Below are 57671 nucleotides of genomic sequence, written 5' to 3'. Positions count from 1 at the left end.
CATCCACCAGCATTACTTTACCGCTTTCGCTATAGCGACGGTCATCGTTCTGAGGTGACCACACCTGACCGTTCGGCTGGCGCAGCGCAATCGGCGCATCGGCGATCCAGGTATTCAGGCGATACAGCTTCGGCTGGCTCAGCGCCGTCAGATAGGTTGCCGGTTTTGCCAGAGAACCGATGGAACGACGGGCCTGCATCGCGCGGTTATAGCCCGCAAACTGCGGCTCTGCGCCGCCGACCATCGCACGAACCTCGCCGCTAAAGCGGTCAACGACCACAATCGCGGTTTCCAGATCGCTCAGCTTGCGCTGTTTCTTCAGCACCGGAATGCCTTCCACCGCCGCTTTTTCTGCCGCATCCTGTGCCACGGAATCAAAGGTGGTGAAAATTTTCACACCGGAGAGATCTTTGACTTTATCGCCCAGCTTCGCCTGTAGCTCCTGGCGTACCATCTGCATAAACGCTGGTTGTGGTGAAATCACCCCGCCACGCGGCTGCACGCCTAACGGGCGCGCGCTCAGCATGTCATACAGGTCCTGATCGATAATCTGCTGCTGTTGCAGCAGGCGCAGCACCAGATTACGACGCTCCAGCGCCAGCTTCGGATTACGCCATGGGTTGTAGATTGACGCCCCTTTAACCATCCCCACCAGCAACGCCTGCTGGTCGAGACTCAGTTCTTCCACCGGACGACCGAAATAATAGAGGCTCGCCAGCGGGAAGCCGCGAATTTCATTATCGCCGCTTTGACCGAGATAAACTTCGTTCATGTACAGCTCAAGAATGCGGTCTTTGCTGTAGCGCGCATCCATGATCAGCGCCATATAGGCTTCGTTCGCTTTACGCCAGTACGAGCGCTCGCTGGACAGGAACAGGTTTTTCACCAGTTGCTGTGTCAGCGTACTGGCCCCCTGTACCGTACGACCGGCCGTCAGATTCGCCAGCACCGCACGTCCAATGGAATAGAGGCTGATGCCGTCGTGCTCATAGAAATGGCGGTCTTCGGTCGCCAGAAGCGTATCTACCAACAAATCCGGGAAGCCGCTACGCGGAACGAACAGACGCTGCTCACCGTTAGGGGAAGACAGCATGGTGATCAAACGCGGATCGAGACGGAAGAAACCGAACTGGCGGTTGTTATCCATATTCTCAATAGTATCCAGATGATCGCCATCAAAGGTCAGACGCGCACGCACCTGCCCTTCTTTACTGTCCGGGAAATCAAACGGACGGCGGATCATCTCAATGCTCTTCGCCTGCACGGTAAATTCGCCCGGGCGCGTCATTTTCGTCACCTGACGGTACTGTGTCGCCTCCAGCAGTTTCACCATCTCGTTCTTGCCGATGGGCATTTCTGGCTCAAGGTTAACCATCCGGCCATAAACAGCCGCAGGCAGTTGCCAGACTTTGCCATCAATGCGGCTACGGATTTTTTGGTCCAGGTACACGCCATATATCGCGATCAGCACCAAAAAGACGATCGACAGTTTTACCAGCAGCCAGAACCAGCCACGCTTACCACGAGGCTTACGCCCTTTGCCCTTACCCTTACGCGGCATCGGTTCTTCATCCTCATAGTCATCATCATAATCGTCGTCATACTCGTCATCTCTGAGTTGACGACGGCTCACCTTTTGTTTCACCGGACGTGACGGTTTCCCTTTACGTCCAATTGGCTCGCGGTCATTCCCCGCCATGCTTTTTCTCCGCAACATTCAGGCGCAAAGGCCCGATTCTCTGTTCTTCCGTCAGGCGACAGAAGAAGAAATCTCTCAATTTATGAATACTTTTTGGTGCGCCGCGTTGGCGCGGTATTCGCCGGATCGTCCGGCCAGACGTGTTTGGGATAACGCCCTTTCATCTCTTTTTGTACCTCACGGTACGATCCTTTCCAGAATGCGCTCAGATCGCTGGTGACCTGTAGCGGTCGCTGGGCCGGAGAAAGCAGCTCCAGCACCAACGGCACACGCCCCCCCGCGATGGTTGGCGTATTCGCTTCGCCAAACATTTCCTGCATCCTGACCGCCAACACCGGGGGATTATCCTCGTGATAGCGGATGGCTATCCGGCTTCCCGTCGGCACAGTGTAATGCGCAGGCAGTTCACTATCCAGACGTTGCAGCATTGACCAGTCCAGCAAACCGCGCAATGCCTGAGCCACATTTAATGCTTTGAGCGCGCGTAAAGAGTGCACACCGCTCATATGCGGCAATAGCCAGCTCTCCAGCGCCGCCAGAAGAGAATCCTCATCTACCGCAGGCCAGTCGTACTCCGGCAACCAGTTTGCCGCGCAATGCAGGCGCAGCCGAAACTGTTCAGCCTCCGGCGTCCAGTTGAGCACACTTAGCCCTTTATCGCGAATACCATTCAGCATCGCCTGATGCAACTCGTCTTCCGAAGGTTTAGCCAACGGCTGCACTTTTAGCGTCAACTGGCCTATCCGCGTGAGGCGCAGTGCTTTTAACGTTCCCTGGGCTTCATCCCATTCGATGGTATCGGACTGTTGCAGCAGTTCAGGACACGTCTGCATCAACGCTTCAATATCCAGCGGCAAGGCCAGTAAAATACGCGCATCCGGTGACGCGCTTCCTTGCAATAACAACGGCGCAATCAACCACTCATGGCGTCCAAGGGCGTCATCGGAATCCAGCATCGCCCCCATCCCGTTGGCCAGTTGATAACGTCCATCCAACCCGCGACGGCGCGCGATCCTGTCGGCAAAGGCCTGCGCCAGTAAAAGTGCTAACCGTTCGCTATCGGGCTGGCCTCCCCGCACATTCAGGCGCTTCAATAGCTGCTGGCTACGCAGTTGCCAGGCGGGCTGATTTCGTGAAAATGCGACGGCTAAATCGGTACTGCCACCGCGCGGCGGCTCTTCCAGAATCGCGGCCAGTTTCGCCGCCGTTGCCGCTTCGTTATCATTGTTGGTGCTAACCAGCATAGCCGCTAAACGGGGATCATTACCCAACGCCGCCATTTTCTGCCCCGTGGCACTTAGCCTGTTGCCCTCCAACGCACCCAGCATCTGTAACAGCCGTTTTGCCGCCTGCAGGTTGATAGCGGGCGGCGTATCCAGCCAGTTCAACTGTGCAGGATCGGTGCATCCCCATTGCAACAGTTCCATCAGCAGACCGGACAGATCGCTCTGTAATATCTCAGGCTCTCCCTGCGCCGCCGCTCTTTCCGCCTGCTCTTTGGCAAGCAGATGCAGACAGATACCGGGCTCCAGACGACCTGCACGCCCGGCTCGCTGGGTCATCGATGCCTGGCTGATGCGCTGGGTAATCAACCGCGTTAAACCGGTGCGCGCGTCATAGCGCGCCACGCGTTCCTGGGCGCAGTCCACCACCAGCCGGATGCCTTCAATCGTTAAGCTGGTTTCGGCAATATTGGTCGCCAGCACCACTTTGCGCTTACCTTGCGGCGCGGGCAAAATCGCCAGGCGCTGCTCGGCCAGCGTCAATGCGCCGTACAGCGGACACAACAGAATATCGCTACCCACGCGGCCTGCCAGCTGTTCCTGCACGCGCTGAATTTCCCCTACACCCGGTAAAAACAGCAGCAACGAGCCACTCTCGTTACGTAGCAACTCCGCGGTGGCAATAGCAACCGCCTCATCAAAACGTAAATGCGTCGCCAGCGGCTGGTAGCGCCGTTCAACAGGAAACGCACGTCCTTCGGAAACAAGGGTAGGCGCGTCAGGCAACAGCTGCTGCAAACGCCCGTTGTCCAGTGTGGCTGACATAATCAGCAGTTTTAAATCGTCCCGCAAGCCTTGCTGTACGTCCAACAGCAGCGCCAGTGCCAGATCCGCCTGCAGGCTGCGCTCGTGAAATTCATCAAGGATCACCAGACCAACGCCCTGCAATTCTGGATCACGTTGGATCATGCGTGTGAGCACACCTTCCGTGACCACTTCAAGCCGGGTTTGCGGCCCCACGCAGCTTTGCGCACGCATGCGATAGCCCACGGTTTCGCCGGGCTTTTCGTTCAGCGACTCCGCCAGTCGTTGTGCCACATTGCGAGCCGCCAGGCGACGCGGTTCCAGCAGGATAATGCGCCCCGATATCCCCTGATGCGCCAGAAGCTGTAGCGGCAGCCAGGTCGATTTCCCGGCACCGGTCGGCGCGGTCAGCAGGACCTGCGGTGAAGCATCAAGGGCGGTAAGCAGTTCAGGCACTATGGCGGCAACGGGCAACGACGTCACAAATGACTCCAGAGGGTTAACATTCTTCGCGCTGCATTGTAGCATCGCGTTAATTCATAACCGAGTATCCATCATGTCTGAGCCGAAACGGCTGTTCTTTGCCATTGAATTGCCTGCTGAGGTTCGGGAGCAGCTCATCCACTGGCGAGCCGCACAATTTCCGCCAGAGGCGGGCCGTCCGGTCGCCGCAGACAATCTGCACCTGACGCTGGCTTTTTTAGGGAATGTGAGTGCCGAGAAACAGCAGGCGCTATCACAACTGGCTGGACGCATTCGCCAGCCGGCGTTCACGCTCAGGCTGGACGATGCAGGGCAATGGCTGCGTTCGCGGGTTGTGTGGCTGGGAATGCGTCAGCCGCCACGCGGGTTATTGCAACTGGCCAATATGCTGCGAGCACAGGCCGCACGCAGCGGATGCTACCAGAGCCCACAGCCCTTTCACCCGCATATCACGCTCTTGCGCGATGCCAGTCATGCAGTCGCCATCCCGCCACCCGGTTTTTGCTGGTCATTTCCGGTTACGGAGTTTGCGCTTTATGCCTCGTCATTTGAGCGAGGACGCACTCGCTATTCAACCTTGCAACGCTGGGTGCTGAGCAAATAATCAAGGGTATTATTCATGCAATTTTCTCCCCCTTTACAACGCGCTACGCTAATTCAGCGCTATAAACGTTTTTTAGCGGATGTGATCACACCGGATGGCACAACCTTGACGCTACACTGCCCAAATACCGGAGCAATGACCGGATGCGCAACCCCGGGTGATACCGTCTGGTATTCAACATCAGAAAATATTAAGCGGAAATATCCACATACCTGGGAATTAACGCAAACCGCATCTGATGCATTTATTTGTGTTAACACGCTATGGGCCAATCGCTTAACGAAAGAGGCTATTCAGAATGAACTCATTGCGGAGCTTTCTGGCTACAGCGTGTTGAAAAGTGAAGTAAAATACGGCGCAGAAGGCAGCCGTATTGATTTTTTGTTACAGGCAGATTCCCGGACTGACTGCTATATTGAAGTAAAATCAGTCACGTTGGCGGAAAAAGAGTATGGTTATTTTCCCGATGCCATAACTGAACGAGGTCAGAAACATCTTCGGGAATTGATGAGCGTAGCGGCTGAAGGTAAACGTGCCGTCATATTTTTCGCGGTACTACATTCAGCCATTACACGGTTTTCACCCGCGCGCCATATCGATGCAAAATATGCGCAGTTATTAGTCGAAGCACAGCTAAAGGGGGTCGAAATTCTGGTTTATAAAGCGGAACTTTCTGCCCATGGTATGACTCTTAAAGAGTCGTTGCCCATTGCCTTGTAATGGTGTAAACAACGGGTTAATTAATATTCTGGCCGCGTGCGCAAATACGCTTTTCCTCACAGGGTTGTCAAGTGTTACGTATAGATAATTGCTATCCGGAAAAGCATCTGCTATTTATAGCGACCTGATTTTTCCCCCGAACATGGGGATCGATAGTGCGTGTTAAGGAGAAGCAACATGCAAGAAGGGCAAAACCGTAAAACATCGTCCCTGAGTATTCTCGCCATCGCTGGGGTGGAGCCGTACCAGGAGAAACCGGGCGAAGAGTATATGAACGAAGCCCAGCTGTCGCACTTCAGGCGTATTCTTGAAGCATGGCGTAATCAACTCAGGGATGAAGTCGATCGCACTGTGACTCATATGCAGGACGAAGCGGCTAACTTCCCTGATCCGGTTGACCGTGCCGCACAGGAAGAAGAATTCAGCCTTGAGCTGCGTAACCGTGACCGTGAGCGCAAACTGATCAAAAAGATCGAGAAGACACTGAAGAAAGTAGAAGACGAAGATTTCGGCTACTGCGAATCATGCGGCGTAGAAATTGGTATTCGTCGTCTGGAAGCCCGTCCAACAGCCGATCTGTGCATCGACTGCAAAACGCTGGCAGAAATTCGCGAAAAACAGATGGCGGGTTAATCCCGTAGACTGTTGCATGCCGGGTAGCATCACGCTAATCCGACAGTACCTGGGCGGGAGTTTCTCCCGCCTTATTCTTTTATATTATCCATCGACATGACAGACAAACCCTACATTGGCCGTTTTGCCCCTTCACCTTCCGGTGAACTGCATTTTGGTTCCCTGGTAGCCGCCCTCGGCAGTTATCTACAGGCCCGTGCACAGCGCGGAATCTGGCGGGTACGCATTGAAGATATCGATCCCCCTCGTGAAGTTCCCGGTGCTGCAGAGACGATTCTGCGTCAGCTGGAACATTACGGCCTGCTCTGGGATGGCGAAATCATGTGGCAGTCGCAACGCCATGACGCCTACCGTGAGGCACTGTCCTGGTTACAACAACAAGATTTAAGTTACTACTGTACCTGCACACGCGCCCGTATTCAGAGTATTGGCGGGATTTACGACGGTCATTGCCGTGCGTTACGCCACGGGCCGGAAAATGCAGCGGTACGCATCAAGCAACAGCATCCCGTTTTACACTTTAACGACCTGCTGCGCGGCAATATTCACACCGACCCAGAGCTTGCACGGGAAGACTTTATTATCCACCGACGCGACGGACTGTTTGCTTATAACCTTGCAGTAGTGGTTGATGACCACTTCCAGGGAGTAACAGAGATTGTACGCGGCGCGGATCTCATCGAACCGACTGTACGCCAAATTTCGTTGTATCAGCAGTTCGGTTGGCAAGTACCGGACTATATTCATCTGCCGTTGGCGCTCAACGAGCAAGGCGCTAAACTTTCTAAACAGAATCATGCGCCTGCCCTGCCGCAAGGCGATCCACGCCCGGTTCTCATTAACGCGTTGCGCTTCCTCGGCCAGAACACTGTAATACCGTGGCAAGCGCTGAGTGTGGAAGAATTACTGCAAACTGCGGTGCAAAATTGGACGCTTACGACTGTGCCGGGTTCAGTGAATGTAAATCCGGCATTCTCAAATGACTCATGCTGAGCTATGATTAGCCGCGATTTTTACACAGCAACACTTGTTCTGACTGAAGTTTGACACTACCGAGGTGCACTATTTTTACCCGAGTCGCTAATTTTTGCCGCAAGGTGCTAAGCCGTGAGGAGCGCGAGGCCGAGCTTGCCGTCGCCCGTCCGCATATGACGGTAATCCCGCGTGAGCAGCACTCTATCTCCCGCAAAGATATCAGTGAAAATGCCCTGAAGGTAATGTACAGGCTCAATAAGGCCGGATACGAGGCATGGCTGGTAGGCGGTGGCGTACGCGATCTTTTGCTGGGCAAAAAGCCGAAAGATTTTGATGTCACCACCAATGCAACGCCAGATCAGGTGCGAAAACTGTTTCGTAACTGTCGCCTGGTTGGGCGTCGATTCCGTCTGGCCCATGTCATGTTTGGCCCGGAAATTATCGAAGTTGCGACCTTTCGTGGACACCATGAAGGCAGTGAGTCCGATCGCACCACGTCACAGCGCGGGCAAAACGGTATGCTGCTGCGTGACAACATCTTCGGCTCCATCGAAGAAGATGCCCAGCGCCGCGACTTCACGATTAACAGCCTGTATTACAGCGTGGCCGATTTCACCGTGCGTGATTACGTCGGAGGCATGCAGGATCTCGAAGATGGCGTCATCCGCCTGATTGGTAATCCGGAAACGCGCTACCGCGAAGATCCTGTACGTATGCTGCGTGCCGTGCGCTTTGCCGCCAAACTCGACATGCGTATCAGCCCGGAAACCGCAGAGCCGATCCCACGTCTGGCAACGCTGCTTAACGATATTCCCCCCGCACGCCTGTTTGAAGAAGCGCTCAAACTGTTACAGGCGGGCTACGGGTATGAAACCTATAAAAAACTGCGTGAGTACAGCCTGTTCCAGCCGCTGTTCCCAACCATCACCCGCTATTTCACCGAAGATGGTGACAGCGCGATGGAACGCATCATTGCCCAGGTACTAAAGAATACCGACACCCGTATCCACAATGATATGCGCGTGAATCCGGCATTCTTGTTTGCGGCGATGTTCTGGTACCCGTTACTGGAAGCAGCGCAGAAAATCGCACAGGAAAGCGGTCTGGCCTATTACGACGCTTTCGCACTGGCGATGAACGATGTACTGGACGAAGCCTGCCGCTCGCTGGCTATTCCTAAGCGTCTGACGTCGCTCACCCGTGATATCTGGCAGCTTCAGTTACGCATGTCCCGTCGTCAGGGCAAACGCGCCTGGAAGCTGATGGAGCATCCAAAATTCCGCGCTGCCTACGACTTGTTGGCCCTGCGTGCCGAAGTGGAAAATAACGCCGAACTGCAGCGTCTGGCGCAGTGGTGGGGCGAATTCCAGGTTTCCGCGCCGCCGGAACAAAAAGGCATGCTGAACGAACTCGACGAAGAACCAGAACGCCGCCGCCATCGTCGTCCGCGCAAACGTGCGCCACGTCGCGAAGGTTCCGCGTGACCCTCGCTTATATTGCGCTCGGCAGCAATTTAGCCTCACCTCTGGAGCAGGTTAATGCTGCCGTGCAAGCGATCGGCGACATTCCCGACAGCCGCATCGTCGCCGTTTCCTCGTTTTACCGTACGCCGCCGTTAGGCCCACAGGATCAGCCAGACTACCTGAACGCGGCCGTGGCGCTGGAAACGACTCTCGCGCCCGAGGAACTGCTTAATCACACCCAACGCATTGAGCTACAGCAGGGTCGCGTACGTAAAGCTGAACGCTGGGGCCCGCGTACGCTGGACCTCGACATCATGCTGTTTGGCGATGAAGTGATTAACACCGAACGTCTGACCGTGCCGCACTACGACATGAAGAACCGCGGCTTCATGCTGTGGCCGCTGTATGAAATTGCGCCTGAACTGAGCTTCCCGGACGGAACCAGCCTACATCAACACCTCGCCCAACTCGGTGCTGCAAAACCTGCACACTGGTAAAGTAATCCTTTCCCTTTAGCGTTTACTGCTTTCGCGCCAAACGATTGCTTAAATCAATTGCCCCCCTGAATGTGACTGCTAGAATGCCGTTAAATATGACTTTCACCATCAGGAAATGTTATGAAACCGACAACAATCTCATTGCTGCAAAAATACAAGCAAGAGAAGAAACGCTTCGCGACGATTACGGCTTACGACTACAGCTTCGCGAAACTCTTTGCCGACGAAGGTATCAATGTGATGCTGGTTGGCGACTCGCTGGGCATGACCGTTCAGGGCCATGATTCTACCCTCCCCGTCACCGTTGAAGATATCGCCTACCACACCCGCGCCGTGCGTCGCGGGGCACCCAACTGCCTGCTGCTTTCCGATCTCCCGTTTATGGCCTACGCTACGCCAGAACAAACCTTTGCAAATGCCGCGGTGGTTATGCGTGCGGGCGCCAACATGGTCAAGGTAGAAGGCGGTGCGTGGCTGGTCGATACGGTGAAAATGCTCACCGAACGCGCGGTCCCGGTGTGCGGTCATCTGGGGCTGACCCCGCAGTCCGTCAACATTTATGGTGGCTATAAGGTGCAAGGCCGTGGTGATGCCGGGCAAACGCTGCTCGACGACGCGCTGGCGCTGGAAGCGGCTGGCGCTCAGTTGCTGGTGCTGGAATGCGTACCGGTTGAGCTGGCGAAGCGCGTCACCGATGCGTTGTCGATTCCGGTTATCGGTATTGGCGCAGGTAACGTCACTGATGGACAAATCCTCGTCATGCACGATGCATTTGGCATTACCGGCGGCCATATCCCTAAATTTGCCAAAAATTTCCTCGCTGAAGCGGGCGACATGCGCGCCGCAGTACGGCAGTATATTGCTGAGGTTGAATCCGGCGTCTATCCGGGTGAAGAACACAGTTTCCATTAAGGAGTCCAAGTGTTAATTATTGAAACTCTGCCGCTGCTGCGCCAGCACATTCGTCGTCTGCGTCAGGAAGGCAAACGCGTCGCGCTGGTTCCGACAATGGGCAACCTGCACGACGGCCATATGAAGCTGGTTGATGAAGCAAAGGCTCAGGCTGATGTGGTGATCGTCAGTATTTTTGTCAACCCAATGCAGTTTGACCGTCTGGAAGACCTGGCGCGCTATCCACGCACGCTGCAGGAAGATTGCGAAAAGCTGAACAAACGCAAAGTCGATATCGTCTTTGCGCCATCAGAGAAAGAAATCTATCCGCAGGGCACGGAAGGTCATACCTATGTTGATGTTCCGGGACTGTCTACCATGCTTGAAGGCGCCAGCCGTCCGGGCCACTTCCGTGGTGTTTCCACTATCGTCAGCAAGCTGTTTAATTTGATCCAGCCAGATATCGCCTGCTTTGGCGAGAAGGATTTCCAGCAACTGGCGCTGATCCGCAAAATGGTGGCGGATATGGGTTATGACATTGAGATCGTCGGCGTACCGATTATTCGCGCCAAAGACGGCTTAGCCCTAAGCTCGCGTAACGGCTATCTCACGGCAGAGCAGCGTAAAGTCGCCCCTGGCTTGTACAAAGTGATGAGCCGCATTGGCGAAAAATTACAGGCTGGGGAACGCGATCTGGAAGAGATTATCGCCATTGCTGAACACGAGCTGAATGAAAAAGGCTTCCGCGCCGACGACATTCAGATCCGCGACGCCGACACGCTGCTTGAACTGACTGAAAGCAGTAAACGCGCAGTGATTCTGGTTGCCGCCTGGCTGGGTCAGGCTCGTCTGATCGATAATCAAAGCGTTACATTAGCCCAGTAGACAGGGGTTAAAAATCAGGCAATACTGCCTGAAAATTCTCAAAGCAGGTCAGTAGCACCTGCTTAGTCAAGGTAAACGACAGGGTATAGAAGTTATGATTCGCACCATGCTGCAAGGCAAGCTCCACCGTGTAAAAGTCACGCAGGCGGACCTGCACTATGAAGGCTCCTGCGCCATCGACCAGGATTTCCTTGATGCCTCCGGTATTCTGGAAAATGAAGCTATTGATATCTGGAACGTGACGAATGGGAAACGTTTCTCAACCTATGCAATTGCGGCTGAACGCGGCTCCAGAATCATCTCGGTGAACGGTGCGGCAGCGCATTGTGCAGAGGTTGGCGACATTGTGATTATCGCCAGCTTCGTCACCATGTCTGATGAAGAAGCCCGTACATGGCGCCCGAAAGTGGCTTACTTTGAAGGCGACAACGAAATGAAGCGTACCGCGAAAGCTATTCCGGTACAGGTTGCCTGATAGCCTTACCCCTGCGGCTGGTTGCTTATCAGCCGCGACATCGTCTCCAGCGAATCCGTTCTTAAAATATAAAGTCTTTTCAATAAGAACGGATTATCTCCCGGCTTAACCTTCCCTCTCACCGTGGTGACCGCCATGTGGAATCCCGCGTCGCCTGCTGCTTTTACCGCCGTGGCGTTATAACCGCCAAACGGGTACGAAAGATACAGGACGTGAGGGTTAAACTGGGACAGTGCCCGGCGCGAACGGGCGAAATCGAACAAAATATTGTGATAGCTGCGACTCAGCAGGATCGGCCGGCGATTCGCATCAACCCAATGTAAAAAATGGGTGTGCGACTGGAAGTCGAACACGTCCCGGATCTCATTCAGTTCAGAGATGCTCATAAACTGCAGCGATTTCGGATCCCACTTCTGCGGGTGCCGCTTGATGCGTGAGGAGATGATAAACGCTGTTGCCTTCATGCCGTGCTGCTTCAGAATCGGATAAGCATAACGACTCACCGACTTGAGACCATCATCAAAAGTCAGCACCACCGCCCGTGCAGGCAGGTTCATTTTATTCTGCACGTAGCCTTCCAGTTGATACATCGTCAACGTGGTGTAACCACGATCCTGGAGCCAGGCCATCTGGTTACTGAACGCACGCACAGAAGTCGTCGTGGAGGTGTGGCGAAAACGGGTATTCTCTTCATCACGCAGAATATGATGGTAGGTCAACACGGGAATACCGTGGTCTTCCTGCGCATCCAGCGCACTGATATAGGCCAGCCTGCCACCAATGCGGATCTGAAACCAGGTCTGATTAAGTCGGTCTTTGAGCTTACTAATGATGGGATAGCGCAGGTTGTCCGCCAGTACGCCAAACGGGGCGCTACCGACATCCGGAGCATTATAAACGGGCGTGTCTTTCCAGGTTACCAGGCTTTGATTGCTGAGCGGCTTGTTGAGGTCGCCTAAACCATCGTCAACCTTCTGCCGGCCCTGAACAGGCTCCAGGTGTCCCTTATCGATAAACCCGGTACCAAAGCCAAAGGGGAATTCGTAATAATCTGCCTCAATGGGCTCAACGGCGAGGATTTGCCCGGCGCGAATATTCCCGACCGTCACCATCTTATTACCAATCTGCGCCCACACGGCAGCCGCTTCGGTCGTTTGCATATAACGAGCAGGCAACGCCGCAGCAACGCTGCCAGAGAACAGGAGCAATAAAACAAGCAGAAGGCGCATAACCATATGAGATAACCGAGGCGAGAAACCCCGGCTATTGTAGCAAAAGCACCATCAATACCAATGATTAATACTCATACAAATCATGCTTCAACACGAAGGGGGGATTTTTTTGTTGCTGATGCCAGAGACTGGAGACTTCAGGCCCGCCAAGCGCAACGATGCAATCGCGGAACGCAGAACTGCTCATTGATTCCCGCGACGAAATCATTCGCTCAAGTAATGAATAGCTGATACCAGAAATGACTTCACACTGGGGATGTTTATGGCTCATTAACGAAGCCACGCGGTAAGGCGCAGCCCCGGCCATATCGGTCAGGAATATCACGCCCTCGCCTGAGTCTGTGGCATGCAGGGCATGGCACATCATACGGCTTAGCATGTTCGAGCTGAGACCTCGCCAAAAACTCACCGCCTGACACTGGACCAAAGGGCCGTGCTTTTTTTCCAGACGCTGCAGCATATCCTGTGCCTTATCGTCATGACAGGTAATTACCCAACCTAGCATCGCCTACCTCCTTAGCAGGCAAGTAGTTTATCAGGGTGATAAATATGTAAGGGTGATAAACATCAAAAGTTTCCTCTCCCGTTCAGGGAGAGGAAAAGAGGTTAGCTGCGCAGTCCGCGCCCGCGCTGAATCAGATACCAGCACAGTAAATAAAACGCGGCGATAAACACCACCAGCACACAGAAGGTCGTCACCAGCGGCACATCGTGAATGCCGAGGAAACCGTAGCGGAACCCGCTAATCATGTAGACAATCGGGTTCAGGTGCGACAGTCCCTGCCAGAACGGCGGTAACAGCGTTAACGAGTAGAAAACGCCCCCCAGATAGGTCAGCGGCGTTAACACGAAGGTCGGGATCAGACTGATATCGTCAAAGGTTTTGGCGAAAACCGCGTTCAGCAAGCCCGCCAGCGAAAACAGCACCGCCGTCAGCACCAGCGTCAGCGCCACGAAGACCCAGGAGTGCACCTGGAACGGCACGAAGAACAGTGAGATAGCAGTGACCAGAATGCCCACACACAGACCGCGAGCCACGCCACCGCCGACAAAACCGGCGATGATTACGTGCGTCGGTACCGGTGCAACCAACAGTTCTTCAATGTTGCGCTGAAACTTGGCGCTAAAGAACGACGACGCCACATTAGCGTACGAGTTGGTAATCACCGCCATCATGATAAGCCCCGGCACGATAAACTGCATGTAGCTAAAACCGTGCATTTCACCGATCCGTGAGCCAATCAAATTACCAAAGATAATAAAATAGAGCGTCATGGTGATAACGGGCGGCACCAGGGTTTGCACCCAGATACGCATAAAGCGGTGGATCTCTTTCGCCCAGATGCTTTTCAGCGCGACCCAGTAAAGCTGCATCATGCGCGATCTCCTTGTTTTTCATGAACCAGAGAAACAAACAGCTCTTCCAGCCGGTTCGCCTTGTTCCGCATACTCAATACCTGAATACCCTGAGCGCTCAGCTGCGAGAACACGCTGTTCACCCCCTGTTCGCGCAGAACTTCAACTTCCAGCGTGGAGGTATCAACCAGGCGGTATTGATAGCCTTCCAGTTTCGGCAGCGGGCTTTTCGCCGCCAGATCGAGAATAAACGTCTCAGATTTGAGCTTAGAGAGCAGATTTTTCATCGAGGTGTTTTCCACCAGCTCGCCGTGCTGAATAATGCCGATATTGCGACACAGCATTTCCGCTTCTTCAAGGTAGTGGGTGGTTAGAATAATCGTCGTACCTTTATCGTTTAAATCCTTTAAAAAGCCCCACATTGAGCGGCGTAATTCAATATCAACACCGGCAGTTGGTTCATCAAGGATGAGTAATTTTGGCTCGTGCATCAGCGCACGGGCAATCATCAGGCGGCGCTTCATCCCGCCGGAAAGCATGCGCGCACGCTCGTTACGTTTTTCCCACAGGTCGAGTTGTTTTAGATAAATTTCACTGCGTTTAACCGCCTCTTTATACTCTACGCCGTAGTAACCGGCCTGGTTGACCACGATCTGCTGCACGGTTTCAAACGGGTTAAAGTTGAACTCCTGCGGCACCAGCCCAAGCTGACGCTTGGCGTTAACCGTGTCTTTATCGAGATCGTAGCCGAACACGCTCACCCGCCCGGAGGTTTTATTCACCAGCGAGCTGATAATACCGATGGTGGTGGACTTCCCCGCGCCATTGGGACCTAGCAGCGCATAGAAATCACCCGCTTCGACTTGCAAATCTATGCCACGCAACGCCTGAACGCCACCAGGATAGGTTTTTTTAAGTTGTTGAAGTTCCAGAGCAATGGTCATGGTTTTTTACTTACCTTACGTTCTGACATTTTATATATAGTTTAAATAATGCCGGAGTTACCCTATATTAGCCCATCGAATTTATCTGGCTTCGGGTTGTACAACTCCATGAAAGACATAGATACACTCATCAGCAACAATGCACTATGGTCAAAGATGCTGATAGAAGAGGATCCCGGATTTTTTGAAACGCTGACGCATGCGCAGAATCCGCGTTTTCTATGGATTGGATGTTCCGATAGCCGCGTTCCCGCTGAACGTTTAACCGGTCTTGAACCGGGTGAACTGTTTGTTCACCGTAATGTTGCTAATCTGGTCATTCACACCGACCTGAACTGTCTCTCAGTGGTTCAGTATGCGGTGGATGTGCTGGAAGTGGAACACATTATTATTTGTGGCCACTATGGTTGCGGCGGCGTCCAGGCGGCTATTGAAAATAAAGAACAGGGGCTGATTGATAACTGGTTGCTGCATATCCGCGATATCTGGTTTAAACACAGCTCACTGCTGGGCGAAATGCCGCAGGAACGTCGCATGGACACCCTGTGCGAACTGAATGTTATGGAGCAGGTCTATAACCTGGGCCACTCAACCATTATGCGTTCAGCCTGGAAACGCGGTCAGAAAGTGACAATTCACGGCTGGGCTTACGGTATTCATGATGGTCTGCTGCGCGATCTGGACGTCACGGCTACCAGCCGCGAAACACTGGAGCAACGCTACCGACAGGGGTTGTCGAACCTCAGCCAGAAGCACAGCAACCATAAGTAAGGTGATATTGCCGGGTGGCGGTTACGCCTTACCCGGCCTACAACTCAGCGCCGTAGGCCTGATAAGCGAAGCGCCATCAGGCGCTCCAGCCCATTACTCGTCCAGCAACACCACTTTGCCAACATACGGCAGATGGCGATAACGTTGTGCATAGTCAATGCCGTAGCCAACAACGAACTCATCTGGAATGGAAAAACCGATAAACTCGACCGGTACGTTCACTTCACGGCGAGAAGGTTTATCCAGCAACGTACAAATCGCCAGAGATTTAGGTTCACGCAGGCTCAGGATTTCACGCACTTTTGACAGCGTGTTGCCGGAGTCGATGATGTCCTCAACAATCAGCACGTCTTTGCCACGAATGTCTTCATCCAGGTCTTTGAGGATTTTAACATCACGCGTGGTGGACATTCCGCTGCCGTAGCTGGAGGCGGTCATGAAATCGACTTCGTGGGAGACATGCACTTCACGGCACAGGTCAGCCATAAACATAAATGAACCGCGTAACAGGCCTACCAGCACCATATCACTGCCGCTGTCCTTGTAACGCTCGTTAATCTGACGTCCCAGTTCGGCAATACGCGCTTTGATCTCCGCTTCCGGGATCATGACTTCTACAGTATGTTTCATAAAAGAAATAACTCACTGATTTTTATCAGTTAACACATCATGCAAATCGAAAGAAAGCACTTACCTTGATACACCGCCAAAGAGACGGTGGCTCGCACTAACCACAAAACTTGCGACAGCATACAAACAATTCAGTGGATGAAGTATACCAGCAAAGAGACCGCATTCCTCTGATAGTTACTCAGAGAGCCTGCGCACGCATTTTAACGCGCTCTGAATACACGAAAGCCGGGCAACGAACCCGGCTTTTAGCGTGAGCAAAATCGGACTTTTTCAGGTCAGAACGTTTCCCAATGTTGATCCTGGGTAGTAGAGACAACGCGATCCTGGCGCGGAGCGTCCTGCAGTGGTTTTCGAGCCCCACTCACCGCCTTCTCGCGGGTAATACGAAATACCGCAACGGCCTGCCGCAACTGCTCGGCCTGTTGCTCCAGAGAGGCCGCCGCCGCCGCAGACTCCTCCACCAGCGCGGCGTTTTGCTGGGTCACGCTGTCCATCTGCGAAACCGCGAGGCTAACCTGTTCAATCCCCCGACTCTGCTCTTCAGAAGCAGACGCAATTTCGCCCATGATATCGGTCACACGGGTCACCGCCGCGACAATTTCTGCCATGGTTTTACCGGCATCCGAAACCTGCTGCGATCCCATGCCTACACAGTGGGTTGAATTATCAATCAGCGCTTTGATCTCTTTTGCTGCCTGGGCACTACGGCTTGCCAGAGTCCGGACTTCACCTGCCACAACCGCAAAACCGCGCCCCTGCTCTCCGGCTCTGGCCGCTTCTACCGCGGCGTTCAGCGCCAGAATGTTGGTCTGGAAGGCAATACTGTCGATAACGTTCGTGATCTGCGCGATTTGCTGCGAGCTGTCCGCTATTTCACTCATCGTATGCACAACGGTATCAACAACACGACCACCGCGAGCGGCAGTATCAGAGGCGTTTTTCGCCAATTGGGTTGCCTGTTTCGCATTGTCCGTATTCTGCTTCACTGTCGCGGTCAACTGCTCCATGCTGGCGGCCGTTTCCTCAAGCGAGGCCGCCTGCTGCTCGGTGCGCGAAGAAAGGTCGTTGTTGCCCGAGGATATTTCAGCGGCCCCGGTATGAATTGACTCCGAGCTATTGCGTACGGCAGTGACTGTCGAAATCAGCGACTGTTGCATCTCTTCCAACCCCATCGCCAGTCGGCCCATTTCGTTGCGACCTTCAACATTGAGCTTATGGGTTAAGTCTCCACCGGTAATGACGCGAATATGCTCCATAATCTGCGCCAGCGGTTTAAGCAGGATGTGTTGCAACCCGCTCCAGATCATGCCCAGAACGATCAGCACAACCAGAACGATGCCTCCCAGTGTCCACTGCATACGGGAAAAACTGAGCTGATTCTCCGCAGCAGCATGCTGCAGCAGCGCATTATTCTCGTTTCGCCAGTGCTCATAGCTCGTTTCCATCTCATCCTGCGCTTTCTGGGCATCAAGATCGCCATAAGCCTGATAGTTATTCGCTCGCAGATACTCAATCGATAATTTCATCACTTCGTGCATCTGGCGATACTGCTTTTCCATTTCACTGGCGATCTGCGGATCTTGCCCTGTCACCTGCGGTAATCCCTGATACTGGGCGAAATAGCCTTCGGCCTTCTTCATTGAATCACTGGCGGTATTGAGCAGCGTGTTGATAGCGGCCAACGAGGCGGGATCGCGCTGATTTTTTAAAAAGCGGATGGCGACGCGCGTCACCGTAACACGGGTTTTAATCAACGTATTGACGCTGTCACTCAGATTTTCTTGCTGAGCGTTGAGGGTGCCTGAGTTCTGGAAATTATGCCTGTCATTGTTTACCGCAGAGTAAAACAGGCTTCCCGTAACGGCCTGCAGTAAACAGAAAATGGCGAGAACCAGCAGAATACCGGTAATAACACGAATATTTTTAATCACGTTTTTTCATCCATTGAACTCACATTGGGTATGTGATGATTATCGGCCCCAAAGGCGATTACTTTATGTTCAATGGCAGAATATGCAGGGGATGTGCCTTACCCAGCCGACAAGAAATATCCTGCAGGCCGGGCAAGCGCAGAGACGTCGTTGTTTAAACCGTAAAACCGAGCATCATGCCGGTGTCTTCGTGCTCCAGCAGATGGCAGTGCGCCATATAGGCATGTTCTTTCGGCGCATCGTGGTCAAACTTCACCAGTACCTCGCTGACGCCGCCCTCTACCCGCACAGTGTCTTTCCATCCCGTACGGTGCGCAGCAGGCGCTTTGCCATTTTCAGACAAAATGCGGAACTGCGTGCCGTGAATGTGGAACGGGTGCAGCATCATGTCGCCCTGACCAGAAATGACCCAGCGTTCATGCTGGCCTTTCGTCGCGGCAAACATCGGTTTATTCATATCAAACGCCAGCCCGTTAATCCGGTTGGCATTATGGAAATCGAATGTGCCATCCTGCTTCATGTTGCCCATGCCGCCATGCTGCATATTCCCCATCTCACCGTGGTTCATATTGTCATGATCCATGTTTCCGTGGCCCATATTGTCGTTATTCATATGGCCCATCATCTGCCCATGATCCATCCCTGCCATGGCCTGCCCGCCGTATTTCTTCATCAGCATTTGCATGCCCATCATGTCGAGCATCGGATCCATAGACAGCTGCAGTTTGCGTACCGTCACCCCATCAAGCGACGGCAGCGCCGGCATAGCTGTCAGTGTATCCGGCAGCGTGCCGGAGGCGGTAATCAGCAGCGGCTGAACGCGCATCACCGGATGTGGCTTATCAAATGGCGCGATCGCCATCCCCATCTGACTGACAGGCAATGTGACCAGATCGAAAGCTTTTCCGTCGCTCACATCCACCAATACTTCAAAACGCTCACCCATCAGCATCGGTAGTTCGGTCACTTTTACCGGCTCAGCTAACAATCCACCATCACTGGCAATCACGTACAGGGGACGGTTATCGCTGGCCGCGATATTCAGTGAGCGTGCGTTACAGCCATTCAGCAGACGCAAGCGCAACCAGCCGCGAGGCGCGGCATGTTGTGGGTAAATCGTCCCATTGGTTAGCAGCGTATCGCCAAACCAACCGACGGCGGCGGTCATCATATCCAACTGATAATTAATTTGTCCGTCAGCGGAAAACTGTTTGTCCTGAATAATCACCGGCACATCGTCGATACCCCACTGCTTCGGTAGCAATAGTTTGCGGATCTCGTCATCTTCAATCAGTACCAACCCAGCCAGGCCCATCGCAACCTGACGTCCGGTTTTCCCGTGTTGATGCGGATGGAACCAACAGGTTGCAGCCCGTTGCGCGGGGGTAAAGGTCACTGAACGCTTCCCGCCCGCCGGAATAACACCTTGCGGCCCGCCATCGACTTCTCCAGGGATTTCCAGCCCATGCCAGTGCAACGTCGTCTCTTCGGCCAGCTGATTATGAATATCCACGCTCACCGCCTGACCTGTATTCAGTTTTACTGCGGGTCCGAGCAGGTTACCGTTATATCCCCAGGTGGTGGCGGTTTTCCCCGCAAACGTCGACTGCCCGGCTTTCACAATCAGTTGTATGCGATTAGAAGCATCCGCAGTTAACAGGTCTGGAATGGGTAACGCAGGACGGTCAGTCGCAAAAGCGGTGCGGCTCCACAAAGGTAAAGCTGACGCGACGCCCAGCGCCACGGAATACTTTAAAAAGTCACGACGTTGCATATTCATTTCCTTATATTCAGCAGCTTAAGCAGGCTATCTTTTAAGCATAAGCCCTCCCCCTACGGGAAGGTCAAGTGAACGGCTGATAATAAAGGTCGTCGCTTCGCTCGCAGTATGCTAACGTTTAATTTCCGTGATGCAGTGGTAGAAGCAATGAAGACGTTTTTCAGAACAGTTTTGTTCGGCAGCCTGATGGCCGTATGCGCAAACAGCTATGCGCTGAGTGAGTCCGAAGCCGAAGATATGGCCGATTTAACGGCAGTTTTTGTTTTTCTGAAAAATGACTGTGGATACCAGAATTTGCCCAACGGGCAGATACGTCGCGCACTGGTCTTTTTTGCTCAACAGAACCAGTGGGACCTCAGTAACTACGACACCTTCAATATGAAAGCACTCGGTGAAGACAGCTATCGCGATCTCAGCGGTATCGGCATCCCTACGGCAAAGAAATGCAAAGCGCTGGCGCGCGACTCCTTAAGCCTGTTGGCTTACGTTAAATAAGGCACCGTGCCCGATGGCGCTACGTTTATCGGGCCTACGAACCGGGAATGACATCGTTGCGCCAGTCCGGGTAAACGCAGCGCCCCCCGGCAGAGCCGAGTGCGAATTAACGCTGTTGCACAAATTCACGATACGCGGCAACCACCTGCAAGAAATCTTCAACGCCGCACAGAGATAAACTCTCTTCGTCGTAGTAATTCATTCCTTCTTCCATTTCATCGCCCGTGAACTCCAGTTGATTGGCGCGAACCATAACCTCTTCGCCATCCAGCCAGAGCGTGTATTCATGCCCTGCTCGCTGCCAGGAACGTTCACTGCCTTTTACCGCACGCGCCGCCTGTTCCACTTCATCAAGTAAGGCCAGGTTATCTTTCACTTCTTCATTAAACCAGTGCCCCACCACTTCGTGGCCCATGGACATACGCACCTTTACCACTCCGGTAATATCGCGCAGAAATTCGTAATCCATAATGTGTTCCTCTGCTCCCGGCAGTGCGCCAATACCGCACTGCACCTTGCTGTAATTATCGCAGCAGCGCGGCAGAAAAAAAGCGTAGCGGGTATAAGGAATAGAAATAAAAATGCCCGAAGAAGCTGACCTCTCCGGGCATTGATGCGTTTTTGCGCAAAATGCGCTAGCGAATTATACCGCCGTCTGGAAAATCACACCTTCCGCTTTCTCGGTGTACTGAGAGAGCTGGTCAAAGTTCAGATAACGGTAGGTATCTACAGCCGTTTTATCTACCTGTGCCACATAGGTCTGATACTCTTCCGGCGTTGGCAGTTTGCCAATCAGTGCCGCGACCGCTGCCAGCTCCGCAGAAGCCAGGTAGACGTTCGCCCCAGTCCCTAAACGGTTCGGGAAGTTACGAGTAGAAGTCGACACCACGGTTGAGTTGTCCGCCACGCGCGCCTGGTTACCCATGCACAGTGAACAGCCTGGGATCTCAATACGCGCCCCGCTCTTACCAAAGACGCTGTAATAGCCTTCCTCGGTGAGCTGTGCCGCATCCATACGCGTTGGTGGAGCCACCCACAGACGGGTCGGTAACTGGCCCTTATGCGCATCCAGCAGCTTACCCGCTGCACGGAAGTGACCGATGTTGGTCATGCAGGAACCGATGAACACTTCGTCGATCTTCTCGCCCTGCACGTCAGACAGCAGACGCGCGTCGTCCGGATCGTTCGGCGCGCACAGGATCGGCTCTTTGATATCCGCCAGATCGATGTCGATCACTGCCGCGTATTCTGCGTCAGCGTCAGCTTCCAGCAACTGCGGATCCGCCAGCCATTTTTCCATGCCCTGCACACGACGTTCCAGCGTACGGCGATCGCCGTAACCTTCGGCGATCATCCATTTCAGCAGAACGATGTTAGAGCTGAGGTATTCAACGATCGGCTCTTTGTTCAGCTTGATGGTACAACCCGCAGCGGAACGCTCAGCGGATGCATCGGTCAGTTCGAATGCTTGCTCAACTTTCAGATCCGGCAGACCTTCAATTTCCAGAATGCGGCCAGAGAAGATGTTTTTCTTGCCTTTCTTCTCAACGGTCAGCAGACCTTGTTTGATCGCATACAGCGGAATGGCGTGAACCAGGTCACGCAGGGTGATACCCGGCTGCATTTTGCCTTTGAAACGCACCAGAACAGATTCCGGCATATCCAGCGGCATCACGCCGGTCGCAGCCGCAAACGCCACCAGACCAGAACCCGCCGGGAAAGAGATACCGATCGGGAAACGGGTATGAGAGTCACCACCGGTACCTACGGTATCCGGCAGCAGCATACGGTTCAACCAGGAGTGGATAACGCCGTCGCCCGGACGCAGCGACACGCCGCCACGGTTCATGATGAAGTCAGGCAGAGTATGGTGGGTGGTCACGTCAACAGGTTTCGGATACGCAGCGGTATGACAGAACGACTGCATCACCAGGTCAGAAGAGAAGCCCAGGCACGCCAGGTCTTTCAGTTCATCGCGGGTCATTGGGCCAGTGGTATCCTGAGAGCCGACGGAAGTCATCTTCGGTTCGCAGTAGGCCCCCGGACGGACGCCGGTTACGCCACATGCGCGGCCAACCATTTTCTGTGCCAGAGAGAAGCCGCGGCTGCTTTCCGCTACATCTTTCGCCTGACGGAATACATCGCTGTGCGGCAGCCCCAGCGCTTCACGCGCTTTGGTGGTCAGGCCACGACCGATAATCAGCGGAATACGGCCACCGGCACGTACTTCGTCAACCAGCACATCGGTTTTCAGTTCGAAGGTAGCCAGCAGTTCGTTGGTTTCGTGGTTACGCACTTCGCCCTTGAACGGGTAAACGTCAATCACGTCGCCCATGTTCAGGTTGCTTACGTCCACTTCAATTGGCAGCGCGCCCGCATCTTCCATAGTGTTGAAGAAAATTGGTGCAATTTTGCCACCCAGACACAAGCCACCACCGCGCTTGTTCGGTACATGAGGAATATCATCACCCATAAACCACAGCACGGAGTTGGTCGCAGATTTACGCGAAGAACCAGTACCGACAACGTCACCCACATAGGCCAGCGGGTAACCTTTTTTCTGCAGTTCTTCGATCTGTTTGATTGGGCCTACCACGCCCGGCTGATCCGGTTCGATACCTTCGCGGGCGTTTTTCAGCATCGCCAGCGCGTGCAGCGGGATATCCGGGCGGGACCATGCGTCCGGTGCCGGAGAGAGGTCATCGGTGTTGGTTTCACCGGTCACTTTAAAGACGGTAACGGTGATTTTTTCAGCCAGAGCCGGACGGTTGAGGAACCATTCGGCATCAGCCCAGGACTGCATGACCTGCTTCGCATATTCGTTGCCCGCTTTGGCTTTTTCTTCCACATCGTAGAAGTTATCGAACATCAGCAGCGTTGAAGAGAGCGCTTTGGCGGCAATCGGCGCCAGTTTTGCATCGTCCAGCGCGTCGATCAGCGGATGAATGTTGTAACCACCCTGCATGGTGCCCAGCAGTTCAATGGCTTTTTCTGGCGTGATCAGCGGAGAGGTAGTGTCACCTTTAGCGACAGCGGCGAGAAAACCGGCTTTAACGTAAGCGGCTTCATCTACACCAGGGGGAACGCGGTTAATCAACAGGTCTAACAGGAATTCTTCTTCGCCCACAGGCGGGGTCTTCAGCAGCTCGACAAGTGCAGCCATTTGGGTTGCGTCTAAGGGTTTCGGCACAATCCCCTGGGCAGCACGCTCAGCTACGTGCTTACGGTATTCTTCTAGCACGACGATATCTCCTCGCTCTCATTGTCATAATGCGGCGCTTTTGTATATGGGCGATTCTCTTCACGCTCCTGTGAGACAGCAGTTAGTAGGGTAAATGCCCGGTACCGCAAAAGGCACAATAACAGGATTTTCGTTGGGTGTTAATCTGTTTACAAAAAAGCAACATAAAAAATTGGCTGAATCGTTAAGGATGGTCTAACGCTCTTCGTCATGGCAGAAGGGGAATGATAATTTCGCCCGCAATGTTTAGTCACATTATTTAGCTCCCTGGTAATAAACTTGCGTTAACGATCCCAAGATTCGTCAAAAATTAAACTATTGTCTCTTTATACTCACGGAACACTGCACCCACTGGCGGCAGGCATAATGACTATGACGATTCTTAATGAGTCGGGAGAGATAAAATGACGTTGCCCTTTAAGCCCCATATCATTGCTCTGGCGTGCAGTGCAGGGTTATTTGTCGGTGCGGGCGTGCTGTATGTAAACAGCCGCACACCAGAAGCCCCCTCTCAGCCTGCCCCGGCAGCAGCGCCTCAACCGACCGTTGCGGCGGCTCCCGCAGTAGCCCCGGTGGCGCCAACAACGTATACCACAGCTCAACTCGATCAGTGGGTTGCCCCTGTTGCGCTCTACCCTGACCCGTTGCTGTCTCAAGTGCTGATGGCCTCAACATATCCATCGAACGTGGTGCAGGCGGTTCAGTGGTCTCGTGATAATCCGACACTGCAAGGTGACGCCGCCATTCAGGCAGTGTCCGGCCAGTCATGGGACCCCAGCGTGAAGTCGCTGGTGGCATTTCCGCAATTGATGGCCTTGATGGGCGAAAACCCTGACTGGGTACAAAACCTGGGGAATGCGTTTCTGGCACAACCACAGGACGTGATGGATGCCGTACAGCGCCTGCGTTTGCTGGCTCAGCAAACAGGCTCGCTAAAATCCACTCCGCAGCAAACGGTCACGAACACCCAGAAAACAACCGTGATTCAGACGCCGTCATCATCAACGACGAAAGTGACCAGCAGCGCGCCCACCTCGACGGTTATCAAAATTGAGCCGACCGATCCACAGGTGGTATATGTGCCGAACTACAATCCAACCGTTGTTTACGGCAGTTGGCCTAATACCGCCTACCCCCCTGTCTATCTGCCGCCCCCTCCGGGCGAGCAGTTTGCCGATAGCTTCGTCAAAGGTTTCGGCTATAGCCTGGGCGTTGCGACGACGTATGCACTGTTCAGTAACATCGACTGGGATGACGACGACCATCACCATGATGATGACTATCATGACCATGACGGCCCTCACGGCGGTAATGGCTACCAGCACAACGGAGATAACATCAATATTGATGTTAACAATTTCAATCATATATCCGGACAAAACCTTAAAGGGCAAAACATTGCCTGGCAGCACAACCCTGCGTACCGTAACGGCGTGCCTTACCAGAACGACGCGGTCGCACAACGTTTTCATCAGACCAACGTTAGCGGGGGATTAAGCGCCACTCAACATACACCGACCACCACTGCCACACGAGACAGCCAGCGTCAGGCCGCAATGACGCAGTTCCAACAGCGTAGCCATACCTCCCCGGCAAACTTGTCGGGTCAGACATCGCGGGATGCTCAACGCAAAGCAGCCTCTTCACAGCTAAATCAAATTGCCCAGCGCAATAACTATCGTGGCTATGACGAAACACAAAACAACAGCCGTCGTGAAGCAGCACAGAAAACGCTGAATAAATCCACTACGCAACAGCAGCACCGCTCTGAACTGAAGTCAAAAGCTCAGCAGCATCCGGTTTCACAGCAGCAAAGGGAAACCGCTCGCCAACGCGTTGAATCATCCAACTCGCAACAACGTCTGGCCTCCCGTCAGAATACGCATTCAAACGTCTTCAGCGGGAATGACAGTCGCTCACCGTCGTGGCAGTCCCAGCAACTGCGTGGGCAGGAAAGCCGTCGCGCGGGCAACCTCAACAGCGGGCAGCGCGCTGCGGCACGTGAAAATTTTTCTGAGCACCACGAATTTCGCCGTCGTTAACCGGAGCCGATGATGAAAAAAATTATGTTAAGCGCCCTGTTGCTCTCCTTGCCGCTGGTGAGCTATGCGCAACAGGCGTTCACCTCCCCCGAAGACGCGGCCAGTGCATTTGCCGCTGCGGTGGCGCAGCAAAATGAAAAGCAGCTCACGGCGCTACTGGGTGAAAACTGGCGACATTTTTTGCCACCAGAAGGGGCCGATCCGGAAGCAGTGGCACGCTTTAATCGCGACTGGAAGGTGAGCCATCACATTGTGCTGCAGGGCAATATGGCGCATCTCAACGTAGGGCAAGATGACTGGCAGTTACCCATACCGATGGTGAAAACCAGCAAAGGTTGGGCGTTCGATATGACCGAAGCCCAGGAGGAGATCCTCACTAGAACGATCGGTCGCAACGAGCTTTCAGCCATCGAAGCGCTGCACGCCTACGTTGACGCGCAGCAAAGCTATTACGCGCTGAACAAATCGTATGCGCAAAAAATTGTCAGTAGCGAAGGTAAAAAAGATGGGCTTTACTGGCCCGTCACACCAGGCGAAGCGCCAAGCCCTCTGGGACCCGCCTTCAGCCCACAAGAACCCGGCACGGGTTATCACGGTTATCGTTTCCGCATACTGCCGGACAAAGCCAGTGGTTTCGCCATGATTGCATGGCCGATTAGCTACGGTCACACCGGAGTGATGAGCTTTATGATTAGCGGCGATGACAATGTTTATCAGGCCAACCTTGGCGAAGCATCACAACAGAAAGCACAGGCGATGACTGAGTACAGCCCTGAAAAAACCTGGCATCCCGTAGCGCCCTGAACAGCCAACGCATTGGTTGTCTCGTCATTAAGAGACTGCCGGGAAAATTGCGGTGAATCTTAAGGCAAAAAAAACGCCTCCGAAGAGGCGTTTTCACAAAAGCGGGAAGATTACTTTTTCTTCGCTTTCGGGTTCGGCAGGTCGGTGATGCTACCTTCGAACACTTCAGCTGCCAGACCAACGGACTCGTGCAGAGTCGGGTGCGCGTGGATGGTCAGCGCGATGTCTTCAGCGTCACAACCCATTTCGATCGCCAGACCGATTTCGCCCAGCAGCTCGCCGCCGTTGGTACCGACAATCGCACCACCGATAACACGGTGAGATTCTTTGTCGAAAATCAGTTTGGTCATACCATCCGCGCAGTCGGAAGCGATAGCACGGCCAGAAGCAGCCCACGGGAAGGTGGCGGTTTCGTAGCTGATGCCTTTTTCTTTCGCTTCTTTCTCAGTCAGGCCAACCCATGCAACTTCTGGTTCAGTGTACGCGATGGATGGAATAACTTTCGGATCGAAGTAGTGTTTCTTACCGGCGATAACTTCAGCGGCAACGTGACCTTCGTGAACACCTTTGTGCGCCAGCATCGGCTGACCGACGATATCGCCGATAGCAAAGATGTGCGGCACATTGGTGCGCAGCTGTTTGTCAACGCGGATGAAGCCACGGTCATCAACTTCCACGCCAGCTTTGCCCGCATCGAGGTTTTTACCGTTCGGTACACGACCGATAGCTACCAGCACAGCATCGTAACGCTGAGCTTCAGCAGGCGCTTTTTTGCCTTCCATGGAAACGTAGATACCGTCTTCTTTCGCTTCAACGGCGGTCACTTTGGTTTCCAGCATCAGGTTGAATTTCTTGCTGATGCGCTTGGTGAAGACTTTAACCACGTCTTTATCGGCAGCCGGGATAACCTGGTCGAACATTTCAACCACGTCGATCTCTGAACCCAGCGCATGGTACACGGTACCCATTTCCAGACCGATGATACCGCCGCCCATAACCAGCAGGCGCTTAGGAACAGTTTTCAGTTCCAGTGCATCGGTGGAATCCCACACGCGCGGATCTTCATGCGGAATAAACGGCAGTTCGATCGGACGGGAACCCGCCGCGATGATTGCGTTGTCGAAGTTGATCACGGTTTTGCCGTTTTCGCCTTCAACTTCCAGGGTGTTCGCCCCGGTAAATTTACCCAGACCGTTAACCACTTTTACTTTACGGCCTTTGGCCATACCAGCCAGACCGCCGGTCAGTTGAGTGATAACTTTTTCTTTCCAGGTACGAATCTTGTCGATATCAGTTTTCGGCTCGCCAAAAACGATACCGTGTTCAGCCAGCGCTTTGGCTTCTTCGATAACTTTTGCTACGTGCAGCAGCGCTTTAGAAGGGATACAGCCGACGTTCAGACAAACACCACCAAGGGTGCTGTAACGTTCTACGATGACGGTCTCCAGACCTAAATCTGCGCAACGGAAGGCAGCAGAGTAACCTGCAGGGCCTGCCCCAAGTACCACGACCTGAGTTTTGATTTCAGTGCTCATCATGACCTCTTAATTTATACCCGTCGTCCACCGGGTCGTTCTATCCGCCCGTATTTTACAAAATTGTTAACAATTTTGAAACAACAAACGGCAACCGATTTGTCTTTCGCACAATAACCTCACTGACTTCATGAGATTACCAGAAAAAAGCCGGCCGTCGGGCCGGCTTTTTCGCTTACATCACCAGGCGGCGAATGTCAGACAGCATGTTGTTGATGATGGTGATAAAGCGCGCACCATCAGCACCGTCAATTACACGGTGGTCGAAGGAGAGCGAAATCGGCATCATCAGACGCGGCATAAACTCTTTACCGTTCCACACTGGCTCCATAGAGGACTTGGAGACACCGAGGATAGCCACTTCCGGCGCGTTAACAATCGGCGCGAAGTGGGTAGTACCCAGGCCACCGATGCTGGAGATGGTGAAGCAACCGCCCTGCATTTCGCCAGCAGTCAGCTTGCCATCACGCGCTTTCTTGGAGATCACGGTCAGTTCACGAGAAAGCTCGGTAATGCTCTTCTTGTTCACGTCTTTGAAGACCGGAACAACCAGACCATTCGGCGTATCTACCGCCACACCGATGTTGATGTATTTCTTCAGGGTCAGGCGCTGACCGTCTTCAGACAGGGAGCTGTTGAAGCGCGGCATCTGTTCCAGCGCTGCGGCAACGGCTTTCATGATGAAGACTACTGGGGTGAATTTCACGTCCAGTTTACGTTTTTCAGCTTCGGCGTTCTGCTGTTTACGGAACGCTTCCAGATCGGTGATATCGGTCTTATCGAAGTGAGTAACGTGCGGGATCATCACCCAGTTACGGCTCAGGTTAGCACCCGAGATTTTCTGGATACGGCCCAGCTCTACTTCTTCGATTTCACCAAACTTGCTGAAGTCCACTTTCGGCCAAGGCAGCATGCCCGGGATACCGCCGCCTGCTGCTGCAGCCGGAGCCGCTTCAGCACGCTTGATAGCGTCTTTCACGTAAGCCTGAACGTCTTCACGCAGGATACGACCTTTACGGCCAGAACCTTTCACTTTCGCCAGGTTAACACCGAATTCGCGCGCCAGGCGACGAATCAGCGGTGTTGCATGAACGTAAGCGTCGTTTTCAGCAAACTCAGATTTGCCTTCCGCTTTCGCGGCCGGAGCTGCGGCTTGCGCAGGTGCTGGTGCTGCGGCCGGAGCCGGAGCCGCTGCTTGTGCTGGAGCGGCTGCAGGTGCTGCGCCTTCGACTTCGAAGACCATAATCAGAGAACCGGTTTTAACTTTGTCGCCGGTGCTGATTTTGATTTCTTTTACGGTACCCGCGAACGGTGCCGGCACTTCCATAGAGGCTTTATCGCCTTCAACGGTGATCAGTGACTGCTCAGCGGCAATTTTATCGCCCACTTTAACCATCACTTCAGTGACTTCCACTTCGTCACCGCCGATGTCCGGTACGTTAACTTCTTTCGAACCAGAAGCCGGAGCAGCAGCAGGCGCTGCGCCCGCCACTTCAAAGACCATAATCAGGGAGCCGGTAGACACTTTATCGCCGGTGTTGATTTTGATCTCTTTCACCACGCCCGCGAATGGCGCTGGAACTTCCATGGAAGCCTTGTCGCCTTCTACGGTGATCAGAGACTGTTCAGCCGCAACGGTGTCGCCCACTTTAACCATGATCTCGGTAACTTCAACTTCGTCACCACCGATGTCCGGTACGTGTACTTCTTTCGCCGCTGCTGCAGCTGGTGCTGCTGCCGGAGCCGCTTCTTTCTTCTCTTCTGCCGGAGCAGGTGCAGCTGCTGCTGCACCGTCGGCGGAATCGAAAATCATGATCAGTTTGCCGGTCTCAGTTTTGTCGCCAACAGAGACTTTGATCTCTTTAACGATACCAGCCTGAGGAGACGGAACTTCCATAGAGGCTTTGTCGCCTTCTACGGTGATCAGCGACTGTTCAGCTTCAACTTTGTCGCCTACTTTGACCAGGATCTCGGTGATTTCAACTTCATCAGCCCCGATGTCCGGTACATTGATTTCGATAGCCATTATTCTTTTACCTCTTACGCCAGACGCGGGTTAACTTTATCTGCATCGATGTTGAATTTGGTGATTGCGTCAGCAACCACTTTCTTATCGATTTCGCCACGTTTAGCCAGTTCGCCCAGGGCCGCTACAACCACGTAGGAAGCATCAACTTCGAAGTGGTGACGCAGGTTTTCACGGCTGTCAGAGCGACCGAAACCGTCAGTACCCAGTACGCGATAATCATCAGCCGGTACATAAGTACGAACCTGTTCGGCAAACAGTTTCATATAGTCAGTAGATGCTACTGCCGGAGCGTCGTTCATCACCTGAGCGATGTACGGAACGCGCGGCGTTTCCATCGGGTGCAGCATGTTCCAGCGCTCACAATCCTGGCCATCACGCGCCAGTTCAGTGAAGGAAGTCACGCTGTACACGTCAGAGCCTACGCCGTAGTCGTTCGCCAGGATCTGTGCTGCTTCACGGACGTGACGCAGGATAGAACCGGAGCCCAGCAGCTGAACTTTACCTTTCTTACCTTCGAGGGTTTCGAGTTTGTAGATACCTTTACGGATACCTTCCTCGGCACCTGCTGGCATTGCCGGCATGTGGTAGTTTTCGTTCAGCGTGGTGATGTAGTAGTAAACGTTCTCTTGTTTCTCACCGTACATACGCTCCAGACCATCGTGCATGATGACCGCAACTTCGTACGCGTAAGACGGATCGTAAGAGATACAGTTCGGGATAGTCAGAGACTGAATATGGCTGTGACCATCTTCGTGCTGCAGACCTTCGCCGTTAAGCGTCGTACGACCGGAAGTACCACCGATCAGGAAGCCGCGAGCCTGTTGGTCGCCAGCCTGCCAGCACAGGTCACCGATACGCTGGAACCCGAACATGGAGTAGTAAATGTAGAACGGGATCATCGGCAGATCGTTGGTGCTGTAAGAGGTCGCAGCAGCCAGCCAGGATGCGCCAGCACCCAGCTCGTTGATACCTTCCTGCAGGATCTGACCTTTCTCGTCTTCTTTATAGTAAGCAACCTGCTCACGGTCCTGCGGGGTGTACTGCTGACCGTTCGGGCTGTAGATACCGATCTGACGGAACAGACCTTCCATACCGAAAGTACGCGCTTCGTCAGCGATGATCGGCACCAGACGATCTTTGATCGACTTGTTCTTCAGCATCACGTTCAGGGCACGAACGAAAGCGATAGTGGTGGAGATTTCTTTGTTCTGCTCTTCCAGCAGCGCACCGAAGTCTTCCAGAGCCGGCAGTTCCAGCTTCTCGGTGAAGTTCGGCTGACGAGCAGGCAGGTAGCCGTGCAGTTTCTGACGCTGAGCGTGCAGATAGGTGTGCTCTTCAGAACCTTCCGGGAAGGTGATGTAAGACAGGTTTTCAACCTGCTCATCGGTCACAGGAACGTTGAAACGGTCGCGGATGTAACGTACGCCGTCCATGTTCATTTTCTTAACCTGGTGAGCGATGTTTTTACCTTCGGCGGTGTCACCCATGCCGTAACCTTTGATGGTATGGGCGAGGATTACAGTTGCTTTGCCTTTGGTTTCCTGCGCTTTTTTCAGTGCAGCGTAGACTTTCTTCGGATCGTGACCACCGCGGTTCAGAGCCCAAATCTGCTCGTCAGTCCAGTCAGCAACCAGCGCTGCGGTTTCCGGGTATTTACCGAAGAAGTGCTCACGTACGTATGCGCCGTCTTTGGATTTGAAGGTCTGGTAGTCGCCATCAACGGTTTCGTTCATCAGTTGGATCAGTTTACCGCTGGTGTCTTTACGCAGCAGCTCATCCCAACGACCGCCCCACATGACTTTGATAACATTCCAGCCAGCACCTGCGAAGATGCCTTCCAGTTCGTTAACAATCTTGCCGTTACCGGTGACCGGGCCGTCAAGACGCTGCAGGTTACAGTTGATAACAAAGACCAGGTTGTCCAGTTTTTCACGGGTGGCGATGGTGATCGCACCTTTTGATTCTGGCTCATCCATCTCGCCGTCGCCCAGGAAGGCGTAAACGGTTTGTTTAGAGGTATCTTTCAGACCACGGTGTTCCAGATATTTCAGGAATTTAGCCTGGTAGATAGCACCGATTGGGCCCAGACCCATAGATACGGTCGGGAACTGCCAGAATTCAGGCATCAGTTTCGGGTGCGGGTAGGAAGACAGGCCTTTGCCATGTACTTCCTGACGGAAGTTGTTCATCTGCTCTTCAGTCAGACGACCTTCCAGGAATGCGCGAGCGTAGATGCCCGGAGAGATGTGGCCCTGGAAGTAAATCAGGTCGCCGCCATCCTGCTCATTGCGTGCACGGAAGAAGTGGTTGAAACAAACGTCATATACCGTTGCGGAGGACTGGAAGGATGCCATGTGGCCACCCAGCTCGAGGTCCTTTTTAGACGCACGCAGTACGGTCATGATGGCGTTCCAGCGGATAGCAGAACGAATACGACGTTCCAGCTCCAGATTGCCCGGGTATTCCGGTTCATCTTCAACGGCAATAGTGTTTACATAATTGCTGGCCCCTGCACCTGCCGCTACTTTCACGCCGCCTTTGCGGGCTTCTGAAAGCAGTTGGTCGATCAGATACTGAGCACGCTCAACACCTTCTTCACGGATGACCGATTCGATCGCCTGTAGCCAGTCGCGAGTTTCGATCGGATCCACGTCATTTGGGAAACGTTCTGACATGGGGGTATTCCTTATCTATCTAATACGTTGAGTTATCTGGAACCTGTCCCATTGTGTTCTCGCTCGCGAGAGCACAATAAGACAGGTTCTGCGTTTAGTTGCCGCGCACTTTATATGGCGCTTGATTTACAACATCTTCTGGTTAACGTTCTGCCAGAAAAATCACTAATTCTTTCGTTGCTCCAGACGGCGTAAGGCGCGTTCACGACGGCTTTCCTCACGGCTTCTGTCCAGCAGGATCTCTTCGATAAACGCCAGGTGACGGTGCGACGCTTCACGCGCCTCCTCCGGCTTCCCGGCAATAATTGCTTCAAAAATACGGGTACGGTGACTGCTTACCAGCGGCAGCATCTCGCGACGCGCATACAGCAATTCGAAGTTTTGCCGAACGTTCTGAGCCAGCATGGGCTCCATACACCTTAGCAAATGGAGCAGCACCACATTATGTGCCGCTTCGGTGACAGCAATTTGATACTGGAGTACCGCATCAGATTCACCGTCAAGATCGCCGGACTGTTGCGCAAGCTCGATCGCATGGTGGAGTTCACGGATACGCGTTTTGTCTTCATCCGTGCTGCGCAGTGCAGCGTAATAGGCTGCAATACCTTCCAGCGCATGGCGCGTCTCAAGCAGGTCAAACTGGGATTCAGGATGGTCGGAGAGCAGCTCTACCAGTGGGTCGCTAAAGCTCTGCCACAGGCTGCTCTGAACAAAAGTGCCACCGCCCTGACGACGAAGCAGTAACCCCTTCGCTTCAAGGCGTTGGATCGCCTCGCGTAAGGAGGGGCGGGAGACGTCGAACTGTTTTGCCAGCTCGCGTTCCGGTGGGAGTTTTTCTCCGGGGCGAAGTGTCCCCTCAAGAATTAAAAACTCCAGCTGCTGCTCAATCACATCGGAGAGTTTTGGTTGGCGGATTTTGCTGTAGGCCATGATTTCCTGTCTTAAGCCATTTGCCCGGAGTCAATTGGTCTTACCAATTTCATGTTCTTGACGCTAAAGTAACAAAGTATTCACCTTCTGTCCATACAGGTTTTGATTGAAATCAGTAAAGGAGGCATATTTTAACAACATTACAGAAATAACGTTTCAAACATGTAACTATGCACAAATGTTAAATTTACCCATCCCGAGGTAGTTTTAACCGAATTGAAACGAAAAAATATATTATCTGAACCGATTCACCTGCTTATTTATCGATTTATCAATCACTATTCTCGAATAAAAATTCAAATTGGAAATTTTGTGGTAGATAAACTCGCGCTTACAAATGGTTTCTTTTTATTCAACTCGTCTCTCACGCCGCATAAAGCAGGTGCATTCGCGCTCGCATAACATTATTCTGATCAAGACAAAAGTCTTTAGGCAACATTTCATAATTCATTGCTGTAAATAAATTAATACAACAAACGGAATTGCAAACTTACACACGCGTCACTGCGTGGTTCAAAATATAAGTACTCGAAAGATGAAGAGTAAAACCACACACGAGGTTTCATGATGGAAAGTCAACAGCATGGCGATCAGCTAAAGCGCGGCCTTAAAAACCGCCATATACAGCTTATCGCGCTGGGTGGCGCGATTGGTACCGGGTTATTCCTCGGGAGCGCATCCGTTATTCAGTCTGCAGGGCCGGGTATTATTCTGGGTTACGCTATCGCCGGATTTATCGCCTTTTTAATTATGCGTCAGCTAGGTGAAATGGTGGTTGAAGAGCCGGTAGCAGGCTCCTTTAGCCACTTTGCTTATAAATACTGGGGCAGTTTCGCAGGTTTCGCCTCTGGCTGGAACTACTGGGTGCTGTACGTTTTGGTTGCCATGGCTGAGCTGACGGCCGTCGGTAAATACATTCAGTTCTGGTACCCGGAGATCCCAACCTGGGCCTCTGCGGCCGCCTTCTTCGTGATTATTAACGCCATTAACCTGACCAATGTGAAAGTGTTCGGTGAGATGGAGTTCTGGTTTGCCATTATTAAAGTCATTGCCGTAGTCGCGATGATCATCTTCGGCGGCTGGCTGCTATTCAGCGGCAACGGCGGGCCGCAGGCCAGCGTCAGTAACCTGTGGGACCAGGGTGGCTTCCTGCCGCACGGCTTCACCGGTTTGGTAATGATGATGGCAATTATTATGTTCTCTTTCGGTGGGCTGGAGCTGGTCGGGATCACCGCAGCAGAAGCCGATAACCCGGAGCAAAGCATTCCTAAAGCCACCAACCAGGTCATTTACCGTATCCTGATTTTCTATGTGGGTTCGCTGGCTGTACTGCTTTCCCTGATGCCATGGACGCGTGTTACGGCTGATACCAGCCCGTTTGTCCTTATTTTCCACGAACTGGGCGACACCTTTGTTGCCAATGCGCTGAACATCGTGGTGCTGACCGCTGCCCTTTCTGTCTATAACAGCTGTGTCTACTGTAACAGCCGTATGCTGTTCGGCCTGGCTCAACAGGGCAACGCGCCAAAAGCGCTGATGAACGTCGACAAACGCGGCGTACCGGTGAACACCATTCTGGTTTCCGCGCTGGTTACGGCTCTATGTGTGCTGATCAACTATCTGGCGCCAGAATCCGCCTTTGGCCTGCTGATGGCGCTGGTTGTTTCCGCCCTGGTGATCAACTGGGCAATGATCAGCCTGGCGCACATGAAGTTCCGCAAAGCAAAACAGCAGCAGGGGGTTACCACCCGCTTCCCGGCACTGCTCTATCCGCTGGGTAACTGGGTGTGCCTGATTTTCATGGCTGCAGTACTGGTGATTATGCTGATGACGCCGGGCATGGCGATCTCTGTTTACCTGATCCCGGTATGGATTGCCATTCTTGGCATTGGCTATCTGTGCAAACAGAAAACAGCCGGTGCCGTGAAAGCGCATTAATCCTTCCCCCCACCTGCACCAGGTGGGGGTTGTTACCTGCCTCACACTTTCCCACAGATGACTGTTTAGTCCATATCAGCGGCGCTATCCTGCAACGCAAAAACACCAACACCAGACAATAACTCTCTCCATATCACATTAATGGAGTGCGCTTGATGGAAACCAGAAAGCTGTCGGTGAAAGAAAAGATCGGCTATGGAATGGGCGATGCCGGATGCAACATCATATTCGGCGCTATCATGCTGTTTGTTAACTATTTTTACACAGATATTTTTGGTCTTGCGCCTGCACTTGTCGGCGTATTGCTGCTTTCTGTACGCGTTATTGATGCCGTTACTGACCCTATCATGGGTGCAATGGCCGATCGTACCCGCAGTAAATATGGTCGGTTTCGTCCATGGCTTCTGTGGATGGCTTTCCCCTACGCATTATTCAGCGTATTGATGTTTACCACTCCGGAGTGGACGTATAACAGCAAAGTTATCTATGCGTTTGTCACCTACTTCCTGCTCTCTATTACCTATACAGCAATTAACATCCCCTACTGTTCACTCGGTAGCGTCATCACCAACGATCCGAAAGAACGCGTCGCCTGCCAGTCGTATCGCTTCGTGCTGGTCGGGATTGCAACTCTGCTACTCTCACTCACGCTACTGCCAATGGCAGACTGGTTTGGCGGGGAAGATAAAGCCAAAGGCTATCAGATGGCGATGGCCGTGCTGGCTTTCATTGGTATGTGCATGTTCCTGTTTTGTTTCGCGACCGTGCGCGAACGTGTACGCCCTGCGGTACCCACGAACGACGATTTGAAAGCCGATCTGAAAGACGTGTGGAAGAACGATCAGTGGGTGAAAATCCTGCTATTAACCTTGTGCAACGTCTGTCCGGGCTTTATTCGTATGGCCGCCACCATGTACTACGTCACCTGGGTTATGCAGCAAAGCACACAGTTCGCAACGTTGTTTATCAGCCTTGGCGTTGTCGGCATGATGATCGGCAGTATGCTCGCGAAGGTATTAACCGATCGCTGGTGCAAACTGAAAGTCTTCTTCTGGACCAACATCATCCTGGCGATTTTCTCCGCCGCATTTTACTTCTTCGATCCGAAAGCCACCATGATGATTATGGTGCTCTACTTCCTGCTCAACATCCTGCATCAGATCCCATCCCCGCTGCACTGGTCGCTGATGGCGGATGTCGATGACTACGGCGAGTGGAAAACCGGTAAACGCATCACCGGGATCAGCTTCTCCGGCAACCTGTTCTTCCTGAAACTGGGGCTGGCGATTGCCGGCGCGATGGTGGGCTTCCTGCTTTCCTGGTACGGCTACGATGCAGGCGCTAAAGCGCAAAGCGACTCCGCGATTAACGGCATTATGCTGTTGTTCACTATTATTCCGGGCGTAGGCTACCTGATTACTGCAGGCGTGGTTCGCCTGCTGAAAGTTGACCGCGAGTTCATGCAGCAAATCCAGACAGATTTAGAAAAGCGCCGCGCCAATTACCGTGAACTGAATGAATACCACGAGATAAAAACAACTGAAACCGTAAGGAAAGCCTGATGAATCAGTGGCCTAACCCCTTTATTGAACAACGTGCCGACCCGTTTATTTTACGTGACGGTAGCCACTACTATTTCATTGCTTCAGTGCCCGAATACGATCGCCTGGAGATCCGCCGGGCAGACTCTCTGGGGGAATTACGCACCGCGGAACCCGTTGTCGTCTGGCGCAAACCAGAAAGCGGCCCCATGAGCCAACTCATCTGGGCACCTGAGATCCATCATCTGGCAGGTAAGTGGTACATCTATTTTGCCGCCACCCACACACAGGCGCTCGATACGTTGGGCATGTTCCAGCATCGCATGTTTGCGCTCGAATGTGCCGACGCCGATCCGCTGACCGGAAAGTGGACGGAGAAAGGTCAGATTAAAACGCAGTTTGATACCTTTGCGCTTGATGCGACCACTTTTAACCATCAGGGAAAACAGTGGTATCTGTGGGCACAGAAATCGCCCGATATCGCCGGGAACTCCAATATCTATCTCGCAGAGCTGGAAAATCCATGGACGATTAAAGGCGAGCCGGTGATGCTCAGTCACCCTGAATATGACTGGGAATGCCGGGGTTTTTGGGTCAACGAAGGTCCGGCCGTCATGGTTCACGGCGACAAGCTGTTCATCAGCTATTCCGCCAGCGCCACCGATGAGAATTACTGTATGGGATTATTGTGGATTGACCTCAACGCCGATCCACTCAACCCGCAGAACTGGCACAAATCACCGCGCCCGGTCTTTACCACCAGCTACGAAAACCGCCAGTTCGGCCCAGGACACAACAGCTTTACGCAAACGCCGGAAGGTGAAGATGTGCTGGTGTACCACGCGAGAAATTACACCGAAATCGAAGGCGATCCGCTGTACGACCCAAACCGCCACACTCGTCTGAAACTCGTGCGTTGGGACGAAAACGGCATGCCAGATTTTGGCGTGCCGCCTGCTGATACGAACTAAGCCGTTGCACTGCCCGGTAGCGCTAACGCTTACCGGGCCTACACGTTTTTTCATTGTAGGTCGGATAAGCGTTAGCGCCATCCGGCACAACGCTATACTAATGCCCCATAAATGGTCAGCAGCGCAATGACCACCACCACCACAAACGAGGTTTTCTTCGCCATCGAAACGGCTGCTTTTGGCGTTTCGACTTTATCGGTATGGGGTTCGCGCGCCAGCGAGAACTGCGCCAGGCGCGTCAACACCTGATACTGCGAGGTATGCATATCCGCAAGCGAGGCAAACCAGGCCGGTAGCGCTTTCTCGCCGTGTCCTAACAGCGCATAGACCACGCCCGCCAGGCGCACCGGGATCCAGTCCAGCACATGCAGAATTGCATCGATACCCGACTGCAGACGCTGATGCGGCGTCTGATAGCGCGCCAGCCAGGACTGCCAGGCACGTAAGAAAGCATAACCCACCAGCGTCACAGGTCCCCACGGGCCACCGACAATCAGCCAGAATAACGGCGCCAGGTAAAAGCGAAAGTTGTTCCATAACAGCGCGTTCTGCAGTTCACGCAAAAACTCACGCTCATCGCAGTCCGGCGGCACACCATGAATCAGCGTCAATTCGCTGGCCATCGCCTCACGGGCGTGAGCGTCATCGCGAGCCGCCGCGTTCAGATAGGCATGATAATGAAGACGTGTCTTGCCAGCGCCGATGCACAGCAGGCCAATTAAGATCCATGCCACCAGCAAGGGCACGTTAAACAGCAGCCCATGGAGTGCGCGCAGCAGCAGGAACGTCACTCCCATCGCAATAAGAGTCATGCCTACCGTACGCATCATCGAGAAATGCTTAACCCGACGGAAAAGAGCTTCAACCCGGTGATCAAGCTGCCAGTGCTCACCCAGCTTAAACAGGCGTTCAACAATCAACACCAGTAATGTTGTAAACAGCGTCATGTCATCTCCTTGTGTGACGAGGGGGTGACCAGGGCGCGAAACCTTGCCCAGTCAAATGAGGGGCCGGGATCGGTCTTACGCTCGGGCGCAATATTGCAATGCCCAGTCATGTTACTGGCAATCGCCGGATAACGCTGAATCAGCGTCTGCGTCACGGCAGCCAGTTGCTGGTACTGCGCATCGGTATAAGCCAGCGTATCCGTCCCTTCCAGCTCAATACCAATTGAGAAATCATTACAGCGTTCGCGGCCCTGATAGCTCGAGACGCCGGCATGCCAGGCGCGTTTATCAAAGGGGACATACTGCACGATCTCACCATCACGGCGGATCAGACAATGAGCAGAAACGCGCAAATGGGCGATTCCGGCAAAATAAGGATGGGCATTGGGATCAATCGTGCCCGTAAACAGCGCGTCGATCCATGGGCCGCCAAATTCACCGGGTGGCAGGCTGATATTATGCACCACCAGCAAAGAAGGGCTTTCGTCATCCGGGCGGCAATCGTAATGCGGAGAGGGAACGCGTCGCGCCTCTGCCAGCCAGCCCTCGTCTAACAACATGCAGAATCTCCTTATTGGTGGTGCTCATATCAGGTTCAGGGTAGCATGTTTCCACCTTATGATTCGTTAGCAATTTGGAGTTTTATCATGCCGCCTCGCCGCTATAACCCTGACTACCGACGTGACGCGCTGTTGGAACGCATAAATCTGGATATCCCTGCCGCTGTCGCTCAGGCGCTGCGTGAAGATTTAGGCGGAGAAGTTGATGCCAATAACGATATCACCGCACAGCTTTTACCCGAAGATATGCGCTCCCACGCTACCGTAATCACCCGTGAAGATGGCGTTTTTTGTGGGAAGCGTTGGGTGGAAGAGGTCTTTATTCAACTGGCTGGCGATGATGTCAGCGTCACCTGGCATGTCGAAGATGGCGACAGCATTAAGGCTAATCAGCCGCTGTTTGAACTGGACGGCCCTTCCCGCGTACTGCTGACCGGTGAACGTACCGCACTCAACTTTGTGCAAACGCTGTCTGGCGTAGCGAGTGAAGTCCGTAAATACGTCGACCTGCTGGCGGGGACAAAAACCCAGCTGCTGGATACGCGTAAAACCCTGCCTGGGCTGCGTACGGCGCTGAAATACGCGGTATTGTGCGGCGGCGGCGCAAATCATCGTCTGGGGCTTTCTGACGCTTTCCTGATCAAGGAAAACCACATTATTGCGTCTGGTTCGGTGAAACAGGCCGTAGAAAAAGCCTTCTGGCTGCACCCGGACGTGCCGGTTGAGGTAGAAGTGGAAAGTCTGGATGAACTGGACGATGCGCTGAAAGCCGGGGCGGACATCATCATGCTCGACAATTTCGAAACCGACCAAATGCGCGAAGCGGTCAAACGTACCAACGGCCAGGCGCGTCTGGAAGTATCTGGTAACGTCACCTATGAAACGCTACGCGAATTCGCGGAAACAGGCGTGGATTTCATCTCTGTGGGCGCGCTGACCAAACATGTCCGCGCACTCGACCTCTCGATGCGTTTTCGCTAATCGCTGACTGTTCTGCCCGATGGCGCTTCGCGTATCGGGCCTACAGCCCCCAGCCGTATACGCCGCCGATCGGCAGTTTATTCGAGCGTCTTCGCAAATACGTTGTCTGATTCTGTAATTTCGTAACATTCATCTGAACCGGCCTTCTCGTTCTATTTTTTGCCCCTCGCCTAAAATCCCTTCGATTTGCCAAAGTAGCGCCAGCTAACTCAAGGAGCAAATCAACAATGAACAAACAACGAGGCTTCACGCTTATCGAACTGATGGTGGTCATTGGCATCATTGCCATCCTCAGCGCTATCGGTATCCCCGCTTATCAAAACTATCTGCGCAAAGCCGCGCTGACAGACATGCTGCAAACCTTTGTCCCCTACCGTACTGCCGTCGAACTCTGCGCGCTGGAGCACGGCGGAACAGAAACCTGTGATGCCGGAACAAATGGCATCCCCTCTGTGACCACCACCCGCTATGTCTCAGGTATGAGCGTGGAAAAAGGCGTGGTCAGCCTCAGCGGGCAGGAAAGCCTGAACGGGCTAAGCATCACCATGACGCCGGGTTGGGACAACGCCAACGGCATAACGGGCTGGAATCGCAACTGCGCTATCCAGAATGACAGCGCGCTGCAACAGGCTTGCGAAGACGTTTTTCGTTTTGATGCCAACTAAGGAAAAGAGATGAATACCACCCAACTAACGGCGCTGTGCCAGCGCTATCAGGCCATATTACTGGATGCAGACAATGACGCGGTGCATATCGCCGTTGTGGATGCCCCTTCCCACGAACTGCTGGATGCATTGCATTTTGCCACGACCCGACGCATCGATATTGTGTGCTGGACGCGTCAGCAAATGGAGGGCCACACACACGCGCCGCGTAAAATGCTCCCGGCCATCATCACAGAAAGCAGCGCAACTGCCGCAGGGTTGTTGAACCATGCTTTTCAATCCGCGTTGGCACAACGGGCTTCTGATATTCATATTGAACCTGCGGAGAATCACTACCGGATCAGGATACGTGTGGATGGCGTACTACACACATTACCGGAAGTCACAACCGAGATGGGCATTGCTCTCGCTGCAAGATTAAAGGTATTAGGCAGTCTGGATATTGCCGAGCACCGACTCCCGCAAGATGGACAATTTACCGTGGAGATTTCAGGTGACCCCATTTCGTTTCGCATCGCCACGCTGCCTTGCCGATGGGGTGAAAAAGTAGTGCTACGCCTGCTTCATCAGGTTAATCAAACGCTGGAGGTCAACGCACTGGGCATGCATGAGGCACAGTTGGCTGCGTTTTCACAAGCATTACAGCAACCACAGGGTTTGATTCTGGTCACCGGGCCGACCGGGAGCGGCAAAACGGTTACCCTGTACAGCGCGCTACAAACCCGAAACACCCCCGATGTGAATCTCTGTAGCGTAGAAGATCCGGTCGAGATCCCCATTGAAGGACTCAATCAGACACAAATCCATCCTCGCGCCGGACTTAATTTTCAGGGTGTATTACGTGCACTACTGCGCCAGGATCCCGACATTATTATGGTAGGCGAAATCCGCGACGGCGAAACAGCTGAGATTGCCCTGAAAGCCGCACAAACCGGTCATTTGGTTCTTTCGACACTGCATACCAATTCCACCAGTGAAACACTGATACGCCTGCAGCAAATGGGGGTGGCACGCTGGATGATTGCCTCCGCGCTGACATTAATAGTTGCGCAGCGATTAGTCAGAAAATTATGCCCACATTGTCGGCGACGACTTGATACTCCCATAACACTCCCGGCAACACTTTGGCCCACGCCACTACCGCGTTGGCAGGCACCCGGTTGCCAACACTGCTATCACGGGTTTTATGGTCGAACCGCTCTGTTTGAAGTACTGCCCATTACGCCTGCGTTGCGGCAACGTATTGCCGATGGTTCATCCGCAGACGTTGTGGAATCGGATGCTCAGCAAGCGGGTATGAGTACTCTTTTCGAGGATGGCTGTCAGGCGGTGGAACAAGGGTTAACGACATTTGAAGAACTGATCCGCGTACTGGGCACGCCCCATGCCAACTAAACACCTCTGGCGCTGGCAAGGAATAACCCACGAAGGTCAACCTGTAGCAGGGATGCTATGGGCTGATACCCGACCATCGCTCCTGTTTGTGCTCGAACAGCAGCAGATTACGCCGATTCACATTAACCGGATGCGCGTTAAAACCTCGCACTGGAGCAGAGCAAACAGTGCCGAAGCCATACGCCAGTTGGCAACATTGCTTAAAGCGGGATTGACGCTTTCCGCTGGGTTAACTCTGCTTGCTGAACAGCATCCCAGCAACCAGTGGCAGGCATTACTGCGCACGCTGGCTTACGATATGGAACAAGGCATTGCGCTGTCAGCCTCGCTTTCGCGGTGGCAACACGTATTTCCCCCGCTGTACCAGGCAATGATCCGCACCGGAGAACTAACGGGCAAACTGGACGACTGCTGCTTTGAACTTGCCCGTCAGCAAAAAAACCAACAGCAACTCGCTGATAAAGTCAAAAAAGCACTACGCTACCCCATTATCATTCTTGCCATGGCGATAATGGTCGTGCTGGCGATGCTGCATTTTGTGTTACCTGAATTTGCCGCCATCTATCGCACGTTCAACACCCCGCTACCGACTCTCACTCAGTGGATTATGGCCGCGGCACACTACAGCAGTCGATGGGGATGGCTGGCAGGGTTGCTCTGCCTGGTGCTGGGAACAACATACGGATTGATAAAGCAGAAACCCTACTGGCTTATTCTGCGTCAGAAAACACTGCTGCACTTCCCCATCATCGGGCCGATGGTCAGGGGGCAAAAACTTACACAGATCTTCACCGTACTGGCATTAACACAAAACGCGGGCATTCCCTTTCTGCAAGGTCTGGAGAGTGTCACTGAAACCCTTAACTGCCCTTATTGGTCCCAACGTTTGGCACAGGTGCATCACGATATCAGTGCCGGGAAGCCGGTATGGCTGGCGCTTAAAAATAGCGGTGAATTTAGTCCGCTTTGCTTGCAACTGGTGAGAACCGGTGAAGCTTCCGGCTCTCTGGATGCGATGTTGCAAAACCTCGCCCGACATCACAGCGAGTACACGCTATCTCAGGCCGAAAATTTGGCGTCATTACTTGAGCCAGCCTTGCTTGTCATTACGGGGTTGATTATCGGTACGCTGGTTGTGGCAATGTATCTACCGATTTTTCATCTGGGAGATGCAATGAGTGGTGTGGGATAAATTTAAATGTCGGATGACGGCATAAACGCCTTATCAGGCCTACACAGAGCATGAGCGTAGGCCTGATAAGCTGTGCGCCATCAGGCGTTTAACAGTACGACCTGTTCTTACAGGCTATTGAAAACGCGGTTTTCTTGTTCCTGTACACGAATAAACGTTGTACGTTTGGTCAGCTCTTTCAGACGGGATGCACCGACATAAGTACAAGCAGAACGCAGTCCGCCAAGGATATCGCGAGCGGTATTATCAACCGGGCCGCGCAGAGGCAGCTTAACGGTTTTACCTTCAGCGGCACGATACTGAGCAACACCACCAACATGGCGCGTCATAGCAGACTCAGAGCTCATACCGTAGAACAGCATGAATTTCTCACCGTTCTCTTCAACGATTTTACCGCCGCTTTCTTCATGGCCGGCCAGCATGCCGCCGAGCATCACGAAGTCCGCACCACCGCCAAACGCTTTTGCCACATCACCCGGCATTGTGCAGCCACCGTCGCTGACAATCATGCCACCCAGGCCGTGCGCTGCATCAGCACATTCAATGACGGCAGAAAGCTGCGGATAGCCAACGCCAGTTTTTACGCGGGTGGTACATACAGAACCTGGGCCAATGCCCACTTTGACGATATCAGCACCGGAAAGCACCAGTTCTTCACACATCTCGCCGGTGACCACGTTGCCAGCACAGATCGTTTTTGTCGGCCAGGCCGCACGTGCTTTCGACACAAACTGAACAAAGTGCTCTGAATAGCCATTTGCCACATCAATGCAGATAAAGTTCAGCGCTGGATTCAGTGCCAGAATCTGTTTGGTTTTTTCGAAATCAGTGTCCGACGTCCCGGTTGAAACCATCACGTGTTTCAGTACATCGGCTGAGGAATCTGCAATGAAAGCGGCCCAGTCTTCAACAGAATAGTGTTTATGCACAGCGGTCAGGATGTCGAAGGAGGCAAGCGCCGTTGCCATGGCAAACGTCCCAACGGTGTCCATGTTCGCGGCGATAATCGGTACGCCGGACCAGGTCTGACCTGAATGTTTAAAGGTGAATTGACGTTCCAGTTCAACATCGGAACGACTTTTGAGAGTAGAACGCTTAGGGCGGATAAGAACGTCTTTGAAACCTAACTTCAGATCTTCTTCGATACGCATGTGCGGATTCCTGGGGTTAATGGCGAAAAATCGAAACTCACAACTCCAGTGACGCTATCATACGCACTAATCAATGCCGCGCAAGACTGCGAAATTCTCTTTTTTTACGCTACAATCCCATAAATTTACCTGGCGAATAGTAGGTTAATCCTGCAGCAGCCTCGCCTTCGCACGCTTAACTTTTAACTGTTTGATAATCAAACTTAAACTCCAGGATCTGCATCTATGAGGTATACGGTAGCCTTAACCGGCGGCATTGGCAGTGGTAAAAGTACCGTTGCAAATGCGTTCGCTGACCTCGGAATAAACATCATTGATGCAGATATTATTGCGCGCCAGGTGGTTGAACCCGGCACACCCGCCCTTAAGGCGATTGCAGAACATTTTGGTTCCGAGGTGATAGCCACGGACGGATCGTTGCAGCGACGCATTTTACGCGAACGCATTTTTTCCGATCCTGATGAGAAAAAATGGCTAAATGCCTTGCTCCACCCACTTATTCAGCAGGAAACACAGCGTCAGTTTCAGCAAGCGACCTCTCCTTATCTGTTATGGGTCGTCCCCTTGTTGGTAGAAAACGCGCTGTATAAAAAAGCCGATCGTGTACTCGTCGTGGATGTCACCCCTGAGACTCAACTCAGGCGAACCATGCAGCGCGATGATGTTACGCGCGAGCACGTTGAACAAATTTTGGCTGCCCAGGCAACACGTGAAGCACGCCTTGCCGTGGCAGATGATGTTATTGATAATAATGGCGCACCGGATGCTATCGTCTCGGATGTCGCCCGCCTGCACGCACTCTATTTGCAATTCGCGTCGCAGTTTGTCTCACAGGAAAAACCGTAATGCACACCCAGGTCCTTTTTGAACACCCTCTCAATGAGAAGATGCGTACATGGTTGCGCATTGAGTTTCTGATCCAACAACTCTCCATTAATTTGCCCATTGTGGATCACGCAGGTGCACTGCATTTTTTCCGCAATGTGGGGGATTTACTGGATGTATTTGAACGTGGCGAAGTCCGTACTGAACTCCTCAAAGAGCTGGAAAGACAGCAGCGAAAACTTCAGGCCTGGGTTGAAGTTCCGGGCGTCGACCAAAGCAGAATCGACTCTTTACGTCAGCAATTAAAAAGTGCGGGCAGTATTCTGATTTCTGCCCCGCGCATCGGACAAACCCTGCGTGAAGACCGTCTGATTGGCCTTGTTCGCCAGCGTTTAAGTATTCCCGGCGGATGCTGCAGTTTTGATTTGCCGACTTTACATATCTGGCTGCATCTGTCACAGACTCAGCGTGACACACAGGTTGAGACCTGGCTTGCCAGCCTGAACCCGCTCAACCAGGCATTGTCTCTGGTCCTGGATTTAATCCGCAACTCAGCACCGTTTCGTAAGCAAACCAGCCTGAATGGTTTTTACCAGGACAACGGCGATGATGCAGACCTACTGCGTTTACAGTTGCCGCTCGCTTCGCAGCTTTATCCGCAAATATCGGGTCATAAGAGCCGCTTCGCCATTCGCTTTATGCCACTGGATAGCGAGAATGGTCAGGTGCCTGAGCGCCTCGATTTCGATCTGGCGTGCTGTTAAGGAGTTAAGATGTCTGAACAAACTATCGTAAACTGCCCAACCTGCGGTAAAGCAGTCGTGTGGGCAGAAGTCAGTCCGTTTCGTCCATTCTGCAGCAAACGTTGTCAGTTAATCGACCTGGGTGAATGGGCCGCGGAAGAGAAGCGTATCCCAAGCTCCGGCGATCTGTCAGAAAGCGATGACTGGAGCGAAGAGCAGAAGTAATTCAGCGACAACGGCAGGCCGGATAAGCGTTGCGTCCCCGCAATAATTTGCCGGATGCGGCGTTGCCTTATCCGGCCTACAACACCATTAGCCAGCAATCAACTTTTCAATGACCGGCGCATTCGCGGGCGGGAAATCCTGCGCATTCAGAGCGGCTTGCGCAATCCACTGCGCTGGCTGCCCCTCTTTTCCCCATGGCTCGCCTTCCCAGCTTTCAACCAGCCAGAACCACAGAGTGATATGCCTGTCCGGAAACTGATACTCCAGCTTTTCGAACAATGAACTTTGAGTCGGCGTGATCCCTACTTCTTCCTGTAGTTCGCGAATCAGCGCCTGCTCCGGCGTTTCGCCCGCTTCAATTTTCCCGCCGGGGAACTCCAGCTTATTGGCCATGTGGGCATCAGCCGCACGCTGGGTGATAAAAATTTCATTGTGCTGATTACGAATAATCCCGACGGCGATCTGCAATATTTTCATTTTCATCGTCCATAAAAAAGGCGCAGAAGTCTGCGCCTTTTCAGTGAGTTATTTTCTTAGCTCAGACGGCCATGGCACTGTTTGTATTTTTTACCGGAACCGCAAGGGCACGGATCGTTACGTCCCACTTTACGATCGCCGGTTTGTGCCGCCAGCTCTTCTGCGACAGCAGACTCATCATCTTTGTGGCTCAGTTGCTGCATCTGCGCTAAACGCTCAGCATCTTCGCGACGCTGCTGCTCCATCGCTTCTACTTCTTCAGGCATACGCACCTGAACTTTGCTCAGGGTGCTGATCACTTCGTACTTCAGTGATTCCAGCATTGATGCAAACATAGAGAAGGATTCGCGTTTATATTCCTGCTTCGGATCTTTTTGCGCATAACCACGCAGGTGGATACCCTGACGCAGATAGTCCATCGCCGCAAGGTGCTCTTTCCACAAGGAGTCGAGAGTTTGCAGCATCACGCCTTTTTCGAAGTGACGCATCATCTCTGCGCCCACAACGTCTTCTTTACGCTGATAAACTTCTACGGCGTTTGCCAGAATACGTTCGCGCAGCGTTTCTTCGTGCAGCTCAGGCTCTTTATCCAGCCACTCTGAAATCGGCATCTCGAGGTCGAAATCGTTTTTCAGACGTTCCTGCAGACCCGGGATATCCCACATTTCTTCCAGAGACTGCGGCGGAATATAGGCATCAATCGTTGCTTTGAAGACATCTTCACGGATGCTGTTGATGGTCTCGCTAACGTCAGATACGTCCAGCAGTTCGTTACGCTGGGTGTAGATTGCGCGACGCTGGTCGTTGGCGACATCATCATATTCCAGCAATTGCTTACGAATGTCGAAGTTGCGGCTTTCTACTTTACGCTGCGCGTTAGCAATCGCTTTGGTTACCCATGGATGTTCAATCGCTTCACCTGGCTTCATACCCAATTTACGCATCATGCCAGACACGCGGTCGGAGGCAAAAATACGCATCAGCGCATCTTCCATCGACAGGTAGAAACGAGAAGAACCCGCATCCCCCTGACGACCGGAACGGCCACGCAGCTGGTTATCGATACGGCGAGATTCATGACGTTCGGTACCAATGATGTGCAAACCACCGGAGGCCAACACCGCGTCGTGACGCACCTGCCAGTCAGCTTTAATCTGTGCGATTTGTTCTTCTGTCGGATTTTCCAGCTCGGCGACTTCTGCCTGCCAGCTACCGCCCAGCACGATATCCGTACCACGACCCGCCATGTTAGTGGCAATGGTCACGGCTGAAGGATAGCCCGCCTGTGCGACGATTGCTGCTTCGTTAGCGTGGAACTTGGCGTTCAGCACGTTATGCTTGATACCTGCTTTGGTCAGTTCGTTAGAGACCACTTCAGATTTTTCAATGGAGATAGTACCCACCAGCACCGGCTGGCCATTTGCGGTACGCTCTTTAATATCTTCAATGATCGCCTGAATTTTTTCCGCTTCGGTCATGTACACCAGATCCGGTAAATCCTTACGGATCATCGGACGGTTAGTTGGTACAACTACGGTATCCAGCTTGTAGATGGAGCTAAATTCAAAGGCTTCGGTATCTGCTGTACCGGTCATACCGGCCAGTTTTTCGTACAAACGGAAGTAGTTCTGGAAGGTAATAGATGCCAGCGTCTGGTTCTCGTTCTGGATCTCTACGCCTTCTTTAGCTTCAACAGCCTGGTGCAGACCATCGGACCAGCGACGCCCCTGCATGGTACGGCCGGTGTGTTCATCAACGATGATAACTTCGCCGTCTTTCACGATGTAGTCAACATCGCGGGTAAACAGCACGTGCGCACGCAGTGCGGCAGTCACGTGGTGCATCAGCATAATGTTGCCTGGAGAGTACAGAGACTCACCCTCATCCATAATGCCTTCGTTAACCAACAACTCTTCAATCAGTACCAGACCACGTTCGGTCAGGTTAACCTGGCGCGCTTTCTCATCAACAGAGAAGTGGCCTTCGCCCTGGAATGTGTCAGAATCTTCCTTCTCCTGACGGATCAGGTTTGGAATGATTTTGTTCACTTTCTTGTACATTTCCGAGCTATCTTCAGCCGGGCCGGAAATGATCAGCGGAGTACGTGCTTCATCGATCAGGATGGAGTCGACTTCATCGACCAGCGCATAATGCAGTTTACGCTGAACGCGCTCTTCCGGGCTAAACGCCATGTTGTCGCGCAGGTAGTCAAAGCCGTATTCGTTGTTGGTACCGTAAGTGATGTCAGCATTGTAAGCTTCACGCTTGGCCGGAGCCGGCAGACCTGACATGTTGATACCTACGGTCATACCGAGGAACTCAAACAGTGGGCGGTTATTTTCGGCGTCACGCTGAGCCAGATAGTCGTTCACGGTAACGACGTGTACACCTTTCCCGCTTAATGCGTTCAGGTAGGCTGGCAACGTTGCGGTCAGTGTTTTACCTTCACCGGTACGCATTTCTGCGATACAGCGATCGTTGAGGACCATACCACCCAGCAGCTGAACGTCGAAGTGACGCATACCGAACACACGCTTACTCGCTTCACGGACTACCGCAAATGCTTCCGGGATCAGGCTTTCCACGCTGGCACCTTTTTCCAGACGGGCGCGGAATTCGGCGGTCTTCGCTTTCAGCTCATCATCGGAGAGTTTTTCCATCTCCGGTTCCATCGCGTTGATGACGTTGACTACTTTGCGCATACGACGCAGCGTACGCTCGTTACGGCTACCGAATACTTTCGTTAATAATTTGATTAGCATAATAAAATCTCAAACGCCCCGCGGTGCGGAGTCAAAATTATAAGTTGGAAGGTTCTTTTTTAGCTGAGGCGTTGAGGACCAGCGCGGATACCCTGCTGCTGGCTTATCCAGACAGGAACACTAAACGCGGCCTGAGAAGTGAAATGGGCATATGTCACGCGACTTACTGTCGCCGGCGGTCTGCCTTCCTGCGTCAGCATCGCGCTAAGCGTATTCAGTAACGCAAGATGGTGCGCCTGGATTGGCAACGGCTCTTCGGCAACGGGCAGCGCCTGAGGGGCCATAGCAAAAGAAAGATGGCGTATAACCGTACGAATGGCATGTTGATGCCAATAATCAACAGTAAAATTCGGGCGACGGTTAGTGGCTTCCAGCAAAGCAAGCTGGTTAAAGTTAACTTTAGCGCCTTGATCGTGATTGCTGGCGGTCGCCTTCGCGGGGGTATTAGGTTCAGCAGCATTACCGATCGCGGGCAGGCCAAAACTTGCCGCGACCATCCCTAATAAGAGATGCGGCCAGAAGTACCGTCTGCCTAACTGTCGCCAACGCGTCAGTATTCCACTCACGTTATTGCCACCTGATCTACCCTGCGTTTGGGGTTATAAATGCAAAACCATTTTTTGCGCACAAATATTACCATTAATGCGTTCGCACCACAGCAGTAATGACGCAAGTCGCGGGTAAATATGCTTAAGAAAGCAGCGATCGCTCAGTATTTTAATCTGACAGCGGGAAAAAAGTCGCATCGAAAAAGACGGTGAGCTATTGGAGGATAAAAAAAACGACTGGCTCACCTGGCCGGAGAGAGTGCCAGATTGACCAGTCGAATTTATACGACAGATATACACTTCATCCTTCAAGCTGCCTCTTTGTTGGCTGCCTTCTCTCACCCCAGTCACGTACTGGTCGTACGTTCCTGAGGATTCGCTCAGTTGCCGCCTTGATGCAACTTGAATGATTTTGTGTATAGTTATTATGCCAGTACAGTCGAAGGCGCTTTGAACGCCAGCGGCAGTTCTGCGTCGTCCTGGAAGGTCACATATTCCCAGGCTTCCTGTTTTGCCAGGACCGCCTGCAACAGTTTGTTATTCAATGCATGACCGGATTTATACGCGGTAAATGCACCAATAATGTTGTGACCACACATGAACAAGTCACCGATCGCGTCGAGCATTTTGTGACGAACGAATTCATCTTCAAAACGCAGGCCGTCTTCGTTCAGTACGCGATAATCGTCAACAACGATGGCACAATCGAAGCTGCCGCCCAGGCACAGGCCGCGGGACTGCAGATATTCGATATCACGCATGAAGCCGAAAGTACGCGCACGGCTGATCTGACGCATGAACGCATCAGCAGAGAAGTTCATCGCATAGCGCTGGGTGCTGGAGTCGATCGCCGGATGGTTAAAGTCGATGGTGAAATCCAACGTAAAACCATTATACGGCTTAAACTCAGCCCACTTGTCGCCATCTTCGACGCGAACGGTCTCTTTGATGCGGACAAATTTCTTCGCACTGTTCAGTTCTTCAATACCTGCATCAAGCAGCAAGTAAACGAACGGAGCAGCACTACCATCCATGATCGGGATTTCCGGGGCATTAACCTCAATAACGATGTTATCGATACCTAAGCCCGCCAGAGCAGCATTAAGATGCTCAACGGTTGAAATCCGCACATCATGCTCGTTGACCAGACACGTACAGAGCATGGTATCACGCACAGATTTGGCATCGGCCGGGAAATCTACCGGAGGATTCAAGTCGGTGCGACGATAGATGACCCCGGTGTTGGCCGGCGCAGGGCGTAATGTCAGGGTGACTTTTTTGCCGGTATGTAAACCGACGCCAGTCGCCTGAACGATACGTTTAAGAGTCCTTTGTTTGATCATCGTATAATCTCGCCAAATTACCTATCCAACCGAAGTGTACTATACATTCGGTGGGCCAGTTTAGCACAAAGAGCCACAATCCCCAAATTCCAGCTAATTCTTAATCAGCTTGCTTACGCAGGAATGCAGGGATATCCAGATAATCCGGCTCTTTAGTGGTCTGCGGCGTATTGTCGTTAACCACCTTCGCTACCGGTTTTTGCTCTTGCGTCAACGGCGCCATGCCGTGCTGCTGGTAACGATCCATTACCGGCTGCTGAACCTGCTTGTTGGTCACCAGAGTGATTTCAGGACGCTTGTCCATACCAATTCCAGTGGCAACAACGGTAACGCGCAGTTCGTCGTTCATATCCGGGTCCAGAGAAGTACCGATAACCACAGTCGCGTTATCCGATGCAAATGCACGAATCGTGTTACCCACGGTTTCGAACTCATCCAGACGCAGGTCGAAGCCCGCAGTAATGTTAACCAGCACGCCACGCGCGCCAGACAGATCGATATCTTCCAGCAGAGGTGAAGAGATAGCCATTTCAGCCGCTTCTTCAGCGCGATCTTCACCGCTCGCCACGCCAGAACCCATCATCGCATAGCCCATTTCGGACATCACGGTGCGCACGTCTGCAAAGTCGACGTTCATCAGGCCCGGACGGGTAATCAGTTCAGCGATACCCTGGACTGCGCCTTTCAGCACATCATTCGCTGCGCCAAACGCATCCAGCAGGGAGATACCGCGACCCAGCACTTTCAGCAGTTTGTCGTTCGGGATAGTGATCAGAGAGTCCACATGTTTGGACAGCTCGGTGATACCCTGCTCCGCAAATGCCATACGCTTCTTGCCTTCAAAGTTGAAAGGCTTAGTCACGACAGCAACGGTCAGAATACCTAAATCTTTTGCTACTTCAGCAACCACTGGCGCTGCACCGGTCCCGGTCCCGCCGCCCATGCCTGCTGCGATGAACACCATGTCTGCGCCGTCAAGCGCTGCACGCAGAGCTTCACGGTCTTCGTCTGCCGCATTGCGACCGACTTCCGGGTTTGCACCCGCGCCCAGACCCTTGGTGATGCCGCTACCAATCTGAATGGTCTGTCCAACCGCCGTTTTACGCAACGCCTGAGCGTCGGTATTCACCGCGAAGAATTCAACACCTTCGATGCGCTCGCGCACCATGTGTTCAACGGCATTACCACCGCCGCCGCCGACGCCGATGACTTTAATCACCGCGTCATTGGTCAGTTCCATAGGTTCAAACATAGTTTCTCTCTCCGTTTTACACTTTATCCTTCAAGCCGCCTCTTTGTTGGCTGCCTTCACTCACTCCCGTCACATAGTAAACTATGTTCCAGGAGATTCGCTCAGTTGCCGTCGCGATGCAACTTGAATGACGTTGTGTATGTGCCTGTCGCCTGAGGCCGTAATTATTGCCGGCCTCATAAAAATTAAAACTCTTTTCGCAGCCAACTATTGAGTCGTTTAATCCACGAGCCAACTGATGCCGTTACACGTTTTTCAACTTCAGCTTCACCACTTAAATGGGATTCTTTCCCGTAATGAAGCAACCCCACTGCCGTTGAATAATACGGCTCCTGGGCATAATCTGTCAGACCGGTAATATTGAGCGGCGCACCAATACGCACCTGCGTATGAAACACGCGCTGAGCGCAAGCCGCAAGACCTTCAATTTGCGCAGCACCACCGGTTAACACAATCCCCGCCGCCAGATGATGTTTCACACCCTGCTGGCGAAGTTGTTCCTGTAATTGCAAAATTTCTTCGTTGACCAGGTTAAGCAGCTCGGTATAACGCGGCTCAATGACCTCAGCCAGAGTCTGACGTTGCAGACTGCGTGGCGGACGACCACCGACGCTTGGCACTTCAACGCTCTCATCTTTACCAACGATAGAACCCAGCGCACAACCATGACGCACTTTGATGGCTTCAGCATCGCTCGGCGGCGTACCAAAGGCATACGCGATATCGCTGGTGACCACATTCCCTGCATAAGGGATTACTTTGGTATGGCGCAACGCCCCGCCAGTATAAACGGCGATGTCCATTGTACCACCACCAATATCGACCACGCAGACACCCAGCTCACGTTCGTCTTCCGTTAACACGGAATAACTGGCTGCCAACCCGGCAAATATCAGTTGGTCAACTTTCAGGCCACAGCGTTCAACGGCTTTGACGATGTTCTTCGCCATGTCGTTGTGGCAGGTAATCAGATGTACTTTTGCCTGCATACGCACGCCGGAAAGACCGACCGGATTTTTAATGCCTTCCTGGTAGTCAATGGCGTATTCCTGTGGAATAACGTGCAGTACACGATGTTCATCGCGCACACGTACGGATTTTGCCGTATGCACAACATTTTCCACATCTTCCTGGGTCACTTCCTCTTCGGAAATGGGCACCATACCAATTTCATTCTGACAGCTAATATGTTTACCTGAAAGCGCCAGATACACTGAGGAAATCTGGCAATCTGCCATCAGTTCAGCCTGGTCAATGGCGCGCTGTACGCATTTCACCACTGACTCAAGGTCATTCACCCCACCTTTATCCATACCTCGCGATGGGCAACTGCCCACGCCAATGATATTGACCATACCGTCGGGCAGAACTTCCCCTACTAAAGCGGCTACCTTCGCGGTGCCAATCTCCAGTCCAACTACCAGTTTTCTGTCCGTCGCCTTGATCATTGTTGTTCTGCCTGTGCCTGATTCTGTTGCTGATTAGATTCCTCAGGAGGCAAGGGAACCCAGCCTACTGCCGCTCCTGAGTCATAACGCAAATCAACGTAGCTAATCCGTTTGCCATCGGTTTGCGCCTGCTGCTGTAAAACCGGGTAGAGTTCCACAAAGCGAGCCAAACGTTTTATCGTATCGCCCCTGCCCAGATTGAGCTTAATATCGTTATTAAGCGTTAACTGCCAGGAACGACGAGCGGTCATCGCCGCTTCCTTCAGGGTGAATCTATCCTTAGCCAGCACCTGCCCCATATCGCGGAACCCTTGCAACACTTCACTCGCGCTACCTTCCGGACCGTACAACATGGGTAATACCTGCTTATTGGCCCGACCGGTTGGGACGCTGAATGTATTGCCATCGGCATCCACCATATGTTGGTCATTCCAACGCGCTATTGGCACATATTCAACCAGATGAATCTTCAATTCATCAGGCCACTGCTTTCTGACGCTCGCCTGCTTAATCCAGGGAAGGCGTTCAATCTGACTCTGAATGATGTTCACATCCTGAGTCATAAAGGTTCCCGGAGCGCCCAGCGCCAGGATGGACTGACGGATATCGTCATTGCGCGTGTAATGTCGCTCACCGGTCAATACCAGCTTCGACAATGGCAAACGCTGCGCATCTTCCATCCATCCCAACACGACCCAGCCGCTGACAAACACGGTGCACAGCACTGTCAGCAGGAACAGTATTCCTGCAAGACGCGTTCCATTATTGCGGCGTGAGGAGTTTACTTCTTCTTCATCACCGTTTCGCGTGTTCAGCGCAGCCTGCGACATATCAGTCCGCCAACGCCAGAATTCGAACCACCAACTGCGAGAAGCTCAGGCCCGCCTGACGCGCCGCCATCGGCACCAGGCTGTGGCTGGTCATACCCGGAGAGGTATTCGCTTCCAGCAGATAAAACTGGCCATCGCTGTCCAGCATGACGTCAATACGGCCCCAGCCTTTACAGCCCAATGCGTTCCACGCATTCAGGACTAACGCCTGTAATTCGGCCTCCTGGCCAACTTCCAGACCTGCAGGGCAGAAATATTGTGTCTCATCAGACAGATACTTCGCCTCATAATCATAGAAGGTTCCCGCGGGTTGGATACGTATTGACGGTAAAATTTCTTCGCCGAGTATCGCAACTGTGAATTCTGGCCCACTGAGCCATTTTTCAATCAGTACTTCTTCATCATGCTGAAAAGCCAATGCTAATGCAGTTTGCAAAGCATTTTCTTCTTCAACTTTTGACATCCCGACGCTGGAACCTTCACGGCTTGGTTTCACAATCAACGGCAAGCCTAACGCAGAAACTCTCGTAACCACTTCATCGCTAAGTCCTTTTTCAAACTCAGCACGGGTCAATGCCACCCATGGCGCAACGGGCAATCCAGCCCCCTGCCACAGCAGCTTGCTGCGCAGCTTGTCCATTGAGATAGCCGATGCCATAACGCCGCTACCGGTATACGGCAGGCCGATCTGCTCCAGCATGCCCTGCAACGTACCATCTTCACCGCCGCGACCGTGCAGAGCAATAAACACCTTCTGAAAACCCATTGATTTCAGAAGAGTGACATCAACCTCTTTCGGGTCAACCGGATGGGCATCTACACCACCTTCACGCAACCCGGCGAGTACAGCCGCGCCAGAATTCAGCGACACTTCTCGTTCTGCGGAGGTGCCCCCTAACAGGACCGCGATTTTATCAGCCATGTTGTTCCTCCTCCGGGTTTTGCGGCCTCAGTTTGATTTCAGCTAAGGAACGTGCGATTTTGCCGATATTTCCAGCACCTTGCACCAAAATCAGATCGTTGCCGGTTAATACCGGTGCCAGCATTTCCGCTACCTGGGCCGGATCGGACACCAGAATAGGATCGATCTTACCGCGACCACGAATGGTACGGCACAGCGAGCGGCTATCTGCACCCGGAATCGCGGCTTCGCCCGCGGCATACACGTCCAGCATCAGCAGCGCATCAACCTGTGTCAGCACATTGGCAAAGTCGTCGTACAAATCGCGCGTACGCGTGAAGCGGTGCGGCTGGAACAGCATCACCAAATTTTTGTCCGGCCAACCTGCGCGTGCGGCTTTGATCGTGGCGTCCACTTCCGTTGGGTGATGGCCATAGTCATCGACCAGCATCGCAGTTCCGGCTTTCCCGTTCACCGGCTCAAGCGGGAACTCGCCGAGGAAGTCAAAACGACGCCCGGTCCCCTGGAAACTTTCCAGCGCGCGTAAAATAGCCTCGTCTTCAATGCCTTCTTCTGTTGCAACTGCCACCGCCGCCGCCGCGTTCAGCGCATTGTGGCGGCCCGGCGCGTTTAACGTAACGCGTAAATCAGCCATCCCCTGGCGCAGCAGCGTAAAGTGCCCTTGTGGGCCGATCTGTTGATAATCTTCCACGCGAACGTCAGCATCATCGCTGAAACCATAGGTCGTAGTCTGACGGCCAACTCGCGGTAACAGCTCGCGGATCACCGGATCGTCAACGCACATCACCGCACGACCATAAAACGGCAAGTTATGCAGGAAATTAATAAACGTCTGCTTTAAATTTTCGAAGTCGCCATGGTAGGTATCCATATGATCGGCTTCGATATTGGTAACAATCGCCACCATCGGCTGCAAATGTAGGAACGACGCATCGCTCTCATCCGCCTCCGCAATTAAATAACGGCTATGACCCAGACGCGCATGGACGCCTGCAGCCTTCACCAGACCGCCGTTGACAAACGTCGGATCCAGCCCCGCTTCCGCGTAGATGCTGGAGACCATCGCCGTGGTCGTGGTTTTACCGTGGGTCCCGGCAATGGCGATACCGTGACGAAAACGCATCAACTCTGCCAGCATCTCCGCACGGCGGATCACCGGGATACGCGCTTCATGGGCCGCAACAATTTCCGGGTTATCCGCAGAA

50 protein-coding genes (2 of these 50 running past the window's edge) are annotated in these 57671 nt (G+C 53.0%); 23 read left to right on the top strand and 27 right to left on the bottom strand.

Features of this window, described 5'->3' with window-relative positions:
* Together mrcB and hrpB are read right to left on the bottom strand one after the other, a co-directional pair.
* Nucleotides 1–1699 carry the 5' portion of a bifunctional glycosyl transferase/transpeptidase gene (mrcB, locus tag FDX24_RS23120; RefSeq protein WP_048212660.1) on the bottom strand. The gene continues 836 nt to the left of window position 1, outside the view, so the window shows 1699 of its 2535 coding nt (coding positions 1–1699); its start codon is at nucleotides 1697–1699; its stop codon lies beyond the left edge, outside the window.
* 80 nt (nucleotides 1700–1779) lie between these two features.
* Nucleotides 1780–4209, bottom strand: coding sequence for an ATP-dependent helicase HrpB (hrpB, locus tag FDX24_RS23115; RefSeq protein WP_137365002.1), 2430 nt, complete (start codon nucleotides 4207–4209; stop codon nucleotides 1780–1782).
* Nucleotides 4210–4282: 73 nt separating this feature from the next.
* On the opposite strand from hrpB, the gene thpR reads away from it, so the two are divergent.
* From thpR to panD, 9 genes are all read left to right on the top strand, one after another.
* On the top strand, nucleotides 4283–4813 hold the full coding sequence (gene thpR, locus FDX24_RS23110; protein WP_048212662.1) for an RNA 2',3'-cyclic phosphodiesterase: 531 nt from the start codon (nucleotides 4283–4285) through the stop codon (nucleotides 4811–4813).
* Nucleotides 4814–4828: 15 nt separating this feature from the next.
* The gene (sfsA, locus tag FDX24_RS23105; RefSeq protein ID WP_137365001.1) at nucleotides 4829–5533 is read left to right on the top strand and encodes a DNA/RNA nuclease SfsA; all 705 of its coding nucleotides are present in this window, start codon (nucleotides 4829–4831) and stop codon (nucleotides 5531–5533) included.
* Nucleotides 5534–5710: 177 nt separating this feature from the next.
* Nucleotides 5711–6166, top strand: coding sequence for an RNA polymerase-binding protein DksA (gene dksA / locus FDX24_RS23100; protein WP_003829221.1), 456 nt, complete (start codon nucleotides 5711–5713; stop codon nucleotides 6164–6166).
* A 96-nt stretch (nucleotides 6167–6262) separates the two neighbouring features.
* Complete coding sequence (gluQRS, locus tag FDX24_RS23095) at nucleotides 6263–7159, top strand: tRNA glutamyl-Q(34) synthetase GluQRS (protein WP_137365000.1); 897 nt, start codon at nucleotides 6263–6265, stop codon at nucleotides 7157–7159.
* Between the two features lie 71 nt (nucleotides 7160–7230).
* Complete coding sequence (gene pcnB, locus FDX24_RS23090) at nucleotides 7231–8625, top strand: polynucleotide adenylyltransferase PcnB (RefSeq protein WP_204266837.1); 1395 nt, start codon at nucleotides 7231–7233, stop codon at nucleotides 8623–8625.
* Nucleotides 8622–9101, top strand: coding sequence for a 2-amino-4-hydroxy-6-hydroxymethyldihydropteridine diphosphokinase (gene folK / locus FDX24_RS23085; RefSeq protein ID WP_048212665.1), 480 nt, complete (start codon nucleotides 8622–8624; stop codon nucleotides 9099–9101). The genes pcnB and folK overlap by 4 nt, the downstream gene beginning before the upstream one ends.
* 120 nt (nucleotides 9102–9221) lie before the next feature.
* The gene (gene panB, locus FDX24_RS23080; RefSeq protein WP_048212666.1) at nucleotides 9222–10013 is read left to right on the top strand and encodes a 3-methyl-2-oxobutanoate hydroxymethyltransferase; all 792 of its coding nucleotides are present in this window, start codon (nucleotides 9222–9224) and stop codon (nucleotides 10011–10013) included.
* 9 nt (nucleotides 10014–10022) lie between these two features.
* On the top strand, nucleotides 10023–10877 hold the full coding sequence (panC, locus tag FDX24_RS23075; protein WP_048212667.1) for a pantoate--beta-alanine ligase: 855 nt from the start codon (nucleotides 10023–10025) through the stop codon (nucleotides 10875–10877).
* A gap of 94 nt (nucleotides 10878–10971) precedes the next feature.
* On the top strand, nucleotides 10972–11352 hold the full coding sequence (gene panD, locus FDX24_RS23070) for an aspartate 1-decarboxylase (RefSeq protein WP_000621526.1): 381 nt from the start codon (nucleotides 10972–10974) through the stop codon (nucleotides 11350–11352).
* A 5-nt stretch (nucleotides 11353–11357) separates the two neighbouring features.
* On the opposite strand, the gene FDX24_RS23065 is transcribed toward panD, so the two are convergent.
* The 4 genes from FDX24_RS23065 to FDX24_RS23050 all read right to left on the bottom strand — a co-directional run bounded on the left by FDX24_RS23065 (nucleotide 11358) and on the right by FDX24_RS23050 (nucleotide 14884).
* Nucleotides 11358–12587: a polysaccharide deacetylase family protein gene (locus tag FDX24_RS23065; RefSeq protein ID WP_137364999.1), complete on the bottom strand. Its 1230-nt coding sequence runs from the start codon at nucleotides 12585–12587 to the stop codon at nucleotides 11358–11360.
* 61 nt (nucleotides 12588–12648) lie between these two features.
* A complete protein-coding gene (locus FDX24_RS23060) occupies nucleotides 12649–13089 on the bottom strand; it encodes a PTS sugar transporter subunit IIA (protein ID WP_048212669.1) in 441 nt (146 codons plus the stop codon).
* A gap of 101 nt (nucleotides 13090–13190) precedes the next feature.
* On the bottom strand, nucleotides 13191–13961 hold the full coding sequence (locus FDX24_RS23055; RefSeq protein WP_137364998.1) for an ABC transporter permease: 771 nt from the start codon (nucleotides 13959–13961) through the stop codon (nucleotides 13191–13193).
* Nucleotides 13958–14884: an ABC transporter ATP-binding protein gene (locus FDX24_RS23050; RefSeq protein WP_048212670.1), complete on the bottom strand. Its 927-nt coding sequence runs from the start codon at nucleotides 14882–14884 to the stop codon at nucleotides 13958–13960. Before FDX24_RS23050 ends, FDX24_RS23055 begins: the two co-directional genes overlap by 4 nt.
* A 108-nt stretch (nucleotides 14885–14992) precedes the next feature.
* Here FDX24_RS23050 and can point away from each other — a divergent pair, with 108 nt between their 5' ends.
* Nucleotides 14993–15655, top strand: a complete 663-nt coding sequence (can, locus tag FDX24_RS23045; RefSeq protein WP_008786227.1) for a carbonate dehydratase — start codon at nucleotides 14993–14995, stop codon at nucleotides 15653–15655.
* A gap of 93 nt (nucleotides 15656–15748) precedes the next feature.
* Here the strand turns inward: can and hpt are convergent, their stop codons facing one another.
* The 3 genes from hpt to cueO form a co-directional block, all read right to left on the bottom strand.
* A complete protein-coding gene (hpt, locus tag FDX24_RS23040) occupies nucleotides 15749–16285 on the bottom strand; it encodes a hypoxanthine phosphoribosyltransferase (protein WP_003018658.1) in 537 nt (178 codons plus the stop codon).
* A 278-nt stretch (nucleotides 16286–16563) separates the two neighbouring features.
* Nucleotides 16564–18219, bottom strand: coding sequence for a methyl-accepting chemotaxis protein (locus FDX24_RS23035; protein ID WP_061067262.1), 1656 nt, complete (start codon nucleotides 18217–18219; stop codon nucleotides 16564–16566).
* Between the two features lie 154 nt (nucleotides 18220–18373).
* Nucleotides 18374–19993, bottom strand: a complete 1620-nt coding sequence (gene cueO / locus FDX24_RS23030; RefSeq protein WP_137364997.1) for a multicopper oxidase CueO — start codon at nucleotides 19991–19993, stop codon at nucleotides 18374–18376.
* A gap of 153 nt (nucleotides 19994–20146) precedes the next feature.
* Between cueO and FDX24_RS23025 the strand changes: the two genes are divergently transcribed.
* Nucleotides 20147–20494: a YacC family pilotin-like protein gene (locus tag FDX24_RS23025; protein ID WP_003018667.1), complete on the top strand. Its 348-nt coding sequence runs from the start codon at nucleotides 20147–20149 to the stop codon at nucleotides 20492–20494.
* 106 nt (nucleotides 20495–20600) lie between these two features.
* Here FDX24_RS23025 and yacL read toward each other — a convergent pair whose 3' ends face one another.
* A complete protein-coding gene (gene yacL, locus FDX24_RS23020) occupies nucleotides 20601–20963 on the bottom strand; it encodes a protein YacL (protein WP_048212673.1) in 363 nt (120 codons plus the stop codon).
* Nucleotides 20964–21137: 174 nt separating this feature from the next.
* Complete coding sequence (gene acnB, locus FDX24_RS23015) at nucleotides 21138–23735, bottom strand: bifunctional aconitate hydratase 2/2-methylisocitrate dehydratase (RefSeq protein WP_061067258.1); 2598 nt, start codon at nucleotides 23733–23735, stop codon at nucleotides 21138–21140.
* A 404-nt stretch (nucleotides 23736–24139) separates the two neighbouring features.
* On the opposite strand from acnB, the gene FDX24_RS23010 reads away from it, so the two are divergent.
* Nucleotides 24140–25777, top strand: a complete 1638-nt coding sequence (locus tag FDX24_RS23010) for a DUF3300 domain-containing protein (RefSeq protein WP_137364996.1) — start codon at nucleotides 24140–24142, stop codon at nucleotides 25775–25777.
* Between the two features lie 9 nt (nucleotides 25778–25786).
* On the top strand, nucleotides 25787–26581 hold the full coding sequence (locus FDX24_RS23005) for a DUF2950 family protein (RefSeq protein ID WP_048212676.1): 795 nt from the start codon (nucleotides 25787–25789) through the stop codon (nucleotides 26579–26581).
* A gap of 110 nt (nucleotides 26582–26691) precedes the next feature.
* Here the strand turns inward: FDX24_RS23005 and lpdA are convergent, their stop codons facing one another.
* From lpdA to pdhR, 4 genes are all read right to left on the bottom strand, one after another.
* The gene (gene lpdA / locus FDX24_RS23000; protein WP_003018686.1) at nucleotides 26692–28116 is read right to left on the bottom strand and encodes a dihydrolipoyl dehydrogenase; all 1425 of its coding nucleotides are present in this window, start codon (nucleotides 28114–28116) and stop codon (nucleotides 26692–26694) included.
* Between the two features lie 175 nt (nucleotides 28117–28291).
* Nucleotides 28292–30142 carry a pyruvate dehydrogenase complex dihydrolipoyllysine-residue acetyltransferase gene (aceF, locus tag FDX24_RS22995; RefSeq protein WP_137364995.1) on the bottom strand — a complete coding sequence of 617 codons (1851 nt, stop codon included), beginning with the start codon at nucleotides 30140–30142 and terminating at the stop codon, nucleotides 28292–28294.
* Between the two features lie 14 nt (nucleotides 30143–30156).
* A complete protein-coding gene (gene aceE / locus FDX24_RS22990) occupies nucleotides 30157–32820 on the bottom strand; it encodes a pyruvate dehydrogenase (acetyl-transferring), homodimeric type (protein WP_115643881.1) in 2664 nt (887 codons plus the stop codon).
* A gap of 165 nt (nucleotides 32821–32985) precedes the next feature.
* The gene (pdhR, locus tag FDX24_RS22985; protein ID WP_003018699.1) at nucleotides 32986–33750 is read right to left on the bottom strand and encodes a pyruvate dehydrogenase complex transcriptional repressor PdhR; all 765 of its coding nucleotides are present in this window, start codon (nucleotides 33748–33750) and stop codon (nucleotides 32986–32988) included.
* 564 nt (nucleotides 33751–34314) lie between these two features.
* Here pdhR and aroP point away from each other — a divergent pair.
* The 3 genes from aroP to FDX24_RS22970 all read left to right on the top strand — a co-directional run bounded on the left by aroP (nucleotide 34315) and on the right by FDX24_RS22970 (nucleotide 38200).
* On the top strand, nucleotides 34315–35688 hold the full coding sequence (aroP, locus tag FDX24_RS22980; protein WP_086523581.1) for an aromatic amino acid transporter AroP: 1374 nt from the start codon (nucleotides 34315–34317) through the stop codon (nucleotides 35686–35688).
* A 155-nt stretch (nucleotides 35689–35843) separates the two neighbouring features.
* On the top strand, nucleotides 35844–37250 hold the full coding sequence (locus FDX24_RS22975) for a glycoside-pentoside-hexuronide (GPH):cation symporter (RefSeq protein WP_048212679.1): 1407 nt from the start codon (nucleotides 35844–35846) through the stop codon (nucleotides 37248–37250).
* Nucleotides 37250–38200: a family 43 glycosylhydrolase gene (locus FDX24_RS22970; protein WP_137364994.1), complete on the top strand. Its 951-nt coding sequence runs from the start codon at nucleotides 37250–37252 to the stop codon at nucleotides 38198–38200. Before FDX24_RS22975 ends, FDX24_RS22970 begins: the two co-directional genes overlap by 1 nt.
* Before the next feature lie 92 nt (nucleotides 38201–38292).
* On the opposite strand, the gene ampE is transcribed toward FDX24_RS22970, so the two are convergent.
* Together ampE and ampD are read right to left on the bottom strand one after the other, a co-directional pair.
* Nucleotides 38293–39147 (bottom strand): beta-lactamase regulator AmpE, encoded by an 855-nt coding sequence (ampE, locus tag FDX24_RS22965; protein ID WP_115600962.1) that lies wholly within the window; start codon nucleotides 39145–39147, stop codon nucleotides 38293–38295.
* A complete protein-coding gene (ampD, locus tag FDX24_RS22960) occupies nucleotides 39144–39707 on the bottom strand; it encodes a 1,6-anhydro-N-acetylmuramyl-L-alanine amidase AmpD (RefSeq protein WP_048212682.1) in 564 nt (187 codons plus the stop codon). Before ampD ends, ampE begins: the two co-directional genes overlap by 4 nt.
* An 87-nt stretch (nucleotides 39708–39794) precedes the next feature.
* Here ampD and nadC point away from each other — a divergent pair, with 87 nt between their 5' ends.
* The 4 genes from nadC (at nucleotide 39795) to hofC (ending at nucleotide 43940) form a co-directional block, all read left to right on the top strand.
* Nucleotides 39795–40688 (top strand): carboxylating nicotinate-nucleotide diphosphorylase, encoded by an 894-nt coding sequence (nadC, locus tag FDX24_RS22955; protein WP_048213473.1) that lies wholly within the window; start codon nucleotides 39795–39797, stop codon nucleotides 40686–40688.
* A gap of 227 nt (nucleotides 40689–40915) precedes the next feature.
* Entirely contained in the window at nucleotides 40916–41353 is a 438-nt protein-coding gene (ppdD, locus tag FDX24_RS22950; protein ID WP_115643883.1) for a prepilin peptidase-dependent pilin, read from the top strand.
* A 9-nt stretch (nucleotides 41354–41362) separates the two neighbouring features.
* Nucleotides 41363–42748, top strand: a complete 1386-nt coding sequence (gene gspE, locus FDX24_RS22945; protein WP_121584205.1) for a type II secretion system protein GspE — start codon at nucleotides 41363–41365, stop codon at nucleotides 42746–42748.
* Nucleotides 42738–43940, top strand: coding sequence for a protein transport protein HofC (hofC, locus tag FDX24_RS22940; protein WP_121584204.1), 1203 nt, complete (start codon nucleotides 42738–42740; stop codon nucleotides 43938–43940). The genes gspE and hofC overlap by 11 nt, the downstream gene beginning before the upstream one ends.
* A gap of 107 nt (nucleotides 43941–44047) precedes the next feature.
* On the opposite strand, the gene FDX24_RS22935 is transcribed toward hofC, so the two are convergent.
* Nucleotides 44048–45091: a GMP reductase gene (locus FDX24_RS22935; protein WP_040229985.1), complete on the bottom strand. Its 1044-nt coding sequence runs from the start codon at nucleotides 45089–45091 to the stop codon at nucleotides 44048–44050.
* A 225-nt stretch (nucleotides 45092–45316) separates the two neighbouring features.
* On the opposite strand from FDX24_RS22935, the gene coaE reads away from it, so the two are divergent.
* The 3 genes from coaE to yacG are packed head-to-tail and all read left to right on the top strand — an operon-like array spanning nucleotide 45317 to nucleotide 46884.
* Nucleotides 45317–45937: a dephospho-CoA kinase gene (gene coaE, locus FDX24_RS22930; RefSeq protein ID WP_048212686.1), complete on the top strand. Its 621-nt coding sequence runs from the start codon at nucleotides 45317–45319 to the stop codon at nucleotides 45935–45937.
* On the top strand, nucleotides 45937–46680 hold the full coding sequence (gene zapD, locus FDX24_RS22925) for a cell division protein ZapD (RefSeq protein WP_048212687.1): 744 nt from the start codon (nucleotides 45937–45939) through the stop codon (nucleotides 46678–46680). Before coaE ends, zapD begins: the two co-directional genes overlap by 1 nt.
* A gap of 9 nt (nucleotides 46681–46689) precedes the next feature.
* Nucleotides 46690–46884: a DNA gyrase inhibitor YacG gene (gene yacG / locus FDX24_RS22920; protein WP_005124648.1), complete on the top strand. Its 195-nt coding sequence runs from the start codon at nucleotides 46690–46692 to the stop codon at nucleotides 46882–46884.
* A gap of 87 nt (nucleotides 46885–46971) precedes the next feature.
* On the opposite strand, the gene mutT is transcribed toward yacG, so the two are convergent.
* The 9 genes from mutT to murC form a co-directional block, all read right to left on the bottom strand.
* Entirely contained in the window at nucleotides 46972–47361 is a 390-nt protein-coding gene (gene mutT / locus FDX24_RS22915) for an 8-oxo-dGTP diphosphatase MutT (protein ID WP_137364993.1), read from the bottom strand.
* 56 nt (nucleotides 47362–47417) lie between these two features.
* Nucleotides 47418–50123 carry a preprotein translocase subunit SecA gene (secA, locus tag FDX24_RS22910; RefSeq protein WP_137364992.1) on the bottom strand — a complete coding sequence of 902 codons (2706 nt, stop codon included), beginning with the start codon at nucleotides 50121–50123 and terminating at the stop codon, nucleotides 47418–47420.
* Nucleotides 50124–50182: 59 nt separating this feature from the next.
* Nucleotides 50183–50689, bottom strand: a complete 507-nt coding sequence (gene secM, locus FDX24_RS22905) for a secA translation cis-regulator SecM (protein ID WP_061067247.1) — start codon at nucleotides 50687–50689, stop codon at nucleotides 50183–50185.
* Nucleotides 50690–51096: 407 nt separating this feature from the next.
* Nucleotides 51097–52014 carry a UDP-3-O-acyl-N-acetylglucosamine deacetylase gene (lpxC, locus tag FDX24_RS22900; RefSeq protein WP_048212691.1) on the bottom strand — a complete coding sequence of 306 codons (918 nt, stop codon included), beginning with the start codon at nucleotides 52012–52014 and terminating at the stop codon, nucleotides 51097–51099.
* Nucleotides 52015–52114: 100 nt separating this feature from the next.
* Nucleotides 52115–53266, bottom strand: coding sequence for a cell division protein FtsZ (ftsZ, locus tag FDX24_RS22895; protein WP_003018753.1), 1152 nt, complete (start codon nucleotides 53264–53266; stop codon nucleotides 52115–52117).
* Between the two features lie 185 nt (nucleotides 53267–53451).
* Complete coding sequence (gene ftsA / locus FDX24_RS22890) at nucleotides 53452–54714, bottom strand: cell division protein FtsA (protein ID WP_003018755.1); 1263 nt, start codon at nucleotides 54712–54714, stop codon at nucleotides 53452–53454.
* Entirely contained in the window at nucleotides 54711–55544 is an 834-nt protein-coding gene (gene ftsQ, locus FDX24_RS22885; protein WP_048212692.1) for a cell division protein FtsQ, read from the bottom strand. The genes ftsA and ftsQ overlap by 4 nt, the downstream gene beginning before the upstream one ends.
* A 1-nt stretch (nucleotide 55545) precedes the next feature.
* Nucleotides 55546–56466 carry a D-alanine--D-alanine ligase gene (locus tag FDX24_RS22880; protein WP_121584201.1) on the bottom strand — a complete coding sequence of 307 codons (921 nt, stop codon included), beginning with the start codon at nucleotides 56464–56466 and terminating at the stop codon, nucleotides 55546–55548.
* On the bottom strand, nucleotides 56459–57671 hold the 3' portion of the coding sequence (gene murC, locus FDX24_RS22875) for a UDP-N-acetylmuramate--L-alanine ligase (RefSeq protein WP_137364991.1). It continues 263 nt past the right edge of the window; 1213 of the gene's 1476 nt are visible here — the last part of the coding sequence; its start codon lies beyond the right edge, outside the window; its stop codon occupies nucleotides 56459–56461. The genes FDX24_RS22880 and murC overlap by 8 nt, the downstream gene beginning before the upstream one ends.

The sequence above is a fragment of the Citrobacter sp. wls716 genome, from assembly GCF_005280975.1.
Taxonomy (GTDB): Bacteria; Pseudomonadota; Gammaproteobacteria; order Enterobacterales; family Enterobacteriaceae; genus Citrobacter; species Citrobacter youngae.
This window is presented reverse-complemented; position numbering and strand designations above follow the sequence as displayed.

Coding starts and splice junctions, on each gene's coding strand:
- zapD (WP_048212687.1), top strand. CDS start 45,937: ATGCACACCCAGGTCCTTTTTGAACACCCTCTCAATGAGAAGATGCGT.
- FDX24_RS23050 (WP_048212670.1), bottom strand. CDS start 14,884: ATGACCATTGCTCTGGAACTTCAACAACTTAAAAAAACCTATCCTGGT.
- nadC (WP_048213473.1), top strand. CDS start 39,795: ATGCCGCCTCGCCGCTATAACCCTGACTACCGACGTGACGCGCTGTTG.
- hofC (WP_121584204.1), top strand. CDS start 42,738: ATGCCAACTAAACACCTCTGGCGCTGGCAAGGAATAACCCACGAAGGT.
- gluQRS (WP_137365000.1), top strand. CDS start 6,263: ATGACAGACAAACCCTACATTGGCCGTTTTGCCCCTTCACCTTCCGGT.
- pdhR (WP_003018699.1), bottom strand. CDS start 33,750: ATGGCCTACAGCAAAATCCGCCAACCAAAACTCTCCGATGTGATTGAG.
- coaE (WP_048212686.1), top strand. CDS start 45,317: ATGAGGTATACGGTAGCCTTAACCGGCGGCATTGGCAGTGGTAAAAGT.
- FDX24_RS23055 (WP_137364998.1), bottom strand. CDS start 13,961: ATGATGCAGCTTTACTGGGTCGCGCTGAAAAGCATCTGGGCGAAAGAG.
- FDX24_RS23005 (WP_048212676.1), top strand. CDS start 25,787: ATGATGAAAAAAATTATGTTAAGCGCCCTGTTGCTCTCCTTGCCGCTG.
- ftsA (WP_003018755.1), bottom strand. CDS start 54,714: ATGATCAAGGCGACGGACAGAAAACTGGTAGTTGGACTGGAGATTGGC.
- FDX24_RS22935 (WP_040229985.1), bottom strand. CDS start 45,091: ATGCGTATCGAAGAAGATCTGAAGTTAGGTTTCAAAGACGTTCTTATC.
- FDX24_RS23065 (WP_137364999.1), bottom strand. CDS start 12,587: ATGGTTATGCGCCTTCTGCTTGTTTTATTGCTCCTGTTCTCTGGCAGC.
- ampD (WP_048212682.1), bottom strand. CDS start 39,707: ATGTTGTTAGACGAGGGCTGGCTGGCAGAGGCGCGACGCGTTCCCTCT.
- ppdD (WP_115643883.1), top strand. CDS start 40,916: ATGAACAAACAACGAGGCTTCACGCTTATCGAACTGATGGTGGTCATT.
- cueO (WP_137364997.1), bottom strand. CDS start 19,993: ATGCAACGTCGTGACTTTTTAAAGTATTCCGTGGCGCTGGGCGTCGCG.
- lpdA (WP_003018686.1), bottom strand. CDS start 28,116: ATGAGCACTGAAATCAAAACTCAGGTCGTGGTACTTGGGGCAGGCCCT.
- yacG (WP_005124648.1), top strand. CDS start 46,690: ATGTCTGAACAAACTATCGTAAACTGCCCAACCTGCGGTAAAGCAGTC.
- hpt (WP_003018658.1), bottom strand. CDS start 16,285: ATGAAACATACTGTAGAAGTCATGATCCCGGAAGCGGAGATCAAAGCG.
- thpR (WP_048212662.1), top strand. CDS start 4,283: ATGTCTGAGCCGAAACGGCTGTTCTTTGCCATTGAATTGCCTGCTGAG.
- yacL (WP_048212673.1), bottom strand. CDS start 20,963: ATGGATTACGAATTTCTGCGCGATATTACCGGAGTGGTAAAGGTGCGT.
- FDX24_RS22880 (WP_121584201.1), bottom strand. CDS start 56,466: ATGGCTGATAAAATCGCGGTCCTGTTAGGGGGCACCTCCGCAGAACGA.
- can (WP_008786227.1), top strand. CDS start 14,993: ATGAAAGACATAGATACACTCATCAGCAACAATGCACTATGGTCAAAG.
- aceF (WP_137364995.1), bottom strand. CDS start 30,142: ATGGCTATCGAAATCAATGTACCGGACATCGGGGCTGATGAAGTTGAA.
- aroP (WP_086523581.1), top strand. CDS start 34,315: ATGATGGAAAGTCAACAGCATGGCGATCAGCTAAAGCGCGGCCTTAAA.
- ftsZ (WP_003018753.1), bottom strand. CDS start 53,266: ATGTTTGAACCTATGGAACTGACCAATGACGCGGTGATTAAAGTCATC.
- panB (WP_048212666.1), top strand. CDS start 9,222: ATGAAACCGACAACAATCTCATTGCTGCAAAAATACAAGCAAGAGAAG.
- aceE (WP_115643881.1), bottom strand. CDS start 32,820: ATGTCAGAACGTTTCCCAAATGACGTGGATCCGATCGAAACTCGCGAC.
- mutT (WP_137364993.1), bottom strand. CDS start 47,361: ATGAAAATATTGCAGATCGCCGTCGGGATTATTCGTAATCAGCACAAT.
- ftsQ (WP_048212692.1), bottom strand. CDS start 55,544: ATGTCGCAGGCTGCGCTGAACACGCGAAACGGTGATGAAGAAGAAGTA.
- FDX24_RS23010 (WP_137364996.1), top strand. CDS start 24,140: ATGACGTTGCCCTTTAAGCCCCATATCATTGCTCTGGCGTGCAGTGCA.
- FDX24_RS22975 (WP_048212679.1), top strand. CDS start 35,844: ATGGAAACCAGAAAGCTGTCGGTGAAAGAAAAGATCGGCTATGGAATG.
- dksA (WP_003829221.1), top strand. CDS start 5,711: ATGCAAGAAGGGCAAAACCGTAAAACATCGTCCCTGAGTATTCTCGCC.
- ampE (WP_115600962.1), bottom strand. CDS start 39,147: ATGACGCTGTTTACAACATTACTGGTGTTGATTGTTGAACGCCTGTTT.
- gspE (WP_121584205.1), top strand. CDS start 41,363: ATGAATACCACCCAACTAACGGCGCTGTGCCAGCGCTATCAGGCCATA.
- FDX24_RS23060 (WP_048212669.1), bottom strand. CDS start 13,089: ATGCTAGGTTGGGTAATTACCTGTCATGACGATAAGGCACAGGATATG.
- lpxC (WP_048212691.1), bottom strand. CDS start 52,014: ATGATCAAACAAAGGACTCTTAAACGTATCGTTCAGGCGACTGGCGTC.
- sfsA (WP_137365001.1), top strand. CDS start 4,829: ATGCAATTTTCTCCCCCTTTACAACGCGCTACGCTAATTCAGCGCTAT.
- panD (WP_000621526.1), top strand. CDS start 10,972: ATGATTCGCACCATGCTGCAAGGCAAGCTCCACCGTGTAAAAGTCACG.
- secA (WP_137364992.1), bottom strand. CDS start 50,123: ATGCTAATCAAATTATTAACGAAAGTATTCGGTAGCCGTAACGAGCGT.
- FDX24_RS23025 (WP_003018667.1), top strand. CDS start 20,147: ATGAAGACGTTTTTCAGAACAGTTTTGTTCGGCAGCCTGATGGCCGTA.
- FDX24_RS22970 (WP_137364994.1), top strand. CDS start 37,250: ATGAATCAGTGGCCTAACCCCTTTATTGAACAACGTGCCGACCCGTTT.